The organism is Pseudoalteromonas sp. DY56-GL79, from assembly GCF_041414765.1.
GTDB classification, from domain to species: Bacteria; Pseudomonadota; Gammaproteobacteria; order Enterobacterales; family Alteromonadaceae; genus Pseudoalteromonas; species Pseudoalteromonas piscicida.
Window position 1 is genome coordinate 1 of the sequence record NZ_JANHZS010000011.1, and the last position, 57,671, is coordinate 57,671.

40 protein-coding genes (1 of these 40 running past the window's edge) are annotated in these 57,671 nt (G+C 43.8%); 21 read left to right on the forward strand and 19 right to left on the reverse strand.

The annotated features are described in order from the left end of the window. The 6 genes from NO992_RS09405 to NO992_RS09430 all read left to right on the forward strand — a co-directional run. Positions 1–2,319, forward strand: a 2,319-nt coding sequence (locus NO992_RS09405) for an amino acid adenylation domain-containing protein (protein WP_371376397.1), incomplete at its 5' end; no start/stop codon positions are given. 107 nt (positions 2,320–2,426) lie between these two features. Further along, on the forward strand, positions 2,427–3,566 hold the full coding sequence (locus NO992_RS09410) for an efflux RND transporter periplasmic adaptor subunit (protein ID WP_019647553.1): 1,140 nt from the start codon (positions 2,427–2,429) through the stop codon (positions 3,564–3,566). 10 nt (positions 3,567–3,576) lie between these two features. Beyond that, positions 3,577–6,708, forward strand: a complete 3,132-nt coding sequence (locus NO992_RS09415; RefSeq protein ID WP_371376400.1) for an efflux RND transporter permease subunit — start codon at positions 3,577–3,579, stop codon at positions 6,706–6,708. A gap of 253 nt (positions 6,709–6,961) precedes the next feature. Beyond that, entirely contained in the window at positions 6,962–8,323 is a 1,362-nt protein-coding gene (glmU, locus tag NO992_RS09420) for a bifunctional UDP-N-acetylglucosamine diphosphorylase/glucosamine-1-phosphate N-acetyltransferase GlmU (RefSeq protein WP_010377613.1), read from the forward strand. A 149-nt stretch (positions 8,324–8,472) separates the two neighbouring features. Further along, positions 8,473–9,717 carry an HlyD family secretion protein gene (locus tag NO992_RS09425; protein ID WP_010377616.1) on the forward strand — a complete coding sequence of 415 codons (1,245 nt, stop codon included), beginning with the start codon at positions 8,473–8,475 and terminating at the stop codon, positions 9,715–9,717. 17 nt (positions 9,718–9,734) lie between these two features. Then, a complete protein-coding gene (locus NO992_RS09430; protein WP_371376404.1) occupies positions 9,735–11,879 on the forward strand; it encodes a peptidase domain-containing ABC transporter in 2,145 nt (714 codons plus the stop codon). Positions 11,880–11,928: 49 nt separating this feature from the next. On the opposite strand, the gene NO992_RS09435 is transcribed toward NO992_RS09430, so the two are convergent. Continuing rightward, positions 11,929–12,117: a hypothetical protein gene (locus NO992_RS09435; RefSeq protein WP_010377619.1), complete on the reverse strand. Its 189-nt coding sequence runs from the start codon at positions 12,115–12,117 to the stop codon at positions 11,929–11,931. Between the two features lie 236 nt (positions 12,118–12,353). Between NO992_RS09435 and NO992_RS09440 the strand changes: the two genes are divergently transcribed. Together NO992_RS09440 and NO992_RS09445 are read left to right on the forward strand one after the other, a co-directional pair. Beyond that, the gene (locus NO992_RS09440; protein ID WP_371376407.1) at positions 12,354–13,559 is read left to right on the forward strand and encodes a lanthionine synthetase C family protein; all 1,206 of its coding nucleotides are present in this window, start codon (positions 12,354–12,356) and stop codon (positions 13,557–13,559) included. Positions 13,560–13,567: 8 nt separating this feature from the next. Further along, a complete protein-coding gene (locus NO992_RS09445) occupies positions 13,568–16,696 on the forward strand; it encodes a lantibiotic dehydratase (RefSeq protein WP_371376410.1) in 3,129 nt (1,042 codons plus the stop codon). Between the two features lie 45 nt (positions 16,697–16,741). Here the strand turns inward: NO992_RS09445 and NO992_RS09450 are convergent, their stop codons facing one another. Next, positions 16,742–18,307: an NAD(P)-binding domain-containing protein gene (locus tag NO992_RS09450; RefSeq protein ID WP_371376413.1), complete on the reverse strand. Its 1,566-nt coding sequence runs from the start codon at positions 18,305–18,307 to the stop codon at positions 16,742–16,744. Between the two features lie 237 nt (positions 18,308–18,544). On the opposite strand from NO992_RS09450, the gene NO992_RS09455 reads away from it, so the two are divergent. After that, complete coding sequence (locus tag NO992_RS09455; protein ID WP_371376416.1) at positions 18,545–19,063, forward strand: hypothetical protein; 519 nt, start codon at positions 18,545–18,547, stop codon at positions 19,061–19,063. 49 nt (positions 19,064–19,112) lie between these two features. On the opposite strand, the gene NO992_RS09460 is transcribed toward NO992_RS09455, so the two are convergent. The 6 genes from NO992_RS09460 to NO992_RS09485 all read right to left on the reverse strand — a co-directional run bounded on the left by NO992_RS09460 (position 19,113) and on the right by NO992_RS09485 (position 28,512). Continuing rightward, positions 19,113–19,286, reverse strand: a complete 174-nt coding sequence (locus NO992_RS09460) for a hypothetical protein (protein WP_017218574.1) — start codon at positions 19,284–19,286, stop codon at positions 19,113–19,115. A 235-nt stretch (positions 19,287–19,521) separates the two neighbouring features. Continuing rightward, positions 19,522–22,068: a family 20 glycosylhydrolase gene (locus NO992_RS09465; RefSeq protein ID WP_371376419.1), complete on the reverse strand. Its 2,547-nt coding sequence runs from the start codon at positions 22,066–22,068 to the stop codon at positions 19,522–19,524. Next, positions 22,058–22,933, reverse strand: a complete 876-nt coding sequence (locus tag NO992_RS09470) for an ROK family protein (RefSeq protein ID WP_045965505.1) — start codon at positions 22,931–22,933, stop codon at positions 22,058–22,060. The genes NO992_RS09465 and NO992_RS09470 overlap by 11 nt, the downstream gene beginning before the upstream one ends. 6 nt (positions 22,934–22,939) lie before the next feature. Continuing rightward, positions 22,940–24,205, reverse strand: a complete 1,266-nt coding sequence (locus NO992_RS09475; RefSeq protein WP_371376423.1) for an MFS transporter — start codon at positions 24,203–24,205, stop codon at positions 22,940–22,942. 106 nt (positions 24,206–24,311) lie between these two features. Beyond that, positions 24,312–25,799, reverse strand: a complete 1,488-nt coding sequence (locus NO992_RS09480) for a tryptophan halogenase family protein (protein ID WP_232288086.1) — start codon at positions 25,797–25,799, stop codon at positions 24,312–24,314. A gap of 58 nt (positions 25,800–25,857) precedes the next feature. Beyond that, positions 25,858–28,512, reverse strand: coding sequence for a TonB-dependent receptor (locus tag NO992_RS09485; protein ID WP_371376426.1), 2,655 nt, complete (start codon positions 28,510–28,512; stop codon positions 25,858–25,860). 284 nt (positions 28,513–28,796) lie between these two features. On the opposite strand from NO992_RS09485, the gene NO992_RS09490 reads away from it, so the two are divergent. From NO992_RS09490 to thpR, 3 genes are all read left to right on the forward strand, one after another. Continuing rightward, on the forward strand, positions 28,797–29,663 hold the full coding sequence (locus tag NO992_RS09490) for an AraC family transcriptional regulator (protein WP_010377630.1): 867 nt from the start codon (positions 28,797–28,799) through the stop codon (positions 29,661–29,663). 171 nt (positions 29,664–29,834) lie between these two features. After that, positions 29,835–30,557, forward strand: coding sequence for a helix-turn-helix domain-containing protein (locus tag NO992_RS09495; protein WP_371376429.1), 723 nt, complete (start codon positions 29,835–29,837; stop codon positions 30,555–30,557). Positions 30,558–30,577: 20 nt separating this feature from the next. Beyond that, complete coding sequence (gene thpR, locus NO992_RS09500) at positions 30,578–31,096, forward strand: RNA 2',3'-cyclic phosphodiesterase (protein WP_253105933.1); 519 nt, start codon at positions 30,578–30,580, stop codon at positions 31,094–31,096. Positions 31,097–31,331: 235 nt separating this feature from the next. Here thpR and NO992_RS09505 read toward each other — a convergent pair whose 3' ends face one another. From NO992_RS09505 to NO992_RS09525, 5 genes are all read right to left on the reverse strand, one after another. After that, complete coding sequence (locus NO992_RS09505) at positions 31,332–31,619, reverse strand: hypothetical protein (RefSeq protein ID WP_253105931.1); 288 nt, start codon at positions 31,617–31,619, stop codon at positions 31,332–31,334. 415 nt (positions 31,620–32,034) lie between these two features. Continuing rightward, on the reverse strand, positions 32,035–32,691 hold the full coding sequence (locus tag NO992_RS09510; protein ID WP_371376432.1) for a hypothetical protein: 657 nt from the start codon (positions 32,689–32,691) through the stop codon (positions 32,035–32,037). Beyond that, a complete protein-coding gene (locus NO992_RS09515; protein ID WP_371376435.1) occupies positions 32,655–33,404 on the reverse strand; it encodes a hypothetical protein in 750 nt (249 codons plus the stop codon). Before NO992_RS09515 ends, NO992_RS09510 begins: the two co-directional genes overlap by 37 nt. A gap of 23 nt (positions 33,405–33,427) precedes the next feature. Next, positions 33,428–34,714 (reverse strand): LysM peptidoglycan-binding domain-containing protein, encoded by a 1,287-nt coding sequence (locus tag NO992_RS09520; protein WP_371376438.1) that lies wholly within the window; start codon positions 34,712–34,714, stop codon positions 33,428–33,430. Between the two features lie 230 nt (positions 34,715–34,944). Beyond that, positions 34,945–35,808: a LytTR family DNA-binding domain-containing protein gene (locus NO992_RS09525; protein ID WP_371376441.1), complete on the reverse strand. Its 864-nt coding sequence runs from the start codon at positions 35,806–35,808 to the stop codon at positions 34,945–34,947. A 167-nt stretch (positions 35,809–35,975) separates the two neighbouring features. On the opposite strand from NO992_RS09525, the gene NO992_RS09530 reads away from it, so the two are divergent. Together NO992_RS09530 and NO992_RS09535 are read left to right on the forward strand one after the other, a co-directional pair. Then, positions 35,976–37,178 (forward strand): acyltransferase, encoded by a 1,203-nt coding sequence (locus NO992_RS09530; protein ID WP_371376444.1) that lies wholly within the window; start codon positions 35,976–35,978, stop codon positions 37,176–37,178. 137 nt (positions 37,179–37,315) lie between these two features. Then, a complete protein-coding gene (locus NO992_RS09535; RefSeq protein ID WP_371376447.1) occupies positions 37,316–40,741 on the forward strand; it encodes a GMC family oxidoreductase N-terminal domain-containing protein in 3,426 nt (1,141 codons plus the stop codon). 303 nt (positions 40,742–41,044) lie between these two features. Here NO992_RS09535 and NO992_RS09540 read toward each other — a convergent pair whose 3' ends face one another. The 4 genes from NO992_RS09540 to NO992_RS09555 form a co-directional block, all read right to left on the reverse strand. After that, positions 41,045–43,012, reverse strand: a complete 1,968-nt coding sequence (locus NO992_RS09540; protein ID WP_371376451.1) for a TonB-dependent receptor — start codon at positions 43,010–43,012, stop codon at positions 41,045–41,047. A 138-nt stretch (positions 43,013–43,150) separates the two neighbouring features. Then, positions 43,151–43,927 carry a LytR/AlgR family response regulator transcription factor gene (locus tag NO992_RS09545; RefSeq protein ID WP_371376454.1) on the reverse strand — a complete coding sequence of 259 codons (777 nt, stop codon included), beginning with the start codon at positions 43,925–43,927 and terminating at the stop codon, positions 43,151–43,153. Positions 43,928–44,059: 132 nt separating this feature from the next. Then, the gene (locus tag NO992_RS09550) at positions 44,060–45,385 is read right to left on the reverse strand and encodes a PAS domain-containing sensor histidine kinase (RefSeq protein WP_371376457.1); all 1,326 of its coding nucleotides are present in this window, start codon (positions 45,383–45,385) and stop codon (positions 44,060–44,062) included. Between the two features lie 10 nt (positions 45,386–45,395). Continuing rightward, a complete protein-coding gene (locus tag NO992_RS09555; protein ID WP_371376461.1) occupies positions 45,396–46,811 on the reverse strand; it encodes a sigma-54-dependent transcriptional regulator in 1,416 nt (471 codons plus the stop codon). Between the two features lie 251 nt (positions 46,812–47,062). On the opposite strand from NO992_RS09555, the gene NO992_RS09560 reads away from it, so the two are divergent. The 6 genes from NO992_RS09560 to NO992_RS09585 all read left to right on the forward strand — a co-directional run bounded on the left by NO992_RS09560 (position 47,063) and on the right by NO992_RS09585 (position 55,229). Continuing rightward, positions 47,063–48,316 (forward strand): efflux RND transporter periplasmic adaptor subunit, encoded by a 1,254-nt coding sequence (locus tag NO992_RS09560; protein WP_371376464.1) that lies wholly within the window; start codon positions 47,063–47,065, stop codon positions 48,314–48,316. Between the two features lie 10 nt (positions 48,317–48,326). Next, the gene (locus NO992_RS09565) at positions 48,327–49,034 is read left to right on the forward strand and encodes an ABC transporter ATP-binding protein (RefSeq protein WP_010377661.1); all 708 of its coding nucleotides are present in this window, start codon (positions 48,327–48,329) and stop codon (positions 49,032–49,034) included. A 2-nt stretch (positions 49,035–49,036) separates the two neighbouring features. Then, on the forward strand, positions 49,037–51,430 hold the full coding sequence (locus NO992_RS09570) for an FtsX-like permease family protein (RefSeq protein ID WP_371376467.1): 2,394 nt from the start codon (positions 49,037–49,039) through the stop codon (positions 51,428–51,430). 300 nt (positions 51,431–51,730) lie between these two features. Beyond that, positions 51,731–53,077: a 3-deoxy-D-manno-octulosonic acid transferase gene (locus NO992_RS09575; RefSeq protein ID WP_371376470.1), complete on the forward strand. Its 1,347-nt coding sequence runs from the start codon at positions 51,731–51,733 to the stop codon at positions 53,075–53,077. A 2-nt stretch (positions 53,078–53,079) separates the two neighbouring features. Next, positions 53,080–54,108 carry a glycosyltransferase family 9 protein gene (locus NO992_RS09580; RefSeq protein ID WP_371376473.1) on the forward strand — a complete coding sequence of 343 codons (1,029 nt, stop codon included), beginning with the start codon at positions 53,080–53,082 and terminating at the stop codon, positions 54,106–54,108. Beyond that, positions 54,105–55,229 carry a glycosyltransferase gene (locus tag NO992_RS09585; protein ID WP_371376476.1) on the forward strand — a complete coding sequence of 375 codons (1,125 nt, stop codon included), beginning with the start codon at positions 54,105–54,107 and terminating at the stop codon, positions 55,227–55,229. Before NO992_RS09580 ends, NO992_RS09585 begins: the two co-directional genes overlap by 4 nt. A gap of 338 nt (positions 55,230–55,567) precedes the next feature. Here the strand turns inward: NO992_RS09585 and NO992_RS09590 are convergent, their stop codons facing one another. Beyond that, complete coding sequence (locus NO992_RS09590) at positions 55,568–55,681, reverse strand: hypothetical protein (protein WP_349194647.1); 114 nt, start codon at positions 55,679–55,681, stop codon at positions 55,568–55,570. 629 nt (positions 55,682–56,310) lie between these two features. Between NO992_RS09590 and NO992_RS09595 the strand changes: the two genes are divergently transcribed. Continuing rightward, positions 56,311–56,631 carry a DUF6482 family protein gene (locus NO992_RS09595; RefSeq protein WP_371376479.1) on the forward strand — a complete coding sequence of 107 codons (321 nt, stop codon included), beginning with the start codon at positions 56,311–56,313 and terminating at the stop codon, positions 56,629–56,631. Positions 56,632–56,695: 64 nt separating this feature from the next. Here NO992_RS09595 and NO992_RS09600 read toward each other — a convergent pair whose 3' ends face one another. Further along, positions 56,696–57,671: the 3' portion of a PKD domain-containing protein gene (locus tag NO992_RS09600; RefSeq protein ID WP_371376482.1), read on the reverse strand. Its footprint extends 905 nt past the window's final position; only the last 976 of its 1,881 coding nucleotides appear in the window; the start codon falls outside the window, past its right edge; the stop codon is at positions 56,696–56,698.

The following is a 57,671-nucleotide window of genomic DNA, read 5'->3' on the forward strand; positions in this document are numbered from 1 at the left end:
ATGGTAGTGGGTATATTGGGGATATTAAAAGCAGGGGGCGCGTATGTGCCGCTAGATCCGAGCTATCCTCAATCGCGACTGGATTATATGTTAGAAGATGCGGCGTTAGAGGTGGTGTTAGCACAAGGCGCGGGTGTCGATGTATTAGCGGAATTTGCGGGGCATGTGGTGGCATTGGATGATGCGGCATTATTTGCGGCGCAAAGCCATGAGAACATAGAGAAGCAAGAGAGTGGATTAGAAGCAACGAGTTTAGCCTATGTCATTTATACCTCTGGTTCGACTGGGCAGCCAAAAGGGGTGATGATTGCTCATAAAGCTCTGAGTAATTATCAGTTGCATATTCAACATGCATATGGAGTGACTGCAGCAGATCGAATTTTACAATTTTCCAATATTTGCTTTGATATTTTCGTTGAAGAATTTTTCGGTGCATTATGTCATGGTGCACAGTTGATACTGAGTACATCTGCTTGCAGGCAAGGGTTAGCTGAGTTTGTTGAGTATTGTGAGCATCATGGTGTAACCGTCGTAAGTTTACCGACCGCGTTCTGGGCGCAAGTTGTTAGTGACAATCAAAAGTTTGTTAGCACAACTATGCGTTTGGTAATTGTCGGTGGAGAGGCACTCACCGTTGCTACCGTGAGGGAACACTATAGCCGATTTTCTGAACAAGTTACGCTCATGAATACTTATGGACCAACAGAATCAACTATTACGGCTACGACTTATGCAACCACTTTGGCGGATGCTGAAGCGCAAAGTGTGACAATTGGTAAAGCTAATATCAATAATCAACTACTCATTTTAGATAATAATAAACGTTTAGTACCTTACGGCTGTCCCGGTGAGCTGTATATCGGCGGGGATGGCTTGGCTCGAGGATATCTAAATCGTCCGGAGCTTACCGCTGAGCGTTTTATTGATAATCCGTATTACCAACAAAATGATCCAAATAGCACTGCACGATTATATCGCACTGGAGATCTGGTCTGCTTTACTGAAAATGGAGATATCGCCTTTATGGGTCGTGCGGACGATCAAGTTAAGATTCGCGGTTTTAGAATAGAGCTTGGGGAAGTTGAGGCGCAATTAGCGCAGCAACCTGAAGTTGACTCTGCTTTGGTACGAGCAATTCATATTGCAGGCAGTTTACAGTTGGTGGCATATATTAAGCCGCTAGTAGCTAAAGGAAGTGATGAACACTATGACTTTGTCCGCTACTTAAAAGCTGAATTAAAGGAAAAGCTACCAGAATATATGATGCCAAGTGTGATTATGGTTGTCGAAGAGTGGCCGCTTACACCTAATGGAAAGGTAGATAAACGAGCGTTACCTAGTGTTGATGTGGATGTGTTAATTGGAGATTACATTGCACCCCAAACTAAAATGGAGCAGGAAATCGTTCATATTTGGTCAGAGCTGTTAGGGATAGAAGCAAATAAAATCAGTCGTAATGCAAACTTCTTCGAACTTGGCGGGCATTCGTTGCTAACGGTTAAGCTAGCTACAGAAATCAATAGGCGATGTAACACCAAGATATCGCTAGATAGATTTTTCAGTGCGGTAACTGTGGAGGCAATGGCGAAACTGTGTGAGGGATATGATACGGCAAAGTCATATCAAGTTATCAAACCAATTTCACCACTTCATGGCGATAAAGATGAGCTATTTATGATCCCAGGTGTTGCCAGCACAGAGAATGATTTTGCTTGGCTTGCAGCGCAATTATCGGCGCATGGTTATCGTGTTTACGCTTGTCCTCATAAGGGATTACTAGACGGGGCACCACCTTATGAGTCTGTAGAAGAGAACGTAACAGCAATCACAAATGGCATTATACACAAATCTAAGCATTCTCAAGGGGTCAGGCTGATTGGGCACTCATTTGGTGGGCTTTTAGCGTTGGAAACAGCTAATAAACTGAGCGAACAAGGAGTTAAAGTAGAATTAATTTTAATCGATAGTTACTTTGAGCAGCACCGACAACAAAAAAGGCATACCACTATAGATGGTGGGGAAATAAGTAGTGATAAACCCTTGCCCACAGGAATTGATAGTTTATTGATGCGTCAGTTAGAAACCTTGGAGCAACGACAAAGCCAGTGGTTACGAGATTATATACCATCAGTCCACTCAGCTGTCACAGTCAAATACGTGTATGCAACTCAATCTAATTTTTGCATAGAGTCGTACCATCGCTACTTTGAAAAGCAACATGATAAAGCTGTCGAATATACAAGTATAAACGCTGGGCATATGGATATATTGAAGTCTGACGATTTGGTTAAGTTAATGCTCGAACAATATCTAGATTAGCAGTTGGTGAGCAGTCAAAGTGGGTGGATAACTACCCACTTCAATCTATAAACCCTCTATATAAGCCGTCTGAAGTGATGGTGAGAACAAACAAAAGTTGGTCTATTATGAAGATAAAACATATTCAACCGATTGCTTTACCTGCAATGATTCTATCGCTATCTGCAGTCGTGCTATTTGTCATGAGCGCTCTCAGTGCAGCAGATGAAGAATCGACACTGAAAGTGAAAGTAAATCATATCTCGACAATACCCATTGAACAAAAAAACCATACGGTCCGTTTTAAGCTGTACGGAGAGCTTCGGCCGAGCGAAATTACGAGCTTATCTACTCGAGTAGCCGGAAATATTGAGTCTTGGTCAAAAGAACTCGTAAAAGGCGGTGTGGTTAAAAAAGGGACGGAGCTGTATAAAATAGAAGATAGTCAATATCAAGCTGAGCTTAAAAATGCAGAAGCTGAGTTGCTCAACGCTAAAGCTAAACTCGAGCAAGAGTTGGGAATGGGAAAGGTAGCTCAAATAGAATTAGAGCGGATCCAATCAGACCAAGAAAATAGTCTGTTCTTGAGAAAACCACAAATTAAAAGTGCTTATGCAGCAGTGAGATCTGCAGAAGCAAGATTATCATCTGCTCAGAAGAATTTAGAGTATACATCAGGTGTTGCACCATTCGACGCGTTAGTCGTTGAGAAGTCAATCGGCACGGGACAGTTTGTAAATCAAGGTACGAGTGTAGCGATATTATATAATATTGAAAGTGCTGAAGTGGAGTTACCTATCGCGCGATTTGATAGCCCATATTTGCCGGAGAACCTTTTAGCAACCGAGGTGGTGGTGAGGTTACCAGGCTCAGATCAGGTAGCTAGAGGTAAATTAATTCGAAGAATTCAGCTGGTTGATACACAAACCAGAGCTTACAAAGTTGTCGCGCAAGTGACAGGGCTGCTAGATAGGCGCAGTAGTAATTCATTTTTACAATTTGGTGACTTTGTCGAAGTGGAGTTTTCTGGGCGTACGCTTGAGCAAGTATATAAAGTGCCAGAAGAACTAATTGAAAATAACCGTATTTGGGTCGCGAACAAAGGTTCGCTCGTATTACGAGAGGTGACCACTTTGCGAAATGAAAATGGTTTTGCAATAGTTAGTAGCGGTATTCAGACAGATGATAAGATAGTCAGTGCATTGCCGGATTACCCCTATACAGGAATGCCTGTTGAAATTGTTGCTGCAAATCTAGCAAAGCTGTGAGGTTATTGTGATGAACAAAGAAAGCTTTAACCACGGCATCATCAATTTTTTTATTAATAATCCTGTAGCTGCAAACTTGTTGATGGTATTTGTCATCATTATAGGTGCAGTTTCTTATCAATCTATAAACAAGCAAATATTCCCCAACATTCAGATTGATACGATAGAAATTAATGTTACTCAGTTTGGCTCCTCTGCAAAAGAACTCGAAGAGAATGTGATAAGTAAAATAGAGTACAGCTTAGTTAGTCTGCCAGATATAAAGCGTATGCGCTCCTGGTCCAATGACAATTCAGGTAGGATTGTGCTTGAAATACTGAAAAATGCGGACCCTGCCAGTGTGTTAGACAAAGTGAAACTTGCAGTCGACGCAACACCAGGCTTTCCCGCTGACTTAGAGCCAATTATCATTAAACTGCGTGAAAACTTACAACCGGTTATCCGCTTGGCTCTCATACAAGACAATGAGGTATCCTCCTTAAGACATTATGCACTTCAAGTACAAAATGAGCTTTTAAATTTAAATAATGTTTCAATAGTGAGTAATAACTTACCAAAAGGGGAAGTCGCGATAGAGGTTAACCCTGTTGCACTGCAGATGTACAAATTGACGATTGAAGATGTCCGGTTAGCATTGCAAAAATACTCAAATAATATGAGTGTGGGAGCCGTGAGGAGTGAAGCTGGTACCATCCCTCTTCGTGTTGAAAATCAGGCATATGATGAAGGAGCATTTGCCAATATCCCGATTAAAACTTTTGAGTCTGGCTTACAAATAAAGCTTGAAGATATAGCCAGTGTCCGAGATGGGGTTATTGAAGGTGTGTATTTATTTTCTTTTTCGGCAAAGCCTGCTGTTGCTTTTGAAGTGATGGCTGCGGAATATCAAGATGCTGTTGCCGTTGCTGACTCGGTGCAACAATATGTGGCGTATAAAAATCAGTATTTACCAAAGGACTTAAAACTTGAGGTGATTATTGACGGTACTGCGTATTTAGATCAGCGCTTGGCGATGATGGAAGAAAATCTGGTCCAAGGTGCTATTCTAGTTATGTTAGTCTTATCTTTGTTCCTAAGCATGAGACTAGCATTTTGGGTGGTTGTAGGCTTGCCGGTGTGTTTTCTTGGTGCAATACTGATAATGCCATTGTTTGGTGTCACTATAAACTTGGTGTCATTATTTGCCTTCATTATGGTGTTAGGATTGATTGTTGATGACGCTATCGTAGTTGGCGAGAGTGTACATGAACAAATAGAGACAATGGGAAATAATAAGCGAGCAGTTGCTCAAGGCGTAAAGAAAGTCGCTAAGCCTGCGGTTTTTGGCGTATTAACGACCATAGCGGTATTTTTTCCTTTCATCTTTAGTGACGGCTCACAAAGTGAGTTATTCAAAGGGGTTTCGATTATCGTAATCTTTTGTCTGCTATTCAGCATTGTTGAGTCTAAGTTGATTCTACCTGCCCATTTAGCCAGCATGCCCTCAAAACAGACTTCTCAAAGTGGATTTAAATATAAGTTGAATCAAGCAATCAGTGGGTTTAGTCAGGGATGGTTGACTGATCGAGTTGTCTGGAGCATACGACATAAATGGAGCGTGCTATTATTATTTGTTGTTATTTTCGTACTTTCTCTTGCCTTGATAGTATTAGGCCACGTTAAGTCTATACCTGATCCTATGGTCCCAATTGATCAACCAGAGATTACACTTGAACTTAACGATAATGCCTCTGCGTTGGTGGTTAAACAAGCGGCACAAGCCTTTGAAAGAATGCTGAAAGAAGAAGAACAAAAAACAGTCTCCTTGTTTGGCAAGGGAATGATCAAAGATATTTTGATTGAAAGCGTTGGAGAAACTAGCCTGAAGTTTACTGTTATTCTCGTCGATGAAAACCATAGACCTTATGATACGTTTGCGCTATCTCAGCGCTGGAGAGAGAATATTCCTGATATTGTGGCACTTAAAGCAGTTAGAATTAAAGATGATGTATTAGGCCAGCATAATTTATATGGGGACTTTGGTTATTTCTTTTTTAGTGATGATATTGATGAACTAAATGCAGCCGCAAAACTATTTGCAGCGGAGTTAAAGCAACAAAAAGGATTATATGAAGTTGGCTCTACGATATCCGTCGGGCGAAAAGAGCTATTAATGGAATTAAAGCCATTAGCTCATCAGTTAAATCTAACGCTTGCTGATGTAGCTCTGCAGTTACAGCAAACTCATTATGGCGCAGAGGCTGATAGGTTTAGTCGTTTAGGAGAAGAGATTAGAGTGATGCTTAGGTATCCTCAAGCTAGTCGCACGAGTATCAGCGAGTTACAGTATGTTCGTATTAGACTGAGTTCTGGAGAAGAAGTATTCTTAGGAGATGTGGTTAACTTTAAAGAGACCCAAGCAGTAACAACAATTCGTCGCGAGGCTGGTAAGCGCAGTCTATATGTTTTTGCTTCTATAGATCATCAAGAAGTGAATGCCACAAAAGTTATCAAGCATGTGAATAAGGAAATAATTCCTAAAGTGAGGGCGCAATACCCTTCGATAACCACTGATTTAGGCGGAAAAATAAAGGAAGTCAGCAACGAGAAAGACCAAATGTTGATTTTCACTGTAGCCTCTTTGCTCGCAGTCTATATTCTATTGGCAATACCGTTAAAAAGTTATATTCAGCCGCTGCTGATAATGTCGGTTATCCCATTTTGTGTTGTTGGTGCGATATGGGGACATTGGATTTTTTCGGAGGATTTTAGTTTAGTTTCAAATTTTGGTCTAATCGCGGCGGCGGGTGTTGTTGTCAATGATAGTCTTATACTTGTTGACAGGATTAACGAAAAAGTGCGAAGTAACATTGAGATCATCGAAAGTGCAACACAGGCTGTTCATGAAAGGTTTAGAGCTATCATATTAACTTCATTGACAACGTTTTTTGGGTTGTTACCAATAATGTTTGAAACCAGTGTTCAGGCGAAGTTTGTATCTCCCATGGCAATATCTCTTGGTTTTGCTGTGCTGGTTTCAACAGTAGTGACACTCTTCTTAATTCCAATCCTGTATGTAGTCGGTTATCGCTTGAAACAAAAAGTACGTATGTTTGGTGCAACAAAAGATAATTTGAAAGATCAGCAGGTCCTAGGTAGTTAGGGGTAAGTTTGGTCATGGACACAACTCGATATAAGGTTCTAATGAGCCTTATATCATTTTTTATTTCTACTTTTTTGACCCTTACTTTTCCAAACAAACCCCGCTACAATATTGCGCAATTTGTACTTAGTAAGTGCTTGTTGTCTGCTAAAGCCATTTCAGTATTACGGTGCACAATGAAGTGACCGGATTAAAGACAAGAGTATTGAACTGTACGTATGTTTTTTGACACAAGAAAAAGGATCCTGTGTTCATGCCGTTAAATACAATTATTCTAGCTGCGGGTAAAGGCACTCGCATGCGCTCTAAGTTACCAAAGGTCCTTCATCCTATCGCAGGAAAACCCATGGTACAGCATGTCATCGACAATGCGGTGTCGTTAGGCGCGCAGTCTACCAATTTAGTTTTTGGTCATGGTGCGCAGCAGCTACAAGCCGCGTTATCACATAATGAAGTGAACTGGGTGCATCAAGCTGAGCAGTTGGGTACTGGTCATGCTGTCGCGGTAGCAAAGGAGCATATTGGTGATGACGATAAAGTACTGATCCTCTATGGTGATGTGCCTCTCACAAAGCTGAGCACGCTGCAGCGTTTGCTGGATGTGACGCCTGATAACGGCCTTGCTGTACTCACTGTTGATTTAGTAAACCCGACAGGTTACGGCCGTATGCTGCGAGAAAATGGCAAATTGGTTGGTATTGTTGAACAAAAAGATGCGTCTGCGGAGCAACTTGCTATTACTGAGATCAATACAGGCATAATGGCGGCTAACGGTGGATTATTGAAAAAGTGGCTTGGACAGTTATCGAACAATAACGCACAAGGTGAATATTACCTCACTGATATCGTGGCGATGGCGCACAGCGAAGGGGTAGAAATTACTTCTGCACAACCTGATGATGAGATGGAAGTAGAAGGTGCCAATAACCGGGTACAACTTGCTGCTTTAGAGCGCGCTTATCAAACTTGGCAAGCTGAAACCTTGATGATTAATGGTGCTAGTTTAGCGGATCCTGCTCGCATTGATGTGCGTGGACTTGTAACAACTGGTGAAGATGTTCAGATTGATGTTAACGTGATATTTGAAGGCCATGTTGAAATTGGCGATGATGTCGTCATTGGTCCAAACTGTGTACTTAAAAACTGTAAAATCGGTAATGGCGTTGTGATTAAAGCTAATACGCTTATCGAAGATGCGCTGGTCGCTGATAAGTGCACTTTAGGTCCATTTGCTCGCTTGCGTCCTGGCGCGATAATGGAAGAAGATTCTCATATTGGTAACTTTGTCGAGATGAAGAAATCTCGTTTGGGTAAAGGTTCAAAAGCTAATCACTTGACCTACCTTGGAGATGCTGAAATTGGGGAAAAGGTGAATATTGGTGCCGGAACCATTACGTGTAACTATGACGGTGTGAATAAGTCTAAAACTATTATCGGTGATAATGCCTTTATTGGCTCTAATTCATCACTAGTTGCACCAGTTGAAATTGGTAGTACGGCAACGATTGGCGCAGGTTCAGTGATTACCTCAAGCGTGAAAGATGAGCAATTGGCAGTCGCGCGAGGAAAACAGCGTAACTTGGATGGCTGGCAGCGACCAATTAAAAAGTCTTAAGAATTATTATTATAGGGACAGCTTTAAGTTCCTCTAGACACCAATAAGGCAAGCATGACTTGCCTTATTTCATTCCTTTCTGTTACCACCCATGGTACATTGTATTTTCAATAAAAAAATATTAACAATAATATTACCCGATAAGTGCTATGGAAAATTTATTTCGCCGTGAGGTGTTAGAGCATAAACAGCACCGCTTAGAGGGCACAATTAGCTTAATCCAACCGCCCGTATTTAAGACTCTGGGATTACTCATTTTAACGGTTGTGATTTTAAGCATCGTGTTTCTATCAAGTGGTAGCTATACCAGAAAGGAAAGAGTATCTGGCGTTATTGAACCCAGTGGTGGACTGCTGCGTGTTGCTGCAATGCAACAGGGGGTGGTGTCTGAGGTATTGGTCAAAGAGGGTGAACAAGTCGCTGCTGGGCAACCTTTGCTGCGAATTGCATCTGCAAAACATAGCACCGAAGCCACTGAGTTGAATCAAGCATTGCTGAATCAATATCGCTTTCAGCAAAAGAACTTACTACAGCAGATAGAGCAACTGCGTGGACAGTACCAGCTTGATATTGAAGAGCTACAGCAACAAGAAACGACCGCAAAAGAAAAGTTAAAAGAACTTGAGAGCCAAGCAAGTACGTTCCAAGAGCGGCTACTACTTAATCAAGATTTAGTATCGCAAATTGCGACCTTAAAAGGCACTGGTTATATTTCTGAACTTGAGCTACAACGTCAAAAAGACACTTTGCTTTCACTCAAGCAACAAGCGTCTTCAATCCGTTCAGAGCGTATTGCGCTTGAGTCACAGCTGAAAAATATTAAAAATCAGTTGGCGAAACTGCCGATTGAACATCAAAACAGAATTTCTCAGCTGCAATCGCAGCAAGCAGATCTACTGATACAAATCTCGTCCATTGAGCAGGAGCGGCTTGGTGAAGTTCGCGCAGCTCAGTCAGGGGTAGTTACGGGATTGCTCGCTAAACTTGGCAAAAATGTTTCCATGGGTCAGCATTTACTGACCTTGATCCCCGAACACAGTGACATGCAGGCAATCGTTTATATACCTACATCAGCGTTTGGCTTTATCAAAGAAGGGCAAGAGACTAAGCTACGCTATCACGCGTTTCCCTACGAAAAATTTGGCATTTACAAAGGAAAGATTGTAGAGCTCAGTAATAGTGTGATCTTGCCTGAGGAAACCAACATGCCAGGTATAATTCAAGAGCCTGCGTACCGTGTTGTTGTTGCGTTGGATGAACAAGCAGTAAAAGCATATGGTAAAGATACAGTCTTGCGTGCAGGTATGACGCTTGATGCGGATATTGTGGTAGAAGAACGCTCTTTATTGCGTTGGCTGTTTGACCCAGTGTTTAGCATCAAAGGCCAGTTATAAGAAGTAAAAGGGTTGATATGGAAATGGAACATGAAGGCGCAGCCAATAAGTTAGAGTTTTGGTCGCGGAAATCTTTACCAGTGATCATCCAATCAGAAGCGGCAGAGTGTGGCCTCGCGAGTCTTGCTATGGTTGCTGGATATCACGGCTATCGCACTGATTTAACTCGCTTAAGGCAGCGTTTTAGTATTTCAATCGAAGGCTGTACGCTGCTCGACATTATGCACTTTGCTGAAAAGCTCCATTTAACTTCAAGGCCTCTGCGAATTGAGCTTGAAGATCTAGATGCGCTGCAAACACCGGCAATTTTACATTGGGACATGAACCATTTTGTGGTGCTTAAGAAGGCCAACGAAAAGCGCATTGTGATCCATGACCCCGCTGGTGGCGAAAAAACCTTTACGATGGAAGAAGCCTCCAAGCATTTTACTGGCGTGGCTTTGGAGTTAACGCCAACCAAAGACTTCGAAAAGAAAGAGCAAAAAGCGAGTCTTAGATTTTCCGATTTTTGGAGCCGTATTACGGGCTTAAAACGCTCGTTGTTACTTATTTTTATGCTTTCCATTTTGCTGCAAGTATTTACGCTAGCAGCACCCTATTATATTCAGCTGGTTATAGATGATGTCATACTCACTGGTGACACCTCACTCTTGACGGTGCTGGCGATTGGGTTCTTTTTAGTACTGCTTTTTGAAATCGCCACCAATGCACTGCGTGGCTTTACCTTGCTGCACTTTGGTAATCAGATGAATATTCAATTGGGGGCGAACCTATTTCACCACTTAGTGCGCTTACCCATCGCCTATTTTGAGAAGCGCCATATGGGGGATGTTGTTTCTCGCTTCGGCTCTCTTCAGCAAGTAAAGCAGCTCCTTACAACTGGGGTCATTGAGGCGATTATTGATGGCTTAATGGCGATTATTACCTTAGCGATGATCTTCTTTTATAGTCCTATGCTATCCGCTGTGGTGTTGGTGGCTGTGATCACTTACGCGATTATCAGAATGGCCATGTATAAGCCATTTCGCAATATCAGTGAGCAAGAAATCATGGCGCGCGCAGAAGAAAATTCCAACTTTATGGAAACGGTACGCGGGATCCAAACGATTAAATTATTTGGCTCAGAAGTAAAGCGAGAAGGACAGTGGCAAAATCGCTACGCTAGTGCGATTAACCACAATATCCGCTTGGGTAATTTTAAAATTGGCTATGACGCGATTAACCGCGCGCTATTTGGTGCTGAGAATATCATTGTGGTTTATTTGGCGGCACACTTGGTGATTGCTGGTGGATTTAGTACCGGTATGCTGTTTGCTTTTATGTCTTACAAGCGTCAGTTTATGGATAAGACCGCAAATCTTATAGAAAAGCTCATTGAGTTTAAGATGTTAGGCCTCCACTTTGACCGTATCGCTGATATTGCTTTAACGGATAAAGAAGAGTTACAACCAGATCAATATCGCAAACTGAATATCGAAGGCAAAATTGAAGTAAAAAATTTGTCGTTCGCATATTCAGACGCAACACCAAATGTTATTGAAAAACTAAACTTAACAATCAATGCGGGCGAGTCAGTAGCAATTACAGGGCCTTCTGGTTGCGGTAAGTCGACGCTACTTAAGTTAATGCTGGGGCTAAATAAACCATCTAATGGTGAAATCTTGGTGGATGGTATATCTCTTAGCCAAATTGGCGCTAGGCAATATCGCCAGCAGATTGCTGCGGTGATGCAAGACGATGAGCTCCTATCCGGTACTGTGGCTGATAATATCGCCTTTTTTGATTCACCAATCAATATGGAAAAAGTGGTGCATTGTGCTCAGTTAGCAGCTATCCATGATGATATTAGCGATATGCCAATGGGGTATGACAGCTTGATTGGTGATATGGGGTCGAGCTTATCTGGTGGTCAGAAGCAGCGGATCATCTTGGCGCGTGCTCTATATAAAGATCCGAAAATACTGTTTATGGATGAAGCAACGAGTCACCTTGATACTGGGCTGGAAGAAGATATTAATGATGCAGTATCTCGGTTGAAGATAACACGTATTATCATCGCGCACCGGAAAGAGACCATTGCTTCAGCGGATAGAGAGATTAAGCTTAAAAAGCCGCAACATCATGAGGATGAAGAGCAGGCTTCGGTATCCGAACAAAAATAAACAAACCGAGCTACATGCTCGATTTGTTTATTTTTGCATTCATAGAGCGTTATGGGATCTGGCAAGTGTGCTCACGGCAAGAATGATTGCGACCCGTCCAGCAATCTCCGAAGCGATCAGTGAGTAAATAGTCAGCTTGCATACGACCACCAGCGATTTGTGGTGTCATATTAGCTGGAATAGATTTACTATCGTTGGAAAGTGCTTTGATGCATTTTTTGTTTAGTGCTAGTTTCATTCGTTTTTCCTTACTAACTTGCGGTTAATAAAAGTCCTTTCTTTCAATCCTTTTTGTACACGCTTTTTTAGCGTGTACAAAAAAGCTAGTACTCAAAAAATTAAATGTCAACAAATCACATAGTTTGTTTTGTTTTTATGTTTTGTGTGTATCAAAGTTTGAGTTTGGCTGAGCAAAAGGTTAACTTACCTGTAGTAAAAACAAAATTTATAAATAGAGTTGAAACAAGGATAAGTATGCTAAAGGCGTTAGATTTAGAAAAAAAAGAACAAATCCTGACTATAGTGGAAAAACTAGCCAAGCAGGTTGAATCAAATCTTGAAGCCGTGAACAGTAACGGTTTGCTTAGTGGTTTAGCTGGGCACTTATTGTTTTTATTTCGAGCTGCAAACTTTAATGATGCTTGGGTCGATGAGGAGAAATTTCATCTGGCGCTAGATAAGCTCCAAAATGAATTGGCAGAGCAAACCCCTGAACTGAGTTCAGGGCTAGCTGGGCAAGCTTGGGTGCTTGAGTATTTTAACCAGTATGACGACGAAGAGTATGATCCTGAGCTGCTGGAGGAGATAGATAACTTCTTTGACACTGCACTCGACTTTTCTCCTTGGACAGGAGAAATTGAAATGGTGTTAGGCCTTGCCGGATATTCTCCTTATATCTCACGTCGTGCAAAAAAGACTCAACAAAGTACTTTATTTGATCGTCTTGTTACGGGGTATGAGTCGGTTGCGGTAGAACTAGATGATCAGCAGGTTGCTTGGTCTCAGCCTAAGCAATCGGTATACCGATTCGATAAAGAAGATACAGAAAGTCACGAATTTAATTTAGGTCTGGCACATGGTGTCCCAGGCATTATCGCGGCTCTTATTCCTGCGCTTCAGGACGAAAAAGTAAAGCTGCGAGCGCAAAAACTGGTTGTTGCGGGTTGTGATTGGCTACTTGAACAGCAGAGTCATGCAGCTGATAGGCTCGCTTGTTTTGGCTCATGTGCAGGAGACGAACACCACTCTCGGTTAGGTTGGTGCTATGGCGACTTAACGATTGCGTTAACACTTGCAAGAGCTGGGCATGCGTTGGATAAATCGAGTTATGTTGAACAAGCATTAAATATTGCTTTGTTCAACGTCGACAGAGATGCAAAACAGGGTCATATCAACGACGCTGGACTTTGCCATGGTTTTTTTGGGTTAGTAACTGTGTATCAGTTGCTTAATAAGGTTATGCCTCACCCTAAGCTACAACAAGCGGCTTTAACCTGGCTTGATTATGGCCTAAGTCAGTATCAAGAACATGGGCTTAAAGCACTCTATTCATACAATGGCCTTGATAAGGTTCATCAAGAGGATTGCAGCTTTCTGATGGGCTTTGCTGGTATCGGTTTAGCACTTCTAGGTGTGCTAGATGACAATCTTGATTGGACAGACTGCCTACTAATGAGTTAAGGAATATTATGTCAGCCAAAATAACAATAAGCTCCTTTTTTGTAATAAGGACTCCAAAGCTGCCAATTGAGACCTTGTTCAATCAACAAGATAGTAATGCGATGTTAAGTGCCTGGCTTGCTACGCCAGGAGTAATAGAAGCGCTCTACGTTGCAAGCCCATCACTGCTTGAGCGGCTGGAGCAATGGCGTGAAAAGCCAGACTCTAAGCAAGGCAAAAAAGTGGCATTGGCGCTTTTAAGATACCTAATTCGAATGTCTTCTCGGCCTACGCCGTTCGGTCTATTTTCTGGTATTCATACTGGTAAAGTAGGTTCAGAAACTCGTCTGGTTAGTGATAGCGCAGAAAATGATTCGCGTAAAACTCGATTAGATATGTTTCTGTTGTCTGCAATTCGCTCTCATTTAGCAGAAACTGAAGCAAAATCAGATAATTTGTCTTATTTACCTAATCCATCTCATTACTTTATAGCAGATCAGTGCCGCTACATTGAAACTTACCTCTCTGATGACACCATGCAGTATCGCCTGAGTGCCGTTGATAGTGATGAGTACTTCATCACTATGCTGGAACTGGCGAAACAGAAGCTAAGCTTTTCTCAGCTCATTGAGCAATTTTGTTTGCGCTATAGTGAAGCAGAATATGAGGAAGTTAGTGCATACCTTGAAGAGCTCATCAGTGAAGGGGTATTAATTCCCGATATTCCGCTACCACTTACTGGTGAAAGTCCCGACATCGCGTTGATTAAAGCGTTGAAAAACGTTGCGCCTGTAGAAGTTTACGCCAAGTTGGAGCAGGCGACTCATGACCTTGCAGTGATGGATGAAGCGGGGCAAGCGAAGCCTGAGCAATATCAAGCCATTTTTAAATACCTTTCTGAGCTACCGGTTAAAGTTCAAGAAAACAAACTTTTCCAATCAGATACTTACCGCGCCTTTTTACATTGTGAAATGTCACAGCAAGAAGTTGCAAGGGTGAATAAACAACTGCAATTGATCGCGAGTTTAAATCGCAGCGCTAAGCATAACCCACTTGAAAACTTTATTAATAAGTTCAACACGCGGTTTGAAGGTCAATTTGTACCTTTGGATATGGTGTTGGATGATGAGTCGGGTATTAGTGTCTCCACTGAAACTGGCTATGATGCCCCGTTAGTAGGTGGTTTACAGTTGGGTCGAGCGAGTCGCGGACAAGCTAGCGCCCCTGACTATACCGAACTGGATCGCATTATTGAGCAGGCTGTGACATTGCCAAGTAATTTAGGCAAAAGCTGTGTGGTCCTGACCAGTAGCGAATTGAAGCAAAAAGTTAAGGATAAAGTAGAGCTTAACTTGCCACGTTCAATGGCAGTGATGTTGAGTTTATTTGAGGACGAAAAGTCTAATCCTGTGTTCAAGTTCAATGGCTGTTATGGACCGTCGGCAGCTAATCTTTTGGGTCGTTTTTGCCACCTTGATGAAACATTAAAAGAATCGGTTATTCATCATTTAGAGCAAGAACATAGTCACAGTGAAGAGGTTATCTTCGCAGAAATTGTACATATGCCAGAGGGAAGGCCTGGTAACGTGATTGCGAGGCCACATTTGCGGCAGTACGAAATCGTTTTTATGGCAGACAGTTCACTAGACCTTGAATACCAGATCCCACTAAGTGATCTGTATGTTTGGGTCGAAAGCCAGCAGGTAAAACTCTGGAGTAAGCGACTCAATAAACGCATTATTCCGCGTTTGTCGAGTGCTCATAACTTCTCTGCAAGAAGTTTAAGCGCGTATAAATTCCTTTGTATGTTGCAGCATCAAGAAAGTGAAACACCCAAGTTCTCATTGCCTTCGAGTCTAAGTAGAGCAACTTATGTACCTCGCATTATGCTAGATAACCTGATCTTGAATGAGAAGACATGGCGTATTGAACGTAAGGAGTTAGAGGGGTTGCTAGTTAATCAGCGTGTTCAAGCTAATAAACTTGAACAGCTGAAAGAAAAGTACTTATTGGACGAATGGGTGTGCTTTGCTGCAGGAGATAATATTCTCACCCTGAACTTAAGCCAAAGTGCGATGCTTGAAATTTTATTGATGGAAACCAAAGGTAGAAAAACAGTTGAGCTTAATGAAGTATTGAACTCTCAATTCTCATCTCGGGTAATGGATGCAAAAGGGCAACATTATGCTAATGAAATCATTGTCCCTTTACTTAATGAAAATGCGACTCCTCATACGCACTTTGCAGAAAAGCCACTAGAAAATATTACCGCTACACCAATCTCTCGGCGTTTCAGTGCGGGTTCCGAGTGGCTTAGTTTAAAAATATATTCAGGTAATACCATTGTTGAGCAGCTACTTTATGAGCAGTTATTGCCGCTTATTGAGGAAAATAGTGAATTGTTTGATAAGTGGTTCTTTATTCGCTATGGCGATCCGGATTGGCATCTACGCTTACGCTTCCAAGGCAAGCCAGCAGTGCTTTGTGGAGAGTTATTGCCAAAACTCAATCAGCTATTGTCACCTATGATAGAGAGCTCTCAGCTGCATAAAGTTGAATTAATGACTTATGAGCGAGAAGTAGAGCGCTACGGCGGTCCGCAATCGATGACTTTGATCGAAAGCTTGTTTATGTTTGACAGTGAGCTAATTGCGAAAAGTTGTCAACTAGTTGAAGCGTTCGGTGAAGATGTCCGTTGGCGTATCGCATTGGCTTGTACTAACCGTTTGCTGACGCTATTTGATTATGATGCGGAACAAAAGCTATCACTGATCTCTTCATTACGCGCGGGGTTTGGTAAAGAATTCAATGAGAGTAGCGCGCTTAGAAAGCAGCTCGGTAATCGTTATCGCGATCACCAAACGCAGCTCGATGATGACTTTACGAAGCTTAATATTGCGAGCCTAGCGCAATGTGATGAGACGCAACAAGCGATGTTGGCGCTTTTAGAGGCGTGGCAGAAGCAGGCAGAGCCAGTGGTGAAGGAAATTTTGACACTAGAAAAGTCAGGTTCACTTAATTTGAGTATACAATCATTACTCGGCTCTCTTTTGCATATGCATAACAACCGTATGTTTAAAGCTTATGGTCGAGAACAGGAATTTGTTATTCATGATATGTTGAGACGAAAGTACTTCTCTGAATCTAAAGTTTCTTAGATAATGAAAAGGTTGGCTTGGTTGCCAACCTTTTTCATTTATGAGTTATGCTGACACTTTATTTTGCATTTTCTCACCAACAAGTTTTGGTAATACTCGCTCAATGAACTGTTGAAGTGGCTTAACGTGCGCTTCTACGTCAGTCCAGTCCGCTTCTAAGTCCTCAATAATATGATGAGTCTCTATTACTTCACCCTGATAGCAAAGTTCAATGATGGGGTGTAGGAATTTACTTAACTCCGCATCAGTCGCGTTGTCTTTATGCACTCGAACCTGATTGAACGGGTCGCCTTCAATTGGTGCACCAAAGTCTAATGCTATCTGCAAATGATAGTGATCACCTAGGTGAGCATGGAGGTACGGACTCGGCAAGTGCTTATAATACTGTGCCATACCGCTCTTTGATACCGTAACTGCATCCACCATGAAGCCGTGCTGTTGCCATAGCGCGCTTGTCTCATTGATACGGTTCAGGATTACACTGCCGATAGCTTCTGGCGTACCTAAGTGTTGGTCGCATGCAAGCGTAGTATCATGATGCTTTTGTTTTAGCATCTCGACTAAGGCGCGGCTATTGTATCTAAAACCGTGAATAAAGCCTGAGGTCGACTTTCGATATTTGGTGGATTGTGTCAGCGTGCCGGCAAAATAAAGGCCTTTTACATTGATGGATTCAAAGCTGCAATCTAGAGATGGGAAGCGGCCTTCAATCATGAGATCAGGTTTTGCACTATCGGTAAAAATACTGCTGTCCATGGCAAATCCAGTACAGCAAATGATCTCGTCATACTCTATGGTTTCTTGCTCACCATTAGCATGAGCATAACTAAAGTGCACGATAAAACGGTTGTCTTGTTTCTCAATACGCTTAATGTCGGCGTCTAAGATGGCGTTTTGCGACTTCAGTTGATAAGTATCTAGAATATTGTTGTTTACTGCACGTAGGTCGCCAACATAGTGGGTCTTCCATGCCATATCTAAAGGATTTGGACTACAAACGTGAATTAGGCTGGTGGCAGGGATAAGGTGATCAGCCGTTTCGAAAGCTGAGTTTCCTTTACCGATAACAAGTACGCGTTTGTTTTCATATGGTGCCAAATCAATATTTAAGTCTGAGTATTGTGTAACTAGCTCTATTCCTTCGATCTTCGGAATATAAGGTTTAGGGACACCTGTGCTGACGATGACGCGGGCTGCTGTATATTGTTCATTATGAGTTGTGGTCACAACGAAGTGATCGGCAATCTTTTCGACGGATTTAACACGCTGGTTATAAGCAACATTTAGCTGATTTTGGTCAACATAATGGTTGAGGTATTTGACTAAGTTATCAGCACTTGGGAAAAAGTCGCGGTCAAAACTGGAAAAGTTAAGGCTGTAGTCATCGGTTAAGATGGAGTTCCAATCGTGTCTTAAGTTGAATTCAGGGTTTGTTGAGCCGGTAAATACTTTATTAATTGAAATTAGTTTCCGGTGAATTGGGAATGTTTCAAAAAAACATCCTGCGCGCTGACCTGACTCCAACATGAGGTAGGACAAGCCACTTTGTTTTAGGTGGTAAGCGGTTTGGACTCCTGCTGGGCCTGCGCCAATAATAAGATAATCAAGCATGTTCGTTGTTCCTTGTTGGTGTTGGTGCTGCAACAACTACTCTAGACAGGGTAACGTTCCCCGCTTTCCCTATTGCAGTTATGATATTAATTTGTTGTATAATTGTTGTTTTAAAATGTGTATTAATTGTGTATTTGCAATGTTTTTTTACCAATTAGGGAGCGACAGGTTTACCTTAAGTACGCAACCTACGCATGAGGATTTATACTGAGTGAGACACAATCAATGGAAATAAAAATGATGAAAAAGTTCGGACTTGCCATATTGGTAGTATTCAGTACGCTATCTTGGGCTAATGAAAAATTAAGTGAAGAACTCTCGGTGTTTACACCTTATCTTGGTACTTGGCAATCGGACTTTGACGTGCCTTCAGATAAACCAAAGATGCAGGATGTAAGTCACTGGGAACGAGCTTTAAATGGCACAGCCATTCGTACCTTACATTCAATCAACGATGGCATGTACGGCGGCGAGTCATTAATTTTCTGGGATAAAAGTAAAAACAGCCTAGTGTTTTACTATTTTACGACGGCAGGGTTTTACACCCAAGGAACGATGGAAGTCCTTAGCCAGACCGAGTTTGTGGCTTACGAAGATGTCATTAATAATAAAGATGGCATTACAAAGGTGAAATCAACCAGTAAATTTGAGAGTGGTCAATTTACGGTGTCGACACAATATATGAAAAACGGCGAGTGGACTCAACCTGAGTCGCGTGTTTACACGAAAAGTGAGAAAGAGGTTAAATTTAAGTAAGCCTTAAAGTGCCTCCTTGGAGGCACCGAACTGTGTTATTTGCTCTCGATTAGTAAATATCAGGGCAAGTATGGCGACCACACGTATTGGCAACACAATGCGTTAGCCTGTCTTGGCTGAAACGAAGCGCACCGCCTGCAACCTGTGGAGTCATTACGGCAGGTACAGTTTGCTTGTCAGCTGATAGGGCTTTGATTTTCTTCTTGTTTAACGATAATTTCATTTCAGTATTCCTTCTAAATTATAGGCTCTGATTGAGCTCATTATGTCGTAGTTATGTCATCTGATTTATTCTTAAATGAACAAAAAAGCAACATAACAACCAAGCTAAAACATATTGCTTACTTTTTCAACATTTTGCTATTAGTTACATTTTTTCAACGTTCTTTTGCGTCTGATAATGGTGATAGAGATGCTAAGCACTAAGTGGGCTTAGCATCACATGTCGATCTTATTCGTTATTTTTTCTCTAAACTCAAAGCTCGTCCTTTGCGGCCGGAGTTTGGCTGCGCTGCTCTAAGCGCCTGTACTTGATTAAGTGAGGTATTGAAGGGCACCCAGTTGCCGTTTTCAAGCTGTGCTTCGATAACAAAACCCGGGATGGCAGTAAAAGCGTCGAGTTTTGCTCCAGATAGCTGTTTTGCGGCGACGACAGGGATGCGAAACTCAATTCCGGCTTGTGCTAATTTAGGCAGCTCTTGAAGGCCCAAAATAGCCACGAATCGTTGCCAATCAGCCTCACGTTGCGCCTGTAGCTTAGCCGTAAAATATCCGCTAGACTGGCTGTATATACGACCTGCTTGGTACGGTAATTCCCACTCGGCATGGTGCCATGCTCGCTCTGCAAGGGCCAATAGCCGTGGATAAAGCATGTATTCGGCTTGTGCATCACTGCGCAGCATTTCACTCCATAAGTGCCCTTGTAGCCCGGCAAACTTAACCCCTTTGTTTAGTGATGAGTCGCTGTCGTTAGCTATGTAGGCGTGGTGATTGGTATTTTTCCAGATCTCTGCATGCGCAGGGAGGTTGTCTGGCATAAATTCAAACATCTTTTTGCTTTCGATAGCGCGACTTGCCCAGTGATTACCACGCTCTTCTGGGTGAGATTGATATGGAAAGTCAAAGTAGGTTACATCAGGGCTAGACAAGACAACCTGCCAGCCCTGATTGGCGAAGCGATGCGCGACGGCGTGCCCGTTTTCGCTTAATGTCGCCCAAGCATTGCTCTGTACGTTTGCTGGCATATTTGCAGCACGTACATCACCTAAACCGTCGCTCCACCCTGCAATCTGTATTCCTTTTTTATCAAGTAACTTTGCGATCCGCTCAATGAAGTAACCGTTAAAGTTGGTAAAATCTTTCACGCTTGCCTGCAATTTTTTACAAGCCGGCGACTCTAGCCAAGCACCTGCGGTTTCATCTGCACCTATATGGTAAGTGTTGAGTGGTACACCTGCACGGTCATGCAGCACTTTTACTTCGCTTAATACTTTGTCGATAAAGGTGTAAGTGTTTGCAATACAGACATTTAGCGTGTTGTCGTTGTAATGTTGAATGGAGCTATAACGCGTCTTGTCAGCAGCTTCTACTAACCGGTACTGCTGTGCATCCTCTGGTTTGCCTTGTGCCGTCAGCTTTTTATATCGCGCCTCCATGGCGATGATTGCAGCACGTGAGTGACCAGGCATATCTAATGAGGGTAACACCTCGATATGATGCGCCTTGGCATAGCGCAGGATCTCAATATAATCCTCTGCAGAGTAAAAGCCATTCACTTGCGCGTTTTTATCATTCCCTGCGCCTAATTGCGGCAATAGGCAGCGAGTTTCGGTCAAATCAAAGCAGCGATAAGCGCCGATAGAAGTGAGTTCATCAAGACCGTCGATGGCTAAGCGCCAGCCTTCATCATCCGCTAAATGAAGGTGCAGTTTATTTAGCTTGTACGCTGCCATCTGTTCAATGGTTTGTAAAATAAAGGCTTTGGAGCGGAAGTTGCGGGCAACATCGACGTGTAAACCACGAAAGTCATACCTTGGTGTATCAATAATATCCACCATGGGAATACTCAAATCATTGATATCCAACAGTCCTGCAAGGCTTTGTAGCGCATAAAATGCAGCGGCGCTGTTATTGGCTTGGATTGAGATGTTATTTTTGCCGACCGTCAGTTGATAATGTGGACTTGATTGTTTATTTGGCTTTACAGCGACATTAACTACAAGTCCGTCCTTGGTGCTTTTTACCCCGAGGGTATTGAGTCGCTGTTGTGCCATGGCGATAGCATCAGCTGAAATACCTGAAAGTTGCAGATTAATACCGGCTGCTAGATTGAGTCGTTTATCGGACAGCACTGTCAGTTGTTTGGGCTTTGGTATCAGCCCAATTGCAGCATCAAGAGTTGGCTTCACTTGATGTTGATATAAGTATTCGCTGCCCATCCACGGCGTGTCATCTTTACTGCTGGTTTGCAGCTGGTTGAGCGTAACAAATGGCGTCAAATAAGGTTGCAGCTCAAGTCCTGTGTCTTTATCGCGCTGGGTTTGCGTGCTTTTGATCACTTGTGGGGTGAGCTTAAGCTGCGCGTCTGTTACAACATAATTTGGCATAAATTCCGAGCGCGTAACCTGAGAATCCTTGGTATAAAAGCGCACGGTAGCGGGGGCGCTTGAAAACCCACTAAACCCTGCCGCAGGCGTGATTTTGTGAATATCACCATTGATATGGGTGATGGCAAAGTTATCGCCCTCAACATGGTAAATCGGCATCAGTTGGCTAAAAAAGATAGCAAAGTCATTATTTGCTTTGGTATTTTCTTTAGCTACGCTAAAGCTCAGCTCTGAGTAATAGCATTTTTGTTGTGCCTTGGGGCAGGTGGTTGGCTTGCTATCTAGCAAGGTGTACTTCACGTCAAGATTCTGGCCTAACCAGTTTACTGCGGTTTGGTCGAGCGCATAAAGGGGTGACGACACCCCAAAAAGTAGGGCCATAAGCCGATTAAACTTCATTGGCTAGTTCCTTGTTATCATGGTTAATTTTATTGTGTTGAAACAATCCGTATGCCCCTAAAAGTGGCGCGTGATTTAAGGTGCTTGGAATGACACGAACGGATTGATATAAAGCATTGCCAAGCAACTGCTGCATCTTGGCTTCAAGTGCGGCGTTAAAATAGTCATATGAATGCGTCACGGAGCCGCCTAGTACAATGACATCTGGGTTCAGCACCATGACTACTTGCGCGAGTGCATGACCAACGTGACCGCCAAAAGTCTCAAATTGTTGTAGTGCAAATGGGTCGCCACTGCGTGCTTGTTCGGCCAACCATCTCCCTTCAATTCCTTGTCGCCCAAAGAATTGTCCTGAAGCATAATCTTCAATAATTCCATCAAGATAGCTTAAGTTGCCTAGCTCTCCTGCAGCACTATGGTTACCCGTATATAAATTACCGTTAAACACAAAACCGGCACCAATACCTGTGCCAAGGCATACGCCAATTAGGTTGTTGGCATGGTGGCCACCATATAAGTATTCACCAAATGCAAAGCAGTTTGCGTCATTATGGACAACAACGGGCAAAGAAAAGTGCTGTTCTAACAATCCCTTCAGAGGCACATTTTGCCAATGAGGAATATTTTGTGTTGTCAGCACGGTGCCGCTGCACACATCCAGTGTGCTTGGTACGCCAATCGCAATACCAGTTGTTTCGGTCGTTAGGTTTTCTTCAATTAAACGGATAACAAAGGCATTAACTTGGTCTAAGTTGGCCTGACTAGGCACCGCATATTGGCGTACCTGCTCGACCTGAGTGTGCGTAACCGAAGCCGCAAGCGCTTTGGTGCCTCCCAAGTCAATACATAACAAAGAGTGATTCATCGTAATTTAACTATTTTCATTTAGAGGTTGAGACAGCGTCTTTTGACTATTGCCAAAAGTTTTATTTTTAATCAAAGGGTTAGCCCATACGCCAACACTCAGAATATAGCTAAGTGGCAGTAGTAACAGCAGGGCAGCAAGTTGTAAGTTGTTACTCAATTCAGCCGCAAAACCTATGATGGGAGACATAAAAGCACCGCCAATGATCCCAGTACATAAAATCCCTGTGATTGCGCCATGGCCGGTTTTGAATGAATTTAATGCCAGAGCAAAGATGACCGACCACATAATGGAGAGGAAGAATCCCACCATTGGAAAAGCAATAAGCGCTACGGTAGTGCTACCGAATAATGCACTTAGCAGTGCGATAGCGGCGCCAGAGCTGAATAAAATCAAAAGCTTTTGTGCATCAATAAGTTTAAGTAGTGCCAGTCCAAGTAAACAGCCTAAGGTTAGGCATAACCAGAATTCGCTCACCACTTTTGCGCCTTCGGTGGCTGGGTCTAGGCCATGATATTGCTGCAAAAACACGGAAATAAGGTTCGCGACACCTTGTTCTAGCGCAACATAAGCGGCGATGGCGGCAAAAAATTTCAATACGGTTTTATCTTTAAAAAAACCGATACTTTGTGACCAGCTCAGCTGCTGCTTTTTCTGCTCGGGTACCGCGCTAAATGGCGTAAATTGCGAGAGCAATAGCATCACGACGCTTAGGATAGCGAATACCGCATAGATACTTAGCCAAGCTTTGTCTGCTGGGATAACACCAGAAAGTGCCCCGCCAAATCCCTCTGCGGTGGTGACTTGAGACTGTAGTTTGCTATACACCAGAGGCGCGAGTGTTGCGGCAGCACCAAACATCAACTGCGCAAACACCGAAAGCACGGCAAAGTGTTCTGAACCACCGCTAGCGCGTAATAGTGGATTGATAGCCACTTGCAGTAGTGCCATGGCACAGCCGAGCATAAACAACGCAACCATGGCAATGGCAAACGTTGGCATTAGCACAAAGGTCGTTGCGCCAATTGCAGCAAGGGTAAATGCGAGCTGCATAACGGTTTTTTCTCCAAAACGCTGAACTAGCAGTCCCGCCGGAATAGACATCACACCATACGCGATAAAAAAGGCGAACGGGAAAAACCCCGCGAGCGTTAGGCCTATGCTGTAACTTTCTATTAGTGCTGGAAAAATCGCGCCTAAAATATTGGTGATAAAGGACACCGTAAAAAAGGTTGCCAATACTAAGGCAATCACTAGGTAGCTTTTTCTCATGTTGTATTTCCACTTTCATTAGAGAGCAGGTGATGGCGTGGCGATCTCGCTTGTGGGCAGACAAACAAAAAGATCAAGGGGAATCTCACCACCACCCGCAATTGGGTTATGCGCGGAATGCTTGTGCTCGCTGTATTTGTTCCAGTGCAGTTGTATGGGCAGTAAAATGCTCATCACTAAGCTTCGTTAGATAGGCCTTGGCCGCCTGTTCGATATGCTGTGGTGCTTGATCAAAGGGCATTTGGCAGGTGCTATCGCGATGATCCATGCCGCCAAGTAAGCAATACCAACTGGGACGAATATAGGGAGAGTACATCCTGTGTTGGTTGAGCCAAGCATCAAAATCACCACCGCTACGCCAGTGTGTGAGCAGCTCATCGAGCTCGCTTAAGCTCAGTGCCGCGACTTTTGCATCATGCCAATACTGCGTATCTGCGCGCTTGCTGGTGGCGTAATGTGCCAGAACATACTCTTTAATACCGAGCACCAGATCTGACAGTTGTTGATTGATGGCTTGTACCTCGAGCTGTTGTGAAAGCAGCCTATTTAATAACTCAATGCTATAACCTGTGACCATCAGCGCGGTGGCTTCGAGTGGTTCAATAAAGCTCTGCGCGAGACCAATAGCAAACACATTGCCTTCAACACTGCGTGTCATCATGCCCACTTTCATGGTGAGGTGTTTGGCTTGCCCTTTATCGAGTTGCGCGGCTTGACGCAGCTGAGCCTCAGCCTCTTCGGTGGTGGTATGTGCGCTGCTGTACACGTAACCATGTCCGGTTCTGCCTTGTAGCGGGATCTGCCAGCGCCAGCCGCACGGCATCGCGATAGCTGAAGTGCTTGAAGGTAGCGGGTTTATTTTATCGCCGGCAATCGCGACAGCTGAATCATTGAGTAACTGATCTGCAAAGGAAATAAAGGGCACTTCGAGTGTTTTCTCTATCAGCAGGGCGTTAAACCCTGAGGCGTCGACGTAAAAGTCGCTTTTCACCTGTGCACCCGACTCAAGTGTCAGTGCAATAATTTCTTTGGCGTGATGCTGTACGCTACTCACCGTACTTTGAATATGCATTACGCCTCGCGCTAGGCTAAATGCCCTTAACCAATCTGCAAGCTTTTGCGCATCAAAATGATAGCCGTACTCAAGCGCCCTTGGTAATGGACGCTGTGGCAGTGGTGCTTGTTGCTTGTCGGCAAGTACTGCGGCTAAAAAGTAATGTTCGGGCTTATCTATATATTCGCTACCACGACGTCTGGCGTTGGCGTTGACAAAGTAGACTTCCGCTGTTTTTGCATCCATTTCAGAGAAGAAGGGATGGAAATAGCTGCCATTGTCGCCATTCCAGTTATCAAAATAGATCCCGGTTTTATAGCTTGCTTGGCATGCGGGCATCCAATCGCGTTCTTTCACACCAAGACTTTGCATAAAAAGCTGCAAATGTGGCGTTGAGCCTTCGCCAACGCCAATTCTGCCAATACTCGATGACTCAATCACCGTAATTGATAAATTGGGTTGATGCTTTGCAAGGTAGGCTGCGCACATCCAACCGGCTGTACCGCCACCAAGGATGGTGAGTGACTGTATTGTTTTCATAGGCAAATGAGTTTTCATAGGCAAATGACCCCAGCCGTAAGCGACTGGGGCTCCGAGGTTAGAACTTATAGCTGACGCCAAGGTAATAACGCGTACCAAATTCAATGGTGTTCTGCGTTAAGTTGTAGTTGGTGTCGTAAGATTGAATAACCTCATTGGTCAGGTTTACACCCTCTAAGCTGACATCCAGATTTTCCATTGCATGCCACACCAACGATGCATCCCATTGTTGGTAGCTATCATTGCGCACCGCTTGTGCTGCACCGACGCCAATCCATTCACTACGCCAGTTATAAGCGATACGTGCACTGAACTGCTCGTTTTCGAAAAATAGCGAGCCATTGAATGAGTTTTCAGATACTCCCGGCACCATTTCTTTTGCATTATCTGGTGTGGTGGTTTCACTATCCACGTAGGTGTAGTTAGTAATAAAGCCGAAGCCATTATCAAAGCTATGTTGAAGCTGCAGTTCTATCCCTGTTACGTCACCGTCTCCGTTACTACGTGGGCGTGTGACTCGGCATTGATCATACTTAGAAGGGTCGGTACCGCATCCGTCTACATATTCAATCGCTTCGGTAGAAAAGACAACGTTGTCAATTTTCTTCACAAAAACGGCTGCTGAGAGCAAGGAAGCTTCGGTAAAGTAATATTCGACGCCAATATCAGCTTGATCTGCTTCGTATGGTTTAAGGTTCGGGTTACCACCGGTGGCAGAACCAAAGTTAGCATCAATCGCTAGACCTGGTTTTAAGTCGTTATAATTAACTCGAGACATAACGCTAGAGGCGGCCGCACGGATGATAATATCGTCGCTGTAGTCATAAGCGAAGTTGATGCTCGGTAGCCAGTTGTCGTAGTCAACCGTTTCATCGAACACCGTGTTATCAACATAACCGCTGGACTGCTGTTCTGTATCCACATAGCGTAAGCCGATATTACCGCGGAAGTTTTCACCGCTGAATTCACTTTGCACATAGATAGCGAGCATATCTTCTTCGACATTGTAGGTTTTACCAAAATCTTGCTGCTCGATTAATTCACCCGCCTCATACTTGCCAGTGATAAAATTCCACCACTTATCTTCATCGAGCTTGGCGTATGAATTAAGAATATGTCCGCCCGTTTGCGAATGAAGATTGGTAAAAATACCATCACTCCAGTTAGCTAAGCTATTACCATCAGGGACAAAACCAACAACATCCGCTGGATTTCTTTGTATTGCGATACGTGCAAATTCGTTTTTATTAACCTTCACACCCGCTTTGATGTTCTTGAAGTAATCATGCTCTAGCATCCACTTGATATCGGCTTGCGCATAACTTACCTCATGTTCTTGAATCGTAGTTTGGAAGTTTGATTCATGAGCAAATTTGAGCTGTGAGGCATCGGTTGGGTCTAGCGAATCAAACCAAATTTGATAAGGGCCGGATGCATCGTAAGTAAAGCCGCCATCAGTACTATTTTGACCGTTAGGGAAGGCTGGATCGCCAATTTTTCCACCCTCATCTGTTGCCGGGATCCACCAACTTGAGGAGCCAAACTGTGTACCACCATCAGATGTTGAGCGACCAATAACACCGCTAATCTCGAAAGTTTCACCGACGTATTTACCACTGAAGTTTAAAGCATCGACTTCCATATTTACGGCGTTACGAACAGTAGGGTTGTATATGATGTTCGCGTAAGCTGGCAAAATACGCGCACGCTGTGTACCGCCTGCAGCGTTGTTTTGTACATCAACAGCACCTGCACCACGGGCACTTACGGTAAGAAAGTTATGGTTTACATGTGGATTGTCAAACTCAAAGCGAAAGTAGTCTACCGCAAATTCGGTGTTATCGCTTGGTGCAAATTGCGCGGTAAGTTGCGCGCTGGTGCGCTCGCGCTCAGCTCTGAATGCTTGCGAGCCGATAGCCCAAGCGCCCACTGTAGATGCTTGTCCCGTGTCTTGATCCGCCGCAAAATATTCATAGTAGCCACCAATGGATTCAATAACGTGACGGCCTGAAGTCAGGTTCTCAATAGAGTATGCTGCGAGCACACCAAATTTTTCATCGTCACTTTTCCAGCTACCTAAAAATGAGCCACTTATATCATTTTCATCATACAAGGTAGATCGGCCCATTTCTGCTGACACCATGTAAGTGTGTGCATCTAAGTCCAGTGGCTTACGCGTGATAAGATTCACTGTACCACCCAGCGCACCTTCTTCAAGGTTTGCTTCAGGCGTTTTGTAGACGTTAACTGCCGAAACTTGCTCTGCTGATAACAGCTCCATGTTAAAAGTACGCGTCGATGGACCCAAATCATACCAATCGGTACTGGCAACGGATTGGCCATTTAATAAAATACGCGATTGCTCGGGCGCGGTACCACGGATAGTAACACCACTTACTTCACCATATTGGCGGTCGACCGTAACCCCAGAAATACGCTGTAGCGCATCACCAATGTTTTTGTCGGGAAACTTACCAATATCTTCCGAGGTGATAGCATCAACAATACCATCTGCAAAGCGCTTGGTGTTCATTGAAGCTTCAAGCGAGCGGCGAATGCCTCTTACTTCAATTACTTCGACTTTTTCTGTTGCGCTTTGTTCTTCGGCTAATGCTGATGGTGCAGCGGTGAGTAAAAGGGGGGATAAGATACTTGCTGTCACGATGGCGGCAAGTTTATTCAATTTAAATTGCTTCAACTTAGTTGTTTTCATTGTTCTGCCCATTGTTCCTATTTGTTGTTGGCAGAAGCTAGGGTATCGCCTTGAGTGTTTTTTAAGCGGTATATTTCTATCTACTAATGATACTTTTCACGCTTAAATGAGCGTAATTTGACAAAAATACTTCACTGCACTTCAGGCTGTCGCTATATTTCGATAGATTAATATTGTTTAGTGATTGAATTTGCATGGTGTGCAACTAAGTGTAACGAGTAGTTGTTTTAAAGTTTATAACATGCCGATTTTAAATAAGTTTATTAATGTAAAAGGAAATTGCTATGCGAGCGATGTACGAGAAAGTACTACCATCTCCTGGATGTTCATGGCGTTATTGCCTGTATCAATTACCCGAAATTCCCTTTAATTGGCACTATCATCCGGAATATGAGATCTGTTTGACGCTCAACAGTGTCGGTGTATGTCATGTGGGTGACCATATTGCCCCTTACGAAGACTTAGATTTGGTGATCCTAGGCCCTGACTTACCACATACTTGGCAGTCAAAACCGAATCCGGATCACTCCGCTCACGTTGTCCATGTTGCACAAATACCCGCACACTGGTTGGAATCTTTAGTGGCTCAGCATCCTGAATTACATGGCTTATCTGAATTGTTAAATGCAGCGCGCCGTGGCGTCAAATTTCCTGTGGAAGTCGCAAGGCAAGCGAAAAAGTGGTTTGAGCAAATCGCGGATGCCGAGCCGTTAATGCGCTTTGTGCTTTTGCTTGAAATGTTAACGCGGATGACGACATCGAATTATCAACATTTAGCCAGTAGCGGCTTTCGCTTTGACGCCCGCCATGACCCCGCGAAAGACAAGTTCGACCGAGTTATTGCCTATATCTATGATAATTACACCGACAAATTAAGCGCCGATGAGCTTGCACAGCAAGTGCACATGAGCACCAATCACTTTCATCGTTTCTTTAAAAAACGCACGGAGCGAACTGTGACGGAGTTTATCAATCAACTGCGTATTGCCAAGGCCTGTAAACTATTAATTAGCTCAGCCTCTCCTATTAGTGTGATATCGGATCAATGTGGTTTTAATAATATTTCTAATTTTAATCGTCGTTTTCAAGCGTTGAAGGCGTGTACGCCCAGTGAGTTTCGTGCACGGCTGCACCAAAAGGCATTGTATTGATCTGGACGTAAGCCTGTTTATTGTGCGTTTTAATCAAAACTTCAATTCAAACCGTGAATATTTCGTAATGCTATGATATTCATGCTTATTCCTAAATATTCAACTTGGTATTTATCAAGGAATTGCCAAGAATGTGCCGGGTCGCAACAACAATAAACGAGGATGACCGTGATGACACTAGGACACTTTATTAAACAGATCCGTACACAGAAAGGCTTAAGCCAACCCCAGCTAGCTGAGCAAATGTGTGTTGAGCAAAGCTATTTATCTAAACTAGAAAACGACAAATCCGTGCCTTCTAACGAGGTATTTAGAAAGTTGCTAACGGCGCTCAATTTATCTTTAGATGAGTGTATGCAAACCCTTTCAACACTAGGGAAGCGTGAAGAATTAAGCCAAATTCCAGATATAGAGTATTGGTATAAGCAACATCAACAATCAAAACAAAAGCAATATAAGCAACTTGCGATATTCGCTATTTTGCTAGTGTCTTTCGGTGTCGGGTTATTTTGGAGTGGCTACAAACAGATATTTTTTAGTGAAAGACTGTTTGAGTATGAATCTCAGGGTGTATTGCAAGCCGGTGAGCCCGTGGAGCTATATAGAAAGTGGCGCTTTCTCCTTGTTCCTCATAGTAAGAATAGTGATCTTGAATTTGTGGAGCAAGTTGAGCTTGCCATGGCGAAACGTTTAGACAAAAAAACGGAGCTTTTCTCAGATTACAGAGGAGGCGCTTACACCGAATCGGTAACTGATGGCAGAAGACATTATCGTTTTCAAGGGTCTAGATTTGTTGAACGTGTAGAAAACGCCTGGTTGCAATTTGTTGGCTTATTGTGCCTCTCTGCTGGGGTTATGCTAACTTTAGTAGGTAAGCGGCTAGTTAAACCTTAGATTATCAATATAGGTGTAAGATGCAAAAACGATTATTTTTTGGTATTGGCATGGATGACGACGCTCGAGCGCATATCGGCCAGTGGCTGGTAGATAGTGTGAGTGCGAGTAAAGCCAATACTCAGCCGAATAATTGGCATCTTACACTGGCGTTCCTTGCGATGGTAGAAGAGTCAAAAGTAGCCGAGCTTTGTGATTTTGCAAGTAGCTTATCGGTGCCTAAATTTACACTCACCTTTAGTGACTATGGCTACTGGCAGCACAATGGCATTTTTTACTTAAAGCCCGAACAAAAACCACAAGCTTTGCTTGATTTAGCCAATCCACTGCGTGCTTTTGGAGAAAAATGTGACCTTTATCACAACCCGCATCCGTTCTCACCACATATCACACTATTTAGAAATTGTAAGCCAGAGCCGAGTGTTACGAAGCCCATTACGCCTTTTTCACTCACAGTAAAGAAATTTCATCTCTATCATTCTCACCGCAATGAACGAGGCTTGATCTACGACCCTATTGAGTCCTTTTTTCTGGGCTGAAACGTCTATTTTGAATGCTTTTTCCAAATAGAATAGAGTGTACTGCTAAGTAAACAGCTAAATAGCAAGACAAAGATATAATTTGGCACGCCGTTATAAAGATATAACGAGAGGTTAGTTGCTAATAATAGTAATAATGCAATGTACTTCATTCAGTTTAGTTCCTAGATTCTTCAAAGCTCTATTGAGAGCTAATGTTTGATACATCCCCTGTTATACCCGTTTGTAGCAGGCCTTAGTTTTTCTTAGAGTAAAAAGGTTCGAGTAGATAACAGGCTAATCCATAGGCGCAGCCGAATCCGATAGCAACAATTGGTAGCATTTGTATTTCACTAGCACCAAGCCAACTGCCAAAAATAAACACCAATGACACAACAGAAACTAGGCATATTGTTATCTTTGCGAGCACAACTAAAATATGCTGCTTCAAAGGTAAGTCGCACTTTTCCTTCCATCTCTCTTGCAGTACTACGTAAATAAAAACGAAAAACACAGGTAACAGAGACTCAATAAACTCAAACATGATTTCGTGTCCTACTAAGTAGGTCAGATCCAGAACACGGAGCTGACCGATAGGTTAAGCGTATTTATTGTAAAGCTTCTTCGCTAATCCACCCAAAGATGCGCCAACTAGAAAGGCAGCAACAAATCCAGCGCTATTAACTTGGGCTGTTACCAGACTATATCAGTAGCGACTAGAGCATCATGACAGAGAGGTCTTGCTGGAAATACAAGAGGTGTAGTTATGACTGCCATCCGTATTCGCCAGAGATTCACTCAATAAATCAACATGTCCTTGATGCGACTTAGTCAAATTACCATAAAAACTCACAAGTTCAAAAACCAAGAAAATAAAATTTATTCATTAATATTAGTGCATTATGTTTATATATTATAGGGGAATAACAACTCAGTTTGCTAATCGTTATAATTGTTTGTTAGCTATGTAGCCAGCGCTTTAGCTTTTTAACCAAAGTTTCAAACCAAGTGAGTTGATAACGCTGGTATTTAGCGCACTTGAGGAATAGCTTTTTGGTGGCCTCGTTTCGTGCCGGACTAATATGTAGGCGACTGCACTCTTTACTTGCGCTGTGCCAATCTTGTGCGCTGACGGCTTTAATCAAATTAGGAAAGGCCAAAAATAACTTACTGGTACCAAGGTTGTAAGCCATATCCAATAGCGCAATCTTAGCGGGCGTCGGTAATAGTTGATAAGGAATGCTGCCAGTTTCTTGCTTGGCAAGAAAATGAATGAGGTACTGCTCAAATTCTTTGATTTGCTCTATAAGACATTTTTTAGACGCTTTTGGTGGCAAAGTAAGCTCGGTATATTGCGCATACCAAGAAGCCTTGTAGCCGCTGGGTTTGCCCTTAATATTACGGTATTCATCGCGCTTTTGTTGTAGGGTGGCAGAGCGTTTGGAGCGCCTATCTCGCATCGGTAATTGGCAGAACTGCTCAACATTTTGCATATGGAAGCCAACACCAATCGTCGGATTGGCATTCACATCTAGGTACAAATGTAGCACCTCACCTTCAAACTGCATGAGGTGAGTGATTACTCGCTGATAGAATTTATCTGTGTTGTTGAACAACTAGGTACCTCAGTGATCACTGCTTTTTCGTTTGTGGTATAGCACTGTTTTAGTATAGAACAGTAGCAGGCCTCTGCCTTAAAAACCGACTTATGGGCATCGATTTTGTCCCATAATCCACGATTAAAATTGCTTTTTGGCATGGTAAAGATATTAAAAGCATCACCATCTGCCAATAAAACCTTTTGTGGTGCGCTTGATACATACCAGCCAAACTTTTTTAGATAATTGATATTTGACTCTTCGTTTTGAGCATCGCTAAGTGCTGCTTGATAGGCATTAAGGTTGCAACATGCATCCATAAGTTCGATAACATCAAAGTAATTTTCGCCATCAAACTCGTACTTAATGTAGTGGATTATGGCAGGTCCGGTCCCCGAATTGCGAATATCGACTCTAATCGTTGCTTGAGTCGACTCTAAATCAAAGTTGCTATAGCTGAATTGTAGCCATGGCCAAGTTTCAGTTTTTAGCTGCTTTTCGGCTGCGGAAACCTGCTCTTGAGCAGCTTTTGCCTGCAGATAAGTGGCGTAAAACGATGCCGCTGAAATAAACATCGCACACAAAGCCAAAATGGTGTTCATTTTGGAGCGAGAAAGTTTAAAGGAGCCCCTTGAGTGTCTCGAGCTGTGTGGCTGTGGCCGAGCAGGCTTTGCTGCCTGCGTTTCGGCTACATTTTCAGAGGGTAAGTTATTATTGTTATGTTCTGACATATTTATCCAACTGACACTACGCCCTAAGGCGACAGAAATACCAGTAACGTATCGCCAATTTTCAGTCTATCTGTCGATAGCTGGTTCCATTGCTTTAGCTTAGCGACACTGACATTAAATTGCTTAGCTATGCGCCATAAACTATCGCCGTGTTTGATCTGATAGTCCAGTTGTTTGTCAGCCAAAATGGGCAAAATTAGCTTTTTTCCTGCACGAATTCGGTCACTCTTTAATTGATTAAAGGCTTTTAATTCGGCGACGGTTAGCGAATAGCGCTTTGCAATAGTGCTGAGAGAGTCTCCACGTTGGATAGTATAATGTTGCCATGTATCCGCGGGCATTTTTGGTAAGTGTGTGAGCATGGTTTGCCACTCTGACACGCGCGCTGTGGGAATGACAATATGCTCAGGGCCGCCGAGTAATGCAGGAAAACGTGCATAGCCTGGATTTAATACCTCGACTTCTTTCCAGCCTTTGAGATCAGATAAGATGGCTTGTTGTTCGAGTTTAATAACGCTGATTAGAGAGCGATTAGGGATTTTAGGAAACTTCATCAAGTCATGCTTTAGCAGCTGTGATGCCGCAAGTAGCTTTGGTACGTAGTGACTGGTTTGGCGCGGTAGCTTCAAATGGAAAAAGTCAGTTGGCTTACCTGCTTTTTTATTTCGTTCAATGGCCGCAAGCACTCTACCTTCACCCGTGTTATAGGCGGCAATGGCATGATACCAATCACCATCAAAACGTTTGTGGAGGTATTGCAAAAAGTCCAATGCGACGCGGGTCGAGTCTACGATATCTTGGCGGCCGTCATACCAAGCGTTGATCTTGGCACCATAATGTTTTGCAATCAGCGGCGTTAGTTGCCACAAACCCGACGCATGCTTGTGAGAATAGGCTTGGGTATTAAAGTCACTTTCAATTAGCGGCATCAATGCCAGTTCTATTGGCATATCGCGCTTTTCGACTTCTTCTACTAAGTAATAAAGTAGCGGCGCTGCACGTTCACTGATGGTATCCATATAATTGGGATGCCTGAGGTACCAATCAATCCGTTGTTTTACACGCTTATCGTCGGAATCGGCAAAGCTGAGCTGATCTTTAATACGGAGCCATAAATCATCAGTTGCGAGCGGATCATATGGCGTTTTAACTACTGTTTTAGCTTCGTTTTTGACTGTATTTTTTGGCTTATTTACACCAGTTTGCACGGAGTTATCAGGTGTTGGTTTATCCTGTTGAGGTTGCTGTATTTGGCTACAGCCATTTAGTAGCAGGATTGCCGTAAGTAATGGAGTGATGAGGTTTTTCATAGAGCCTTTTTTGTTATCCTTTTATTATGCAGTCCAACGAGGCATCTGAACCGCATAAGATTGTATATAAATTCGGTGCAAATGCAAAAATAGACACCTTACCTGTTGCGGCTGTGTAGTGTAGGGTGATGAAATGGATACTAAATGAACTTTAGCGTTACAGCATTTAGCATTGATTAATGGAATTAATGCAATAACACTCGGTTACTTGGTAATTGTGTATTGCTCACTTACTCAAGGCGTAGTTGGTGCTTAAACTGTGTTTTATAGGTTCGCGAGAGCGTTAATACTTTCCCACTTAGCAATGCGATTTCACTGTCACCGCTGGCGAGCGGCGTAATACTTACCACTTTAGACACATTAATAGCAAAAGAGCGATGAATACGCACGAAGCCAACGGGGTCTAAGCGCTGACATAACGTAGCAAGCGTGGAACGTAGCGGATAAATGCGGCCATTTACGTGTAGATTGACGTAATTTCCAGACGACTGTAACCACTCAACCTCTTCAACTTTAACGATAAATTCTTTACCAAGCTTACGTACCAATAAGTGATGAATAGGTTTGTGGAGTGTTTCATCTTCATCGCTTTCTTGTTTTATCGGAGATGCTTCACCAAGCATATGGGAGACACTAAATTGATAAGCTTTTATGAGTGCAATAAAGAACACTAAGCTCCATGCATCTTTTTGATATTCATAGATAAGTTCAAACCAAGAAAGGTGAAAGTTGTAATCTAGTTGCAAACTAAAATAAATCGTTTCACGTAATAACACCATGATGCCAACATGGCCAAAACAAAATAACAGTGAGGCAATAAAAAAGCTAAAAGCGACGTTAACAGGTTTATGCCACAGCCAAGGAAATGCGTTTAAATACCAAGATATGGTAGGAATTAAGGCTAAGCTGGCAGCTGCACTGGTATATTCCCACACGAAAGGCTCCCACAGCGCAAAATCGAGCTGCGCATCTCGGTTGGCATCCATGATCAGAGTAATGGCATTCAAGGTGTTGTTAATCGTTAGAAAGAGGGCGAGTAATGCCATTGCCATCAAAGGGTGGTATTGCTGAATAAAGGTACGTGAAAACATCATGGTTTGAGTTTTTCTTTTACTCTAGCAACTGGATGCAAAGCGGTCACTTATTTTATCCCACTATTCCACGGTTTATCCCTAGCTATTGTTATTTAAGCAAATTTCGTTTGTTTGTACGCTGTATTGGCGCACTGTAGGGGTAAGTTTACTTTCAAAAAGAAAATAACATGGATCATTTAAATCGGCGAGTAGAGCTAGACTGGCTGCGTGTTATTGCATTTACGATACTCATTTTTTATCACACCGCTATGTTATATGTACCTAACTGGGGTTTTCACTACAAAAGTGCTTATACTTCGGTTTGGCTAGAATATCTGATGTTACTGATCTCACCATGGCGCATGTTGCTTATCTGGTTTATCTCGGGAGTTGCGCTTAGATATATTTTTGATAAACAAGGTGCATGCACAGCCATGCTCTTTCGTACTCCTTTGCTATTGCTCCCGCTATTATTTGGTATATGGCTTGTTGTGCCCGTACAACTGTACGCAGAAATGCAGCAAAATGCTGGATTAACGCTTGGGTTTGTTGATTTTTACAAACAGTTTATTGATTTTAACAGCCCTTTATTCAGTCGGTATCAAAGCGGTATTTGGCCCCATGTTGATGTCAATCACTTGTGGTATTTGCGAGAATTATGGCGTTTTACTTTGTTCCTTGCTGTGTTGCATATCGTCTTTAATTCTAAGCATCAAGTAATGCTACGGCATTTTATCACTTTGTGCTGGTCAACTTATCTACTAAGCGTGTTGGCTTTTGCAAGCTTACTTTGGGCTCAGCTAGCATTGGACGGCGATAGCGAAAGAGAATTTCAGGGGTTTGTTTTTCTGCTCGCAGGTTATCTGCTTGCTAAGCATAATCGGTTTTGGGCTTGGCTTGCTCGGCAAGGTAAAGTGCTACTGTGGGTTTGTGCAGTCAACGCCATAATTATTTTGCTTTTATATCATTTTTACTGGTTGCAGCAAGATACGCGCACAACCTTCATTACTTGGAGTGGGAGTATAGTGTTGGTGTTGCAGCGCGTGTGTGCGGTGTTGTTGATATTAGCATTAGCAGCGCGTTATCTTAACCGTCCTCATCCGCTGCTTACGAGGCTCAATAAAGTGGTGTTTCCCATCTATCTCTGGCACCAAAGCGTGATTATTGCCTTGGCGCTTTGGCTGAGCCGTTATCAACTCGGTGGTGTGTTTGAGAGCCTATTGGTGATCACAGGAACGCTGCTATTTTCTGGATTGTTGTTTTGGCTGGTGCCAAAGCTGGGTTCCCTTGGGTTGATGGTGGGGTATCGCGCAGCCTTGCTGACAAACAATAAAACTCTTTGGGGCGTGGGGTGTTTGTTATTGTTGCCGCTGATCCTCCGGATTATTTAACCAGTGCACTGCGCCATTGTGCAATAAATGCTCTACTCTTATTGCTAGGGTCAGTATGCCTCCAATGGAGGATACTTCACGGATAGCATCGCCACGGGCAAGGTGGTGAGCGAAAATAAGAAGAGGGAATCAAGCAAATGAAACCAATTTCTTCACCTCTGGCGGCAATTCAGCCGCATTACGATGTACTTGTTATCGGTAGTGGTTATGGCGGTGCTATCGCTGCGTCACGCATGGCGAGAGCCGGAAAATCAGTCTGCCTACTTGAGCGAGGGCGAGAGTTTTTAACGGGAGAATTTCCGGATACCGAATTGGAGGCCGCTGGTGAGTTGCAGTTTAATAGCCAAACAGGACACAAGGGCTCTCATTTGGGATTATTTGATATTCATATGCACCGTGAGCAGAATGTCGTCGTCGGTTGTGGTTTAGGTGGCACCTCTCTTATCAATGCCAATGTTGCTTTGCCCCCAGTAGATGCAGTACTGAAAGACCCAGTATGGCCACACGCGATTAGAGATGATGAGGATCGCTTGTTGGAAGAGGGATTCACGCGGGCTCGAGAGATGCTGAAACCTGCCTTATACCCTGAATGTTACCCAACTTTGAATAAACTGAAGGCTCACCAGCAGTCGGCAAATGCATTAGAAGCTCCCTTTAATAAAGTACCAATCAATGTATGTTTTGCGACGCCTGAAGGTGGCGTTAACCATGTGGGTGTTGAGCAGCAAGCATGTAATAACTGCGGAGACTGTGTGTCTGGCTGTAATTTCAATGCCAAAAATACCACTCGAATGAATTACTTACCGGATGCTTGGAATCATGGCGCAGAAATTTATTGCCAGGCCAGTGTGCGCTACTTGGAGAAAACCGACTTCGGTTGGCGGGTGTTTTACCAAGACATGGGAACCGGCGCAGAGTGCTTTTCTGCAGCCCCGTTATTTGTTGAGGCGGATCTTGTGATTTTGGCTGCAGGCACGCTGGGCAGTAATGAAATTTTATTGCGTAGCCAAAGTCGTGGTTTGGCTATCTCTTCGCAACTTGGTCAGCATTTTACTGGTAATGGCGATATGTTGGGTTTTGGCTATAACTGCGACACCGAAATCGATGGTGTTGGGGTTGGTAATCTAGAGCCAGAAGGCAAAGCGCCTACAGGACCTTGTATCACCAGTGCAATCGATCTTCGTGAAGCGAGCGAACGCGCGCAACAAATGATCATTGAAGAGGGAAGTTTACCCGGCGCCATGGCGGGAGTGTTACCAACTGCACTTGCAAGTGCTGCGGGTGTAGTTGGGCTCGATACGGATCACGGTTTTTATGACGCTTTGGAGGAGCAAGCGAGAGTATGGCAAAGCCAATGGCGAGGCGCTTATCATGGTGCGGTAAAACATACTCAGACCTACTTAGTAATGAGCCATGACGATAGTCAAGGTGTCATAACTTTAGAGCAAGACAAGTTGAACATCCGTTGGCCAGAGTTAGGATCTCAGCCTAATTTTCATCATGCGAGTGAAAAGCTGCTTCAAGCGACAGCAGCGCTCGGTGGCACCTATGTTAAAAACCCAATTTGGTCACCGTGGTTGAATAATCGCTTGGTTACAGTTCATCCTTTAGGTGGCTGTCGGCTTGCTGAGACAGGTTCCGAAGGGGTGGTAAATCATAAAGGACAAGTGTTTACGGGAGAGAGTGATGCCTGCTATGACTCGCTCTATGTGTCAGATGGTGCCATCATTCCAACGTCGCTTGCGGTCAATCCGCTGCTTACGATAAGTGCATTGACGGAGCGCTGCTGTGCACTTATCGCCAAGGACCGTGATTGGCAAATTGACTATCAGTTGCCGTCAAGCCGTTCCCGTGGCGCTGAACCGATCACAACGGGGTTGGCGTTTACAGAGCGCATGCAGGGCTATTTTAGCCGCGTGGTAGAGCCAAGCACTACCTCTTTACAAACCTACTTGGCTGCTTATCAGCAGGGTCAAGAAACAAACCAAACGCTATCGTTTGTATTGACGGTCACCTCGACGGATCTAGAGGTGATGTTGACCGACCCACAACATAAAGCGCATATTTCGGGTCGCGTTGAGTGTAATGTGCTTTCTGATAAACCATTGACCGTTCGCAATGGTGAGTTTCGTTTGTTTGAGCGTCAGGCCTTTCCACCAAATACTCGGAAGATGATCTATAAAATGAATTTAATGGCGGAGGATGGCAAGCAGTACTTCTTTAATGCCTTTAAGCTAATCAAAGACGACCCTCACTCTCTCGATCTTTGGGATGATACTACAACCTTATTTGTTGATATTCATGAAGGAGAAGATACTCAAGGGGCCGTGTGTGGTCACGGTATTATGAAGATAGCACCGATTGATTTTGTGACGCAGCTTGCCACTATTCGTGTAAGTCATGCCGAGAGTAAAGCAGCTCGCTTAAAAGCCATTGCGCGCTTTGGGCAATTTTTTGCGGGCACTCTATATCAAAGTTACGGCAGTATTTTTTACCAAGAAAAAACGCACCGTGGTGAATTGGTGCGCAAAAAGCGGCCGCTAAGGGCTCCAACACCTGAAGTGTACTTGTTTGATACAGCTGATCATGTGCAGCTATCGCTGACTCGTTATCGTGGCGGTGACAAGGGCCCGGTTATGTTAGTGCATGGGCTGGGAGTTGCTTCGAGTATCTTTTCCACCGACATGATTGATACCAACTTAGTCGAGTACCTAGTCGCTAACCAATATGACGTGTGGCTATTGGATTATCGAGTCAGTATTTTGTTGCCTGCCGCCGCAAAGCAATCAAATGGCGATCAGGTCGCGAAATACGATTACCCTGCCGCGGTGAACAAAATCCGAACCATTACGGGAGCGGATAGTATTCAGGCGGTGGTGCATTGTTATGGTGCTACGACCTTCTTTATGTCTATGCTTAGCGGACTTTCTGGGGTTCGCAGTGTCGTTGCATCACAAATTGCGGCGGACGTCGTGGTGCCGATGGCAACGAAAATGAAGACAGGTTTACATCTCCCTTCATTTTTAGAAAGGTTGGGCGTAGACTCACTAACGGCGCGAGTACCAGAGCAGAGCAATGGGCTTGCCTCTTTGTATGATAAGGCGCTAGGCTTGTACGCGCTCGCCGAGGCACAGGGGCGATGCAACAATGATAGCTGCCATCGCGTGACCTTTATGTACGCCTCCTTATACCGTCATGATCAGTTAACCGATTTGCTGCATGAGCATATTGATGAACTATTTGCCGAAGCCAATATTCAAACCCTTGAGCACCTTGCTGCAATTTGTCGCGCAGGAAAACTGGTTGATGCAGATGGCAAGGACGTTTACATGCCACACATCAACCGATTAAACGTGCCGACGCTATTTATTAGCGGGGCAGATAACGAATGCTATTTACCTGAGAGCACGAAAAAAACCTATGAACGTCTTTGTCTTGCCTTTGGTGATGCTCAGTTTACGCGTAAGGTGATCCCCAATTACGCGCACATAGATTGTATCTTTGGGCGTCAGGCTGATGTAGATGTTTTTCCACATATTCTCAATCATTTAGAGCGATATTAGGGCCTGTTGACCTTTGCTGTTTGACTTTTGTTCTCCTGAGTGTGTTTTAGTCGCGACGCTCGACTTGCCGCCTAGTAATCTAGGCAAAAGTTGAGCAACAATGAACAAAGCGCACTCAGGTGAACCCAAAGGGCAGCGCTTGATTGGCATTTCTACTGTGTTATCGCCTGACTCACATAGAATAACTATGCTACGCCGGCTCTGCCTTGTATAAATACCAATCAAACTGCTGCAAAAACAAACTTGAAAGATAAACAGGCCCTAGTCAGGACACTAAAGTAGGTAGGCGCGATTAGTATCGGCCTACCAACTTCCGCTTAGCGTGAGCGCAAACTCTGGTGGTACACGCTCACGAATCGTTTCCATCGCACTTACGCTGCCCGCCCGTGAGGCGTTGTAATACAGGCGTCGATATTCGTATCTAGACGTGAGTGGCGAAGCTTCTAAGTTGAGCTTAACGCGCTGGCTTACTTGAAGCTGCGCTTGCAAAGTCAATTGCAATGAGCCTGATTCAATAAACTGCTCATCGGGGTAATATTCGCGATAACTATCCCCGCTGGAAATCTCTGCGCTCCAAGAAAAGCGATTAAAGCTTTGTCGAAATTGCACGCTAGCCCAATGTGGAACAGTCCCGTTAATCGTACGTTTTCCTGTGAGCGCGTCACGGTATGATGCGTCTCGATAACTATAATCAAGATTGAGCTGACTGTTGTTGATCCAGCTTGATAAGTCTAGATTAACCGCACCATCTAGCCCCCAAAGTGCGGCATCCCCGGCATTTGCAACTATGCTTTCACCTCGATTATCTTGCTGATATTCATGCACATCTTTTTGCCACTGATAAAAAGGCTTAACGTTAAAACGCCATCTTTCACCTTCTTCAATATCAATTTGCAGTGCAAGTTCAGTGTACTGCATTGGCTTTATTTTAAGATTGCCAAACTGTAAGCGGCCAAATCCTGCGTTGAGCTCTGGTAAAAAAAGTGAAAAATCGAGCTGTTCCACTTCATGCTTTAAGGTGGTTGTAAACTGAGTGCTTTTTGTCGCGTCATAATTTAATCGCACCAACGGCTTGGCGATGAGATGCTGAATATCTTCACTCTTACTGCTATTGGTCGAAAGTGTAGCCTGCTCGGCTGCCAGTTTGCTGTATAACTGCCATTTTGGTGAAAGCGACCAAGTAAAAGCCGCAAAGGGCTCAATACTTAGCTCTTTTATCGTGCTGTGTAGCTGCTCCTCGGGCAATATTGTGTTGGCATTTACTCGATTGATACTGGCCTCAAGACCGTACACCGAGACAGTGTCGTTTACCATCAGGCGAATTACTCGCTCGTCAGTACGCTTATACTGTGTAAAGCTTGGTGTTGAAAGCCGCGCAGAGAGACCATCAAGCATGTGCAACTCATTCTTTTGTTTTGAGTAGTAGCCTGTGAGTTGTGTGCTCCAATGCTGACCTTGCCACTGCCTATCGATAGATATCTCGCTAGTGTTTGTTTTATCGCGCTCTTGCGAAAACGCAGATTCAACATCGCTGGATGAAGTTGGCGTGCGGTACAGCCATTCGTATTGTGACTGCAAGTTGTCTTTTATAGCCTGAACATTGAGTGTTAGGGCGCCATCCTGCATGGTTTTGTGGCTGGTAAATGAGAGCGTTATTCGCTCACTTTGCTCTTTAAATGTTTCTTCGCTGCTTTCCTCGGGTGTGTTATCAGACGCGAACAGCTGACCTTGGCTGGTGCTTTTAAACGGCTCATCCTGAACTTGAATATGACCGCTGTGCGTCCATTGCCTTTTAGGTAAGATAAACCCTGCCATTGCTGTTATGCCAGTGGCGGCGCTGGCATTGAGTGTGCTACCTAGTTGCCAATTATAGGCATTGTTTTTTTCATCACGAATGATGTTAACAACTTGATTATATTGCTTAAGTGAAGGAAATGGGTGATGACTTAGGTACACTTCTAGCGCAGCGATTTGGTCAACGGGAAGCTGTTTTAAATACTCCGAGACCGATCCAGACTTTACGCGGATCTCCATGCCATTTAATAAAATATTGGCAGAGCTGCCACCTAGGCCGCGCTCACCACTTTGTTCTATGAGTGTGAATGACGGTAAGCGCTCGATGGTTGCAAGTGCATCTTGTGCTGCAAACTGTTGCAGTGAATTTCCAGCATAAACACTCGGTTTTGCGTTATCCATATTGGCGTAAACGCCGCTGCTTATGACGCTCATTAAGGTGCAATAGGTTGCCGTGGAGGGATGAAATCGTGTCATTGTTCCTCTTTGAATAAAAGCTCTCCATTACGCTATTAAAAATAAAAAAGCAGATAAAACAAATTATTAGGTACAAAAGGTGGTTCTATGGGACGGATCGACGGGAAACCGTGAGCGAGCTCAGATCGCCCGCTGGTGTTATGCAGCCAGAGAAAGCGTATCGAAGCGTGACTTTAGTACTTTCTTGTAACCTTTACTCAAGCTAATTTGCGTGCCCGTTGATAACTTGATGATGGCATTACCAGAAGCTTTGGTGGTGATACGTTCAACATAGGCCAGGTTAACCAAATAAGAGCGGTGGGTGCGCACAAACATATCGCTTGGTAGCATGGCTTCAAACTGAGATAGGGTTGCTCGTTTGAGGTATTGGTGTGACTTGGTGTGAATTTCAACATAGTTTTTAGCTGCCACAATGTGCACTATGTCTTTGATTTGTAAAAATGACTTATCGCCGCCTAAATCCACAAGCAAACGTTGATTTATCGCGGTGCTATTGTTTTCTTCTTTACTTTCAATACGGATAAACTTGTGCCAAATCATAAAACATACGTAGATCACCAACGGGTGTAATGGCGCAAAATAATACAAGGTATAAGGAATATCATCGCGGTAAACGAGGTAGTCGAATCCGGCTTGTATAGACATGCTCAGTACGAATAAAGCCGAGCAACAAACGAAGTAATTACGCCAACATACCTTATTCTGTTGGCTGAGTTTATTTAGCCATAAGAAGAGTATTGGCGTGTAAATATACCAAAGCCCCCATTCCTGCAAAGCCCACCAGATAGGGTTATTCAGCCGCTCACTTTCTACTTCAACCCAATCGTGCAGTAAGTCGATTGCGGTTAAAAATATGATGACGGCAGTCCAGCCAACTCCAGTAATAATAAGAATGGGTTTGTATACGGTGTGCACGAAATTTTCCCTAAATTAGATACTTCTAGTTTACCGACTTTTTATAAGTTCACAAATCCTCAAGGAGCGATCCGGCCTCTAGTCTCATTTGCCTTGAACTAAAGATAAGCCCCTAAGCAAAGCTCAAGTTAATTAACCAAATACGCATCTGAAGCATGCGCCTTGCTCGCGCCTAAGATAAATTAAGTCGCCGCCATGATTAATCATAATTTGTCTTGAGAGGCTTAAGCCGATCCCCGAGCCTTGTTGTTTAGTGGTAAAAAACGGCACGAAAATCATGTCGACTACATGGTCGGCAATGCCAGGGCCGTTGTCGCTTATTTCTATATAGTGCTGGCCTGCGTTATTGGCTCCAGTTTTCAACACCACTTGGCGTGTGTTTCGCTGGTCTTGGTCATTGCGGTGTTGCACCGCTTCAATAGCATTTTTGGTTAAGTTAATAAGCACTTGCTCAATCTGAGCCGTGTCTAACATCACCAGTTGGGAGTGGCTAACATCAAGCTGTAGGTCTATGTTCGCTTGATGACAGCTTTGTTGATGTAACTGATAGATGCCCTCTACAATCGACGCAAGCTGGGCAGGTTGCAGCGCCGGACTTGGTAAATTACTCACCGTTCTAAAACGAGCGATAAAAGCGCCTAAATATTCAGTGCGTTTTGCCAGCGTTTGCAGCGCTAGGACTAGGTCTTGTTTATCTTCTTCATCGTCAAAACTCAATGTGTCGGGCAAGAGTCCCTCGCAGGTTTGTGCAATGGATGATAGAGGTGTGATAGAGTTAGCCACCTCGTGCGTAAGCACTTTGGTGAGGCGTTTATAGGCTTGCTGCTCTTTGTTTTGTAAAGCATCACGAATGGATTGTAAGGTGACAATTTTACGAATTTGCCCTTGGATCTGCGCTGACGTTATTTGTATAGACAAGTTATCTTGTTGCTCGCCATATTGCCAATTTGCTATTGTTTTCAATCTGTTATCGCATTCATTAATCAGTGGTGCGATATCTTCTAAATCTTCGCTGTGATTAATGGGTTTACCGAGTAAGCGGGTTACCGCTGGGTTGGACTCAATGACATTACCATCTTTATCGAAAACCAGTACGGCTAAATCTATATGCACTAAGAGGGTCTGTAAAAAGTGGGCCTGTTGCTCTGCAATAAAACGTGCACTTTGAATTCTAGTCTTAATCTCTTCTAAGTGCTGCCGCATGGGATGATGATGGCTCAACCCCAATGAACTATCGCCATTCGCGAGTGATTTCAAAACAAAAGTCATGTGCTTGTTCTGTTTGTTAAATTGACGGTATAAAGAGGAGGTGAAAGCGATCGCTATTAGCGTGACTAGGAGCCAAGTCGCCGAGAATCCTCCTTGTATATACAAGACTATCGAGAGCACATTAAAGCCAATAAGGCTAAGAATTGTACTGAAAAAAACCATTGTAGGATGTTGCGTAAAGCGAACCATATTTTCTTGCCTACAAATCGTATTTTTCTAGTCGACGGTACATTGCTCCTCGGGTTAATCCGAGTGCTTTTGCGGCGTTTGAGACATTGCCGTGATAGTGCTTGAGCGCTGCACGCACAGTACGTTGTTCAATCTCTTCAAGGTTGAAAGTATCCGTGGAAATCAGCGTATTAGTATCGTTTTTATCTTCAGTAATTATTCCTTCAGCTGGCGCTGAGGTTGTCTTCACCACTGTGCTGATGTCCAAAAATTCGTTTTCGCTTAGGATCACCGCTCTTTCAATAGCATGTGCTAGTTCCCTGACATTTCCTGGCCATTGATATGCTTGTAGACTCTGCATGTCTAGGCTATGTATCTCAAGCTGCCGCTTATATTTGTGGCAGTAGTGTTCAAGATAATAGTTTACAAGTAGTGGAATATCTTCAGTACGCTCACGAAGTGGCGGAAGACGGATCTCTATAGTATTGATCCGATATAATAAATCTTGTCTAAAACGGCCTTCATCAACCGCTTGTTGCAGGTTGTCATTGGTGGCACAGATTAGTCGAATATCCACCGAGATGGGTTTGTTTCCTCCAACTGGAGTGATCTGTCTATTTTGTAACGCGGCAAGCAGCGTCGTTTGTTGATTCATGGGTAAGTTTCCCAATTCATCTAAAAATAGGCTCCCTTCGTGTGCTAATTCAAATCGGCCAACTTTGTCTTCTTTAGCGTCGGTAAATGCGCCTTTTCTATGACCAAACAGTTCGCTTTCGAACAAACTTTCGGAGATAGCACCCATGTCTAAACTGATAAAAGTATTGTCGCGACGCATACTGGCTTGGTGGATGGCATGTGCAGCAAGTTCTTTGCCGGTGCCACTTTCACCGGTGATCAAAATGTTGGCATCGGTGAGTGCCGCACGTTCTATAGTACTAAACACCTTTTTCATGGCCGGGCTTTGGCCTAAAAAAGCAAATTGATGGCTACCGCTAGACTGATTGAGTGCCTGATTTAACCCTTGGGCCTGGCGAGTGAGCTTACCAACTTGCTGCTTGTCTTTGGCATGAGCAAATGCGGCAGCAACCGCACCGAGTAATTGGTCGTTCTGCCAAGGCTTAGCGATAAAGTCTGCAGCGCCTGCTTTTATCGCATCGACAGCAAGTTGAATATCGCCATAGGCGGTCATTAACAACACCACGATACTTGGGTCTTGTTCGACAATTTTCTTTAACCAATAAAAGCCTTCTTTGCCACTAATAGCATCTTGGCTAAAGTTCATGTCGAGTAAGATCACATCTATTTGCTGTGATGCAATCTGCGTTTCTATATCAAAAGGATTATCTGTGGTGATGATGGTTTGGTAATGCTTTTTTAGCAAAAGCTTTGCTGCAATTAATATATCGCTGTTGTCGTCGACAATTAATATGGTGCCTTCTTGCTTCATACTCAGAGTGCTTTGTTTTTCTTTTAGCCTAGCGCACTTCAAGCTATGGCGTCCATGAAAAAGTGTTCATTTTTGGACACTTTTCTGATTTATATGTGTTCTATTTTCGGACAGTTTAACATTGGAAAATAACTAACTTAATATTTAACCCGTTGTTATATATATAGTAAACCCCCTTGGCATGAAGTTTGATTATAAGTCTTATATATCCGATAAAGCGATTTAACTAATACAGAACAAGGGGCGTGAATATGGATAAGAAAATAGAACGTTCAGGACTACAAAAGCATCTTAAAAAAGGCGTTGTTGGTGGTGTGTTACTTGGCATTGCAGCAGCTGCGTTTGCGTTTAATAACACCTTATCTTCAGGTCGTAGCCAAAACTTGGAACTGCGCAGTCTGACAGTAAGTACCGTCAGTAAAGGTGCTTTTGTTGATGCCCTAAGTCTGCGTGGTCAGGTCGTGCCAAAAACTACCATTTACTTAGATACTATCGCTGGTGGTCAAGTGGAAGAGCGCTTAGTCGAGCAGGGTGAATATGTTGAAGCCGGCCAGCCATTAGTTAGGTTGAGCAACACTAGTTTACAGCTAGACGTAATGAGTCGTGAAGCTCAGGTTACGGAGCAGCTTAACTTCCTGCGAAACACACAAATGACGATGGAAACCAGCCGCCTTAACCTACGCCGTGATTTGCTTGAAATTGATTTGCAAATTAGTCACCTAGAACGCCGTTACAAGCAATCTAAGCCGTTGGTTGAAAAAGGTGTGCTGGCATCAGATAGGCTTTCTGAAATTGAAGACGATTTAAAGTACTACAAAGCGCGAAAAGAACTGACATTAGAGCGTCAAACACAGGAAAATTCGATTAGAAAAGTACAAGTTGAACAATTAGAAGATAGCGCCGAGATGCTACAGAAGAATTTGCAATTTGCGCGTAAAAACCTCGAAAACCTACTGATCAAAGCGCCGGTATCGGGTTATTTGAGTGAGCTAGATGTAGAAATTGGCGAATCAAAGAGTAAAGGGGCGCGTTTAGGTCAAATTGATATTCCAAATGAATACAAATTGGTTGTACGCCTCGATGAATTCTATTTAAACCAAGTACAACCTGAAATGGCAGTAAATGTGCTTTTGGATAGCGGTGTTGTTACAGCAAAGGTGAGCAAAATTGATAGTCGCGTTACCCAATCACAGTTTCAGGTAGAAGTCGCTCTGCCAAGTGGTCAAAGCGATATAAAGCGTGGTCAAAGTATTGATGTCGAGCTAATGCTCGGTGGTAACAAAGAAAATGCGTTATTGCTAAAGCGTGGTGCTTTCTTTACTAGCTCTGGTGGTAACTGGGTATACGTACTCGCAAATGATGGTAAATCTGCTGAACGTCGTGACATTCGCTTAGGTAAAAAGAATCAAGACTACTATGAAGTCCTAGACGGCCTATCACAAGGTGAAAGAGTAATTACCTCAAGCTATAGCAACTTCGACAAAGCGCAACAACTAAATTTCTAAGGATATTACAATGATAAAACTAACTAACCTAAACCGAGTATTCCGCACTCAAGACGTTGAAACTACTGCGCTAAACGATATTAATTTAACTGTTAATGAGGGTGAGTTTGTTGCAATCATGGGACCGTCAGGCTGTGGTAAATCTACCTTGCTTTCAATTCTTGGAATGCTGGACTCTCCGTCTTCTGGTCAGTTCGAGTTTGCAGGTACTGACATTGCGGGCTACACCGAGAAGCAGCTATCACAGTTACGTAAAGCGTCAATCGGCTTCGTATTTCAAAGCTTTAACCTGATTGACGAGCTGACGGTATTTGAAAATGTCGAACTACCGCTGCAGTACCAAAATATCTCTAAAAGTGAACGCAAACAGCGTGTAGAGCAGATTTTAAAGCGCGTTGCCATTGATCACCGCGCGGATCACTTGCCTCAGCAACTGTCCGGTGGTCAGCAGCAGCGTGTCGCGGTAGCACGAGCTTTGGTTATCAACCCTAAACTTATTTTAGCGGATGAACCAACAGGGAACTTGGATTCCAAAAATGGTGAAGAAGTAATGACGATGTTGCGTGAATTGAACAAAGAAGGCACCACCGTGATCATGGTTACTCACTCTGAAAAAGAGGGAACCTATGCAGATAGGTTAGTGCGATTATTAGATGGTCAAGTCATGTTGGATAAGGCAAATACCGCCGTTCAAATTCCAGATAGTGAGGTGGCCTAATTATGATAGCCAATTATTTAATTACAGCTTTACGCTCTTTTAAGCAGCAAAAGCAACATTTTATATTGAATGTTGTAGGTCTTAGCGTTGGCCTTGCTGCCGCAATTTTGGTAGCGTCTTTTGCTCGAAATGAGCTCTCTTATGACAGCCAACAACCAGACGCTGAGCAAATTTATCGTATCGGTCAGGACTACACTAAGCTTGGCTTAGCGGTGGTGCCAATTTCTAACTTTGCTCGTGCAAAAGAGATGGAGCAATACAGTCAGATTGAGTCTGTATTTGCACTCACTAAAGTAGATTGGACAAATCAAGCTGAAACAGACGTACAGCATAATGGTCAAGGCTACAAATTAACAGAGGTACTGGGAGCTACTCCAAATATCCAAGACTTCATCAACATTGATACGCTAGCTGGCGACTTGAGCAATGCGTTGAGCGTACCAAATGGTATCGCGTTAAATGAGTCTGAAGCGTTGCGAATTTTTGGCACAACTAATATTGAAGGTGAAACACTTGACTTCAAAGGCGGCCAATACACCGTGAAGGCCGTATTTAAGGATTTACCCGAAAATACGCACTTTTCATTCAAAAGCTTAGTTTATGTTGAACATGACCTGTCTAATTTAGACATCAACTCCAGTTACGTTTATCTTAAACTTGCTGAAAATACAGATGTAGCGGCGCTTGAGCAAATATTTACTGATAAATACTTTTATGGCCCGATGAAAGGTAAGCTCGCGATCGAGTTACATCCATTGCGTGATCTTCATCTCACAGCAAAGTCACCATTTGAGATGAAATCAGGAGGAACGGAGCAAGTTGTCGTGATTTGCGCTGGACTGAGTGTACTGCTTATCCTGATTGCAGGCTTTAACTTCATTAATATGACGGTTGCCCAGTCGGCAAAGCGTGCTAAAGAGGTGGGTGTGCGTAAAGCGCTAGGGGCAAGTAAGACTCAATTGGTCACACAGTTTTTGGCTGAGTCAGTATTGGTATCTTTATTATCAATGATTATTGCCTGTGTCTTAGTAGAGCTATTTTTACCAAGCTTTAATCAACTTGTAGATAGAGCGCTGTTTATTGACTATATGTCGATGTTTAGTGTTGTCGTCTTGGGTGTAGCAATTGTCGTTGGTGTTGGCGCTGGTTTATATCCTGCGTTGTTTATTTCATCTTTCAGTGCGAAGCGAGTGCTTAGTGGCGATTTGCAAAGGGGTAATACAGCAATCTTTGTACGTAAAAGCCTACTAACTTTTCAAGCTGCTTTATCAATCGCTTTGATCATTGCATCGGTAACACTACAGCAGCAACTTAAACACTTGCAAAGCTTACCTCTGGGGTATGAGACTGAACAACGTGTTGTGGTTTCAGATATACCTGCATCGTCTATTTTCTCGAAAGAGCCAACGGCGCTAATGAATAGGCTTACAGCAATAGATGGTGTTGAAGCCCTGAATGTAATCGATACGAAACTGACAGTATCAATCAATAGCAGTGTGTCACCAACGTGGCCAAATGGAGAGCAATCAGAGGGGATAACACCGACTATTGGTGCAGGCTTTGATTTAGTCGAAGGGTTGGGGCTGACATTATTAGCAGGGCGTGATTTTAGCCGCACATACGCTGCAGATTGGGCGTCTCAAGATGGTAACAGTACTAACGTTGGGGCGATCATAACTGAAACAGTTGCAAAGCAGGCTGGTTACTCAAATTATCAAGATATCATTGGACAAACCATTTTGGATAAAGGCTTTGGCTTGAATATGCGAGTTGTGGGAGTTGTAGCTGATGTAAAAGTGGGTAATGCCCAAGACGCGAACTCTAATATCATCTTCCTGTGCGGATTTAGCCAAAGTACAGCGGGCGAAATAATAATGACGGTAAGTGCTCAAAACATTGCCTACGTGCAAGAGCAGGTGACTGATATTCTTGCTAAGAACGCCAACCTTTATGAACCGAATATCAGCCTTATGTCTGATAATTATAAAGCGGTTCTGCGTGGTGATGAACGAGTCTCTTTAGTTGTGTTGATCTTTACCGGCCTTGCGGTATTCCTGACGTGCTTGGGCACTTTTGGCTTGGCATCTTTTGCAACGGTTCGTCGCCAAAAAGAAGTGGCTGTGCGCAAAGTTCTAGGTGCATCACGGTTAAGCATTGTGAATATCTTAGCAAAAGAGTTCCTGACTTTGGTGGGAGTCAGTATCGCCATAGCTTATCCGGTAACCTATTGGCTTGTTGGTGATTGGCTTGCTAATTTTAATGACCGCATCGAGCAAGCTGTGTGGGTATATGGAGTCGCAGCATTAGCTGTTGCGGGGATCACATGGCTCACCGTTGCAACACTTGCGTTTAAAGCCGCGAGTACACGTCCGTCGCTAATCTTGCGATATGAGTAAATTAAATTGGTAATCACTCAAGAAATTGCGGCCTAACTTAGGCCGCTTTTATCATTTATTTCTTGATGTGTTCATCGTTAATGTCGGCACGACCATTTCTGGTTTTGAATGGTGTGAATATGTCGCCGAGGGCAGCAAAGCGTGCTAAGAAGTCGGCATTCGTAAGCGCTAGGTGCTAGTAAGTCTCAACTTGTCACACAATTTCTGTCAGAATCTTTACTTGGCTTACCACTGTCAATTTAGTGTCAAAAACCATAGTTACACTGGGGTTAATTCAGGCTTGAATAACAAGGTGTGGCTATGGCTAAGGTTAAGACAACCTATCGTCTTCGTGGAAGATCAGCTAATTCACTTTGGATTGGTGTTTATAACAGTATCCTGTTGTTGTGTTTACCTTTGATTGCACTGATCTTATTAAAAAAATGGCTACGTAAACCGGGTTATAAAAGGCACTTTTTACAGCGCTTAGGTGTCTACGATTGTAAGCGTTTACCTGCCTGTATTCATTTACATGGCGTCTCCGTTGGTGAATGCGCCGCCATTGCTAAACTTATTCCTGAGCTGCGTAAACAGCATCCTCATTTACCCATTGTTTTTACTTGTACCACGGTTGCGGGTTCCAACTATATTGAGCGCAACTGGGGGGAGCAAGTCATTCACACCTATTTGCCACTGGACTTTCAATTGACAGTTGGTGCGTTTTTGACGCATTTTAATCCGGTATTGACCATGTCGGTTGAGATGGAGTGGTGGCCTAATCTTATCCGTCAGTCGCGCAACCAAGGCAGTCGAGTGATGCTGGTAAATGCCCGCATGACCGACAGATCAAAAAATCGCTATGCCAAAATGTTGGGTCTTTTTACCTTTATGGTGTCCAAGGTGCATAAAATCCTGCCGCAAAGCGAGCTAAGTTATCAAGCTTTTCGCGAGTTGGGTATACCACCAGAAAAACTGATGATGTGCGGTAATATCAAGTACGATTGGCCAGAACTCAAATACGCCGACCCAACGCAAAAGTCCTCTCAGCTGACATGGATTGCGGGGAGCACGCATGACACAGAAGAACTAGCGGTGGTCGCAGCGCACAAACAGTTGTTACAGCAAAATCCAGCGGCTCAGCTAATTATCGCACCGCGTCATCCTGAAAGATTTGATGAGGTATGGTGGCTGCTGCAAGCAAGCGGGCTGAGCTGTCAGCGTTACTCGCACACGCCAACACTAGCGGCAAATACGCAAGTGTACCTGCTCGATACGATGGGCAAATTATTTGCGTCTTATCGTGATGCCCATGTTGCCTTTATCGGGGGCTCGTTAGTTAAGCTCGGTGGTCATAATCCTGCCGAAGCCATTGTCCAAGGGGCTGCCGTCGTAATGGGAAGTAGTCGACGAAATTGTGAAGATATATGTGCGCCGCTGAGTCAAGCTGGTGCACTTGTTGAGGGTAACGAACCACAGCAAATAGCTAAAGAAGTCATCGGCTTTTGGCAAAATAGTGCTGCAACAGTGCAACAAATACAGGCTGGGCAAGCCGCTATCGCAAAGCATAATGGCGCACTACACAAAACCACATTGCAAGTTTTATATCAGTTAAAGCAGGCGCAACGGCCAGTTCATAGTACCCGATTACATCCAATGGTGATCAGATAACAATGCAATACAACAATATCCTTATTGTCCGGCTCAGTGCCATTGGTGATATCGTGATGGCGTCAGGCCTTATTTCTGCACTAAAGGCACGTTATCCAGAGGCAAAACTGAGCTGGTTGGCAGAGCCTGCTGGCGCGACCTTGCTACAACAAAATCCACTGCTAGATGAGGTGATCCTGTGGCCTCGCAATGAGTGGCAAAAAGTGCGAAAAGCACAGGGGACCATAGCGCTACTTAAGCTAGTTAATAGCTTTAAAAAGCAGTTGGCTAGTCGACAATTTGACTTAGTGCTCGACGCCCAAGGACTCCTTAAAAGTGGCGTGCTAGCTTGGCTTAGCGGCGCTCAATATAAGGTTGGGATCAATAGTCGCGAGGGCAGTCAGTGGCTTATGAATAAGGTAGTGACCTCGCCTTGGTCTGCTGATATCAGCTCGGAATACAGAGCTGCTGCGACATTTTTTGGTGCGCCAGAAGCGGCATTTCAATACTCGCTCATTGCCTCGAAAGAGACACAACAACATACAGAAGCACTGCTATTGGAGCATACTCAAGGTCAACCTTATGTGGTGTTTTGCCCGTTTACAACGAGAGCACAGAAACATTGGGTAGATGGGCATTGGCGTGAGTTGTATAAACAAGTAAATCAGTCTATTTGTGCGCATATTATTATATTGGGTGGACCAAGTGATATCGCGCATAGCGAGCGCTTAGAAAAACAGATGCCGGGGATCATTAATCTAACCGGGAAAACGACATTGCTGGAGTGCAGCGAGATCATTCGGGGAGCAAAAGGCGTGATTGGCGTTGATACTGGGTTGACGCATATGGCGATGGTGCATCATACCCCGGTTATTGCATTGTTTGGTTCAACCTTGCCGTATGAAAACACCTTCAATCCAAATGGTCGTGTGTTGAGCGATAAACTTGCTTGCTCACCGTGCAAACGCCGACCAACCTGTGAGGATCGTTTTGATTGTATGGTGGGGCTCACGCCACAAAGAGTGTCGAGCGCACTAGGAGAAGTGCTATGAAAGTTCTGCATATTGAAGCGGGCCGTCACTTATATGGCGGCGCACAACAAGTGGTATATTTAACCCAAGCGTTGCAGCAAAAGGGAATTGAGAACGTACTAGTTTGCCCGCCTAATAGTGAAATGATTGCAGCAGTTGATAAGCAAGTTGTTGTGGAGCCTGTGAAAATGGCAGGCGATCTCGATGTCATGCAATGGTTGCGTTTACGAAGGGCTATTGCTCATCATCGGCCTGATTGTGTTCATATTCACAGCCGTCGAGGGGTTGATACTTGGGGATTGCTTGCCGCGAAGTCGCTTAATGTTCCTGTTATTTTATCGAGGCGAGTCGACAACACCGAGCCACGCTGGTGGTCAAAATTAAAATACCCAGCCTACGATAAAGTGATCGCTATTTCAGAGGGGATCCGCCAAGTATTACTCTCACAAGGTCTCGCCTCTGAGCAAGTAAAGTTAGTCCACAGTGCAGTCGACACCCAGCGCTTTGCACCAAGTAGCGCGGAGCGGCAATGGCTGCTTGATGAGTTTGAACTGCCACAAAATGCTTTGGTTGTGGCTAATTTTGCGCAACTGATAGAGCGCAAAGGGCAGGATGTGATCATGCGTGCAGCCAAAAAACTCATTGTTGAGCATCCTAATTTGCGCGTATTACTGTTTGGTCGAGGGCCAAAGCAGCAACAGTATCAGGCACGTATAGATGAACTGGGGCTGCAAAAAATTGTCCAGCTGGTGGGATTTCGACAAGACGTAGCGCGTATCTTACCGGCGGTTGATATCGTTGCACATCCAGCATCGATGGAAGGGCTAGGCGTAGCGTTATTACAAAGCAGCGCATCTGGTGTGCCTGTAGTGGGCTTTGCTGCTGGCGGCATTCCTGAAGCGGTTGCGCACAATGAAACCGGATTACTTGCTCCGGTTGGTAATCAAGTTCAGTTTACCCAAGATCTTAATCGCTTATTGCAGGACCCGATTTTACGAGAGCAAATGGGCCGTAAAGGCCGCGCTAAAATGTGCAGTGAATTTGCCATTGAGGTGATGGCGGAAGGCAACTTGTCGGTATATCGAAGCGTGTTAACTGAGTTGGGAAGAGCGCCTTTAACTAGCCAATCACAGAAAGTGTGAGTTCCAATAAGGATAATCACCAATGCGGCTTACTAGCTTGGTTCTTAGTGGGTTTGCAGCAATATAGCGGGCAATGGTATGCCTATCTTCTGTGGATCTGAGCTGATGATCGTAATACGCGCTTTGCCAAATTTTGTACTTTGAATCCAATTGTTTATTTAACCTGAGGTTTGGATAAGGAATGTTCCAACTCATTGTTGCTAAAGCACAACTTAGTTTTCTCCTTGTCTAGCCAGAGAGTTTTAGGGAAAACAAGGCGAATTTACGCACCAATAGCTGGCTATTGGAAGTGAATTCAACGCAGTTAGCGCTAAAACTGGCTGCTAGAAAGGCATTAATTATCCGCAGCTCAGGTTATTTAGCAGGTAAGCTGTTCTGCCTTTTAATTCTCCAACAACCTTACCAAGTTGCGTATTGCCAAGTGTCAGTAAGCCATGAAAGTGATCTGGCATTAATACCAATTGAATTAATTCTCTAATCAATTTGAAGGGTGAAATAGCATATTAGCTTCGTTAAAAATTTCTCATTTAGAACAACTAAATAGCAAAATTTTTGCCTTGCTACTAAAGCTATTTCCCCGCTTCAAGATAGATCATTTACTTAATACAACTGGTATAACACCCATGTTTGCCAGCAGCACTCAAACTTTTGTTCATTATGTGAGATAGATTGGCAAAACAATCGTGCCAGCCGATAATCCGTAAAATAGGGCGTGCGTTTATGGCAGTTAAACGTAATGAAGTATTCCGCGTACGGGATTGATATCCTGCCTTTTCTCAGGTCATTCCAGCTCATGTGCATTCCTTGCAATTGAGAGATGAATTTTAAAGATAATCCCTTCGATTAAATCTGTCGAGGTGAACCTCGACCTACGGTTGGCTGGTAGGTCGTGATCTATCACGACATTAGGTTCCGAATGGATAAATCATTATCGCATCGAGGTAAACCTCGACCTATGGGGGGTGGTAGATCGTGATTTATCACGACATTAGGTTTGCGACAACACATTCACGACTATCAAGGTGAACCAAACACGCACAAGGGCCGTTTAATTATTAATCGGTTAAACGAGGAGAGCATTATGCTTGCTGCCACACTAAAAGAAAAAATCGCTAATAAAGAACTCCATGCCATCGTGCTTAGCTACGCGGATTCAAATCACTATCTTGCGGGTGGTCAAGATGCTGATGGGAACTTGCATATCTTAATGCATGCCGAGTGCAAACTAACGCCGTTTAACTCGCTGCGAGAGGCCGAGACAAAGCTGGCGGAACTCGGTGCAACTCAAGCCTATCTCAGAGTTGAGTCTGCCTATGATGAAATTGGTCCTGAGGACGCTTCTGGAACGCATATCAGCAATATGGAGCTCCGTCACTTAGCTCCATCCGACATAACCGTTTAAATAAAAAGGCTTAAGCGCCCACAAGTGAGCGCTTAAGCCTTAAAAGTCAACGAGTAGAGATCTCTTATTCTACTGAAAGTGTTATCGTTTTAGTTGCAACGGAAGCGGACTTTTCATCAACAACACTTAAACTTACTTGATAGTCGCCTGATGCTACAGGAGTGAATTGTAGGTTCGAGTCATGAGCTGCGGTACTGTCAATCACTTCGCCTGCTGGAGCAACCACCTTCCAAAAATAGGTCAAATTGCCTGCGTTGCTGTCGCTATCCATAACAGTTGGAGTTATCCAAAGCGCTGTATCTTTTTTAGGTGCACCTTGATAATCCAGCGACGTAATTATTGGAGCGCTATTTTGAACTGCACTTACTTTGATGAATGCTGCAACTACTAGTTCAACCTTGCCATCAGACACGATGCATTTCAGCACATAGTTGCCAGCTTCATCGAAGGTAATAGAAGCGCGATTATCAGCATTATTGACTACTGCCGTGCTATTCTCAGGCTTCGTTTCAAGCGACCAGCGATAAGTGAGCGGATCGCCGTCTTTATCTTCTGCGGATACCAAAAAGACTTTGGTTTCCCCTTCCGTAGCTGTAGATATTTGTGGGCTCATAGACGCTGTGGGTCCATAATTTTCAGGGTGACTCTTTATCACGCCACTGGCGGTTTGGCTTAGCTCACCGTTACTTACCTCCACAAAATAACGGTAATTCCCCTCTCCGTGAGGCGTAAAGGTCACCGTGTCGGTATCTTCATTCGTAACGGAATAGGTCAAACCGGCGTCAAATGGCTCAAACGTCCAAATAAAGGAAAGTGTTCTGCCGCTTGTATCTCTACTTCGCTTGGCGCTAAGCTCGATGGTTTCATTGATTTTGGTTGACTCTGGCACATCGACGAATACAAGCGGTTTGTTTGCTGCGCCTAATTTGGCCGTTAAGGTATGGGTTGCTTCACTTAAACGGCCCTGTTTGTCTTTAAGGCTAAAGCGGATTTTATATTGCCCTGCCTTATCTAATTGAAGCGAGGTGAGAAATCCATTT

What these genes read in the sequence shown, in the direction of transcription:
- NO992_RS09525 (WP_371376441.1), bottom strand. Translation starts at nt 35,808, where the DNA reads ATGATGTTTTCACGTACCTTTATTCAGCAATACCACCCTTTGATGGCA.
- NO992_RS09505 (WP_253105931.1), bottom strand. Translation starts at nt 31,619, where the DNA reads ATGTTTGAGTTTATTGAGTCTCTGTTACCTGTGTTTTTCGTTTTTATT.
- NO992_RS09440 (WP_371376407.1), top strand. Translation starts at nt 12,354, where the DNA reads ATGCTAAAGGCGTTAGATTTAGAAAAAAAAGAACAAATCCTGACTATA.
- NO992_RS09530 (WP_371376444.1), top strand. Translation starts at nt 35,976, where the DNA reads ATGGATCATTTAAATCGGCGAGTAGAGCTAGACTGGCTGCGTGTTATT.
- NO992_RS09540 (WP_371376451.1), bottom strand. Translation starts at nt 43,012, where the DNA reads ATGACACGATTTCATCCCTCCACGGCAACCTATTGCACCTTAATGAGC.
- NO992_RS09560 (WP_371376464.1), top strand. Translation starts at nt 47,063, where the DNA reads ATGGATAAGAAAATAGAACGTTCAGGACTACAAAAGCATCTTAAAAAA.
- NO992_RS09575 (WP_371376470.1), top strand. Translation starts at nt 51,731, where the DNA reads ATGGCTAAGGTTAAGACAACCTATCGTCTTCGTGGAAGATCAGCTAAT.
- NO992_RS09520 (WP_371376438.1), bottom strand. Translation starts at nt 34,714, where the DNA reads ATGAAAAACCTCATCACTCCATTACTTACGGCAATCCTGCTACTAAAT.
- NO992_RS09595 (WP_371376479.1), top strand. Translation starts at nt 56,311, where the DNA reads ATGCTTGCTGCCACACTAAAAGAAAAAATCGCTAATAAAGAACTCCAT.
- NO992_RS09495 (WP_371376429.1), top strand. Translation starts at nt 29,835, where the DNA reads ATGACACTAGGACACTTTATTAAACAGATCCGTACACAGAAAGGCTTA.
- NO992_RS09565 (WP_010377661.1), top strand. Translation starts at nt 48,327, where the DNA reads ATGATAAAACTAACTAACCTAAACCGAGTATTCCGCACTCAAGACGTT.
- NO992_RS09445 (WP_371376410.1), top strand. Translation starts at nt 13,568, where the DNA reads ATGTCAGCCAAAATAACAATAAGCTCCTTTTTTGTAATAAGGACTCCA.
- thpR (WP_253105933.1), top strand. Translation starts at nt 30,578, where the DNA reads ATGCAAAAACGATTATTTTTTGGTATTGGCATGGATGACGACGCTCGA.
- NO992_RS09450 (WP_371376413.1), bottom strand. Translation starts at nt 18,307, where the DNA reads ATGCTTGATTATCTTATTATTGGCGCAGGCCCAGCAGGAGTCCAAACC.
- glmU (WP_010377613.1), top strand. Translation starts at nt 6,962, where the DNA reads ATGCCGTTAAATACAATTATTCTAGCTGCGGGTAAAGGCACTCGCATG.
- NO992_RS09470 (WP_045965505.1), bottom strand. Translation starts at nt 22,933, where the DNA reads ATGAATCACTCTTTGTTATGTATTGACTTGGGAGGCACCAAAGCGCTT.
- NO992_RS09425 (WP_010377616.1), top strand. Translation starts at nt 8,473, where the DNA reads ATGGAAAATTTATTTCGCCGTGAGGTGTTAGAGCATAAACAGCACCGC.
- NO992_RS09515 (WP_371376435.1), bottom strand. Translation starts at nt 33,404, where the DNA reads ATGTCAGAACATAACAATAATAACTTACCCTCTGAAAATGTAGCCGAA.
- NO992_RS09555 (WP_371376461.1), bottom strand. Translation starts at nt 46,811, where the DNA reads ATGAAGCAAGAAGGCACCATATTAATTGTCGACGACAACAGCGATATA.
- NO992_RS09570 (WP_371376467.1), top strand. Translation starts at nt 49,037, where the DNA reads ATGATAGCCAATTATTTAATTACAGCTTTACGCTCTTTTAAGCAGCAA.
- NO992_RS09435 (WP_010377619.1), bottom strand. Translation starts at nt 12,117, where the DNA reads ATGAAACTAGCACTAAACAAAAAATGCATCAAAGCACTTTCCAACGAT.
- NO992_RS09465 (WP_371376419.1), bottom strand. Translation starts at nt 22,068, where the DNA reads ATGAAGTTTAATCGGCTTATGGCCCTACTTTTTGGGGTGTCGTCACCC.
- NO992_RS09430 (WP_371376404.1), top strand. Translation starts at nt 9,735, where the DNA reads ATGGAAATGGAACATGAAGGCGCAGCCAATAAGTTAGAGTTTTGGTCG.
- NO992_RS09485 (WP_371376426.1), bottom strand. Translation starts at nt 28,512, where the DNA reads ATGAAAACAACTAAGTTGAAGCAATTTAAATTGAATAAACTTGCCGCC.
- NO992_RS09535 (WP_371376447.1), top strand. Translation starts at nt 37,316, where the DNA reads ATGAAACCAATTTCTTCACCTCTGGCGGCAATTCAGCCGCATTACGAT.
- NO992_RS09580 (WP_371376473.1), top strand. Translation starts at nt 53,080, where the DNA reads ATGCAATACAACAATATCCTTATTGTCCGGCTCAGTGCCATTGGTGAT.
- NO992_RS09585 (WP_371376476.1), top strand. Translation starts at nt 54,105, where the DNA reads ATGAAAGTTCTGCATATTGAAGCGGGCCGTCACTTATATGGCGGCGCA.
- NO992_RS09460 (WP_017218574.1), bottom strand. Translation starts at nt 19,286, where the DNA reads ATGAAATTATCGTTAAACAAGAAGAAAATCAAAGCCCTATCAGCTGAC.
- NO992_RS09415 (WP_371376400.1), top strand. Translation starts at nt 3,577, where the DNA reads ATGAACAAAGAAAGCTTTAACCACGGCATCATCAATTTTTTTATTAAT.
- NO992_RS09490 (WP_010377630.1), top strand. Translation starts at nt 28,797, where the DNA reads ATGCGAGCGATGTACGAGAAAGTACTACCATCTCCTGGATGTTCATGG.
- NO992_RS09480 (WP_232288086.1), bottom strand. Translation starts at nt 25,799, where the DNA reads ATGAAAACAATACAGTCACTCACCATCCTTGGTGGCGGTACAGCCGGT.
- NO992_RS09475 (WP_371376423.1), bottom strand. Translation starts at nt 24,205, where the DNA reads ATGAGAAAAAGCTACCTAGTGATTGCCTTAGTATTGGCAACCTTTTTT.
- NO992_RS09455 (WP_371376416.1), top strand. Translation starts at nt 18,545, where the DNA reads ATGATGAAAAAGTTCGGACTTGCCATATTGGTAGTATTCAGTACGCTA.
- NO992_RS09410 (WP_019647553.1), top strand. Translation starts at nt 2,427, where the DNA reads ATGAAGATAAAACATATTCAACCGATTGCTTTACCTGCAATGATTCTA.
- NO992_RS09550 (WP_371376457.1), bottom strand. Translation starts at nt 45,385, where the DNA reads ATGGTTCGCTTTACGCAACATCCTACAATGGTTTTTTTCAGTACAATT.
- NO992_RS09590 (WP_349194647.1), bottom strand. Translation starts at nt 55,681, where the DNA reads ATGCCAGATCACTTTCATGGCTTACTGACACTTGGCAATACGCAACTT.